This window comes from Ornithinibacillus jepli (genome assembly GCF_047228935.1).
Classification (GTDB): domain Bacteria; phylum Bacillota; class Bacilli; order Bacillales; family Amphibacillaceae; genus Ornithinibacillus.
Genome location: NZ_JBFEGG010000003.1, coordinates 115344 through 173014, shown reverse-complemented (window position 1 = coordinate 173014; position 57671 = coordinate 115344). Strand labels below are relative to the sequence as shown.

Genomic DNA, 57671 nt, shown 5'->3' with positions numbered 1-57671 from the left:
AATGCTTGCTCACGATCAGGGAATTTAAGTAATTGGAAATCTGCATATGGAACCATCACATATTCAGATTGACCACCAACCCAGCCTCCCATATCTACATAACCATATGCAGAACCAGGACGATCAGGGTTTACGTTTAAACAAATATGTGTATCTTGTTGCTTACAGTTTACACAACGACCACAGGCAATATTAAACGGTACAGACACAATATCGCCCTTCTTAATAAATTCAACATCACTACCAACTTCAATAACTTCACCAGTAATTTCATGACCTAAAACAAGGCCACTTGGTGCTGTAGTGCGACCGCGAACCATATGTTGGTCACTACCACAAATGTTAGTAGTAATTACTTTTAAGATAACTCCGTGATTACATTTTCTCCCCACATTTAGTGGGTTTACTCCAGGACCGTCTCGTAGCACTAAATCTGGATAACCTATATCCTTTACCCCCACCTTACCAGGTTCCAAATACACTACCGCTTTGTTACTCACATTAACCACTCCTTTTTAAAATTTGGATGTTTTTGTAAGCACTTACAATTTCTAAATTCACTATAACACCTTGTACAATTGTTTTCAATAATCAGGAAATTATGTATTTATTTTATATTTCGTCTATTTAATCTATTAATCGACACAATTCCGTAGAACTTTCTTTTCACATTTATAAATAAAGAATAAACATTGTCAAAAAATAATCGAAAAAGAGGATAAAATTCACAAAAAAAATCCTAACCACTTTTGAAATAGTTAGGACATCTCTTTATATTCTTTTAACTAAACAACAATGATTATCAGTATTATAATAAGCAACCGAATACTCAAACAATCTGTCATTTAAATCAAAAAAATATTTACTTCTTTGTAGCTGTGGCTTCTTTAAACCATCTAAAACGATAGTTTACTTTGTCTACTAAAATTACTCACTTACTTTTACTTGATAAGTCCTCAACCAATGATCAATCTGACAAAGGTGAGCAATTAGCTGTGGTCCTTTCATTAACTGACCATACCAAGGATCATTAAATTCCTTGCCTTCACTACGGACAATAGCCTCCACCTTATCCCTATCGAGAAATTCGAATAAAGGTGCATCTTTATCTGCTAAAATGTCTTCCATCCAATTTACTACAGCCTTTGTATATTCCGGTTGAAATGTTTTTGGATACGGACTTTTCTTGCGATATAAAATCTCTTCCGGTAAAATCCCTTCTAATGCTTTACGAAGAATTCCTTTTTCTCGATTGTTATACATCTTCAATTCCCAAGGAATATTCCATACATATTCTACTAAATGATGATCGGCAAAAGGTACCCTAACTTCAAGGGAAGCGCCCATACTCATTCGGTCCTTTCGATCTAATAGCTGTTGCATGAACCAATGCATATTGAGGTAGAATAATTCTCTTCTTCTTGCATCTTGCTTACTTTCTCCTTCAAGTCTAGGCGTTTCCTCAATTGTTTCCTTGTAGCGATCATAGACATATGATTTTAAATCTAGTTTTTCTTGCCACTTGGGTAGTAATAGATTAATTCTAGAATCTAGTGAACGTACCCATGGGAAGCCGTCTTCCGCTGAATCTGGGTCATGAAACCATGGATAACCACCAAAGATTTCATCTGCACATTCTCCAGACAAGCTTACCGTTGTATGCTTTTTAACTTGTTTACAAAACCAGAATAAAGAAGAATCAATATCCGCCATCCCCGGTTGGTCACGTAATTCAACCGCTTCTTTCAAGTAATACGCCAAATCTTCTCCGGAAATAATTTCATCATGATGATTCGTCTTAAAAGCATCCACCATTTTTTCTATAAACGGTTTATCACTAGATGGCTGGAACCTACTAGCTACAAAATGTTTATCATTCCCTTCATAATCAATCGAAAAAGTAGTCAGCGTACCTCTTCCGGTTTTCTTGAAGTACTCAGATGCTACTGCTGTGATTGCACTAGAATCTACACCACCTGATAGAAAAGTAGACACTGGTACATCTGATACTAGTTGCCTCTCCACTGCATCGACAAAAAGTTCTCTCACTTTTTGAACCGTTTCTTCAACAGAATCTGTATGCTCCTTACTCTCCACATTCCAATAACGCCAGGTTTTTAATCCGACTTTAGAGTAGGTCATCGAATGGCCAGCACGAAGTTCTTTCATATTTTTGAAAATGCCGTGACCTGGAGTTCTTGATGGTCCTAATCCAAAGATTTCCATCAGACCTGTATAATCCACTTCTGCCTTTACACTTTCATGGGCTAATATAGCTTTTATTTCCGAGCCAAATAGAAAACGGCAATTATCTTCTATATAAAATAAAGGTTTTACCCCTAACCGATCACGTGACATAAATAACTGCTGTTTCGCATCATCCCATATTCCAAATGCATAGATACCATTTAGATGATCTACACAATCTTCTTTCCACTCGATATAAGATGTAAGTAGCACTTCTGTATCCGAAGAAGTTTGAAAAGTATGCCCCCGTCTGAGTAGTTCCTTTCTTAAGTCCTCCGTATTATATAACTCGCCATTATAAACAAGTGTATAGGTATTTCCGCCAGCTTTCTTTTGCATTGGCTGCTTCCCACCCTCTAAGTCAACAACAGCCAATCGTTTATGTCCAAAGCCTACAAACGTATCGAACCAAAGATTCGTATCATCCGGACCTCTTAACGACAGCGTATCAGTCATTTTCTGAAGTGTATCTTTCTCTTCTCGTACAAAACTATCCCAACTAACAATACCGGTTATCCCACACATCGCTGCATTCAACTCCTAATGAATAGTGTAAATTAGTTGCACCGGTCTTCTCCCTGATATTCAGGAAAAATTGGCCACATATCATCATATGCAAAGAATGGCGTGTACATGACAAACAACTTAACATTATATGATTGGAAACGTTTTCTATGCATGAAAAGGTATGGATTTTGTTCTTTTTAATGGGCTCTCGTCCGATTCTATTATCTAACTAACCATAAAACTACTCATCCAAATAAAAAAGCACAAGGAAACACTCCCTATGCTTACAATATGTACAAACTATCTTATTCTATCACATTTACATATCGGTTAATAAAATTCCGATAAGCAAATCCCTTAACTTCCTCTTCAGAAAAGTGTTTTAATAGCTCATTAATTAAATTTTGATATTTGGAGGCATCCTCCAAATCCGTAATAAAAGTAGATATTCCGTCAAAGTCAGAGCCAAAACCAATGTTTTTCACACCACCAAGCTCACACATATAGTCTATATGACGAATTAAATCATCTATTGTAGCATTTTGACCCTCATGAGTAATAAAAGGTGGCCAAAAAACAACATCAATCATACCGTTTCGTTCAAACATCGCTTTTATTTGTTCATCATTTAAATTTCGGGGATTTTCACATAGTGCATAAGCATTTGAGTGACTTGCAATTGGATATTTCGCAAGTTCGATTACATCCCAAAATGCCTTAATAGATAAATGTGATACGTCAGTTAATACACCACGCTCATTATTTAACTTTACAACTTCCTTACCAAATTCAGTTAAGCCGGCTCCTCTTGATTCTCCAACACCATCTGCACATAAATTAGCATTGTTCCACGTCAGACCAATGGATAATACCCCTAAGCGGTAAAGCAGTCGAAGTTTGGCTAAATCATTACCAAATGCATCTGCACCTTCTAAAGATAACACTGCACCTATTTCTTCATCTTTTAACTCCTTGATATCCTGCCATCTTTTAATATGTTTCATTTCAGGATTTTTTCCTAGAATTTCGGTGTAAAAAATATCAATTTGTTCTAGTGCATGCTGCCATTTTTCCTCCATCGGTATATCTGGCATGATAAAAATAGCAAAAAATTGAACCTTCACATCCCCTTTTTTCAGAAAACCGAGATTTGTATTCAACTCCGGGGAATTATTAAATGGAAGGGTGCTTTTAGAGAAATTCTGTCGTTTGGATTGATGCATTTTTAATAATGCGTCACAGTGAGTATCAATTATTTTCAAGTTGATTAGTCCTTTCTCTATACGGAATTAGTTCTTTTTACAAGCAGATATGAATCCATTAAAAATCGCAACAGAAGCAGGATCATTCACCGTAACCATATTTTCCGGATGCCATTGTAAAGCAAGAACAAATCGGTGTCTAGTGCTTTCAATCGCCTCAATAATACCATCACTTGCAGTAGCACTGATCTGAAGTGGCGTGACAACCTTTCTATTTGCTTGATGGTGTCTGCTATTTACTTTCAGTCTCGTTTCTCCAGTTAGATGATTCAATAGGGAGTCTTTCTTCACTTCAACAAAATGTGTTCCATGGTACGTAGGTGCTTTTTGACGATGTTGCAATAATTCGTTAGAAAGTTGCGAATAAATATCCTGATACATGTCTCCACCAAGAGCAATATTCAAAGTTTGACTTCCACGACAAACTCCTAAAATAGGTTTATTCATTTCCAATACGTTCTTCATCAACTCTATTTCAAATTTATCTCGTTCAGGAATGATTGTTCCTAACTTAGGATGCGGCTCTTCCCCAAATAATGTCGGATCGATATCGTACCCTCCAGTTGCATATAGACCATCTATTTTTCTCGCAATCTCTTGTATATCCTCCTCCTTATCATAATAAGGAAGTAATACTGGGATGCCGCCAGCTCTTATAATCGCATGGATATTATCTTTCCCCTGATAATAAAGATCTTCATCAAGATCTGTAGAAGTGATCACACCAATTAATGGTTTCATTATTGTATCCTCCTTTTACTCTCTTTATTACTATGATACACGTACGTAGAAGATAATGGGATTATTTTTATTGAATTGATAAATTTTTCATTCAATTCAATAAAAAAGAGCCCACAAAAGAGCTCTTTGGAAGGAGGATAACGCCCCCCTAATGTACTTCTTTTCGTTTACGTCTGAAGTTGCCAATGATTGGGAATAAAAATGATAGTAAGCCAATAATCAATAACGTAATAGCAATCGGACTTTCTATAAAAATCATGTAACTGCCATTGGAAATAGTTAGAGATTGTCTAAATGCTTGCTCCATCATACCACCTAAAATAAATGCGAGAATAAACGGTGGTGCAGGGAAGGAGAATAGTCGCATTAAGAAGCCTACTACCCCAAATAACAATAACATGTATAAATCGAATGTGTTAAAACTAATTGCATACACCCCAATAACACTAAACATAATTACTAGAGAGATTAATAACGGACGTGGTATTTTTAATATTTTTGAGATGTATGGTATAAGTGGTAAATTTAAGATTAATAGAAATACATTTCCGATATACATACTAGCAATAATCCCCCAGAAAATCTCTGGACGATCTGTCATTAATAATGGACCAGGCTGTACATTTAATACTAGAAAAGCACCTAACATAACTGCAGTAGTACCAGAACCTGGTATTCCTAAGCTTAGTAACGGTACAAATGCACCACTTGTTGCTGCATTATTTGCCGTTTCTGGTGCAGAAAGTCCTTTAACAGAGCCTTTTCCAAATTCATCAGGATTTTTAGAAAGACGTTTTTCTGTAATATAACCGATAAATGATGCAATTGTCGCCCCCGCTCCAGGTAACACACCAAGGACAAACCCTAGAAATGATTGTCTTGTCATCGGGCCTCTCATCTCTTTAAACTCTTCTTTAGTAATCTTTAAACTCCCTATTTTGCGTTTATTATCAAAAGACAAATCATTACGATTAATAATCAGGGTACACACTTCAGCAAGTGCAAATAACCCTAGTGCAATAACAAGGAAATCGATTCCTTCTAGTAAGTTCACATTTCCAAACGTAAATCGTTGTGTACCAGTTTGTGGGTCTATCCCAATAGTCACAACCATAAATCCTATTACAGCAGAAATTAGTGCCTTGATTGTAGAACCTTCAGATAGACTCGTAATAGCTGTGAGTCCTAAGAACATTAATGCAAAGTATGCCGGCGGGTCAAAAGAAATTGCAACACTCGATAATATTGGTGCAAATAACATTAATAGTACAACACTAACTGTTCCACCAACAAAGGAAGAAATGGCTGCAATTGCTAAAGCCTTTCCAGCTTTACCTTGCTGTGCCATCGGATACCCATCAAATGCAGTTGCAACTGTTCCTGATACACCTGGAGCATTTAAAAGAATAGAGGAGGTCGAGCCACCAAATATTGCTCCATAGTATACCCCGGCCATCATAACAAGTGCTGGAGCTGGGTCCATTCCAAATGTAATTGGAATCATAACTGCAATGGCACTAATTGGCCCAAGACCAGGTAACATACCTATAAATGTACCAACAAGTACCCCAATCAATACGAACATAATACCTTCAAAACTTAAAGCAACTTGAAAACCTGTTAAAATACCTTCAATTGATCCCATATGCTCCCCCCTCTAAAACGGCAATATCCCTTGTGGTAAATTAATCTGTAAAAAATTCGCAAATAAAAGATACATAAATAGAGGAAATAAAACAGCTACAAGTGCATTCGTAATATGCTTTTTATAACCTAAAAACCAAGAACACCCAAAAACAAATAATGTCGTAGTAACTACAAAACCTAATATTTCTAAGAAAAATATATATAAAAATACAAATGCAAATACGGCTAAAAGAATCCCTATATCTTTCTTCGGAATATTTCTACGTGCTTTTTGTTCCTCTGTTTCTGAATCTTTTGCGAAAAACAAACCAATCGCTAATGCCACTAATAAGAACCCTAATCCTTTTGGCACTACATCTGCATCTACATTAGAATACGCAAAGGAAGGTAGTTGAAAGGATAGTATGAGATACACAATGGCTAGAACTAGAAGTACTAGGCTAATGCGTTGATTTAATGTTTTAAACATATAGTCACCACCTATAAATTATAGCGAATAAAACGGAAGCCAATGACTTTATGATCATTGACTTCTCAAAATGGTCAATTATTGACCTAACCCAAGCTCATCTAATAAGGTCTGTACGGTATTGCTCTGCTCCTCTAGGAATGTTTTATATTCTTCAGTACCTAAGAACATTTCATCCCAACCATACTGTTCTCGAATAGCAGCAAATTCCTCTGAATCACTTAATTCTTTGAATTTCGCTTCATAGTAAGCCACTGCACTTTCATCCATATTCGGTGGTCCAAAGAATCCACGCCAATTTACAAATGAAGCATCAATTCCTTGTTCCTTCGCAGTTGGGAAGTCCTTTAGAACTTCTCCAGATAATCTTTCTTCTGCAGTAATACCCAGTACTTTAATTGTGCCAGCTTTTACTTGCTCAACGGTTTCAGCTACACCAGTTGAAAATACTTCCACACTACCATTTAATAGCTGTGTTAACCCAACACCATCCGGATCGGTAACATATTTAATTTTTGTAATATCAACCCCTGCTGCTTTGGCAATTTGTACGAATTGAATATGATCCATACTTCCTGGAGAAGATGTACCAACAACGGAAATGCTTTCAGGATCTGCCTTCATATCCTCAAATAGATCATTCAAGTCATTCCATGGTGCATCTGCACGAACAGCAATAGCACCGTAATCAGCAATCACGTTCGCTATCGGTGTAAAATCATCATAACCATATTCTGATTGTCCATTTAAAGGAACTAGAATAATAGGTGGTGATGCAACAAATAGGTGATGGTTACTACCCTCATGTCCAGCAATATACGCCCAACCTACAGCTCCGCCACCACCTGGCTTATTGATAACCCCAATATTTTCTTCCATAATCCCTGCTTCATTAAATACTTTCGCTGCCATTCGAGCTGTCGTATCCCATCCACCACCTGCTCCAGCTGGTGCAACCATTTCAATCGAGCTCTCTGGCTCAAATTCTCCTGATGCATTGTCATTCGATGAATTAGATGAACAAGCAGCAAGTATAGTGATTAAAATAGCAAATGAAAAAAGACCAATAAACTTCTTCATAGATATATCCTCCTCAATATTCTGAAAATTTAACACCTGTTCCTCACTATAATTCAATTTATTCCTCGTGTAACCGTTTTCAAAATAACGGTTAAAAAAATCAAAAAATACTTTTTGTTCATTTTGTTCACAAAAAAGAGACTGATCCAAAAAGGTTCAATCCCTATAATTTTACTAAATGGTATTTTCTTTCTGGACGTCCAACAATCCCATATTCTAATTCTGCCATAACCTCACCAGTTGAAATTAAATACTCTAAGTATCTTCTTGCTGTTGTCCGGGAAACTCCAATTCTACTTCCCATTTCTTCTGCAGTTATCCCACTTTTTAGAGATTGGATGGTCTTGGATACTTTCTCTAAAGTTAATGGATCAATTCCTTTTGGTGTATCCTTTAGTCCATTGTCAGGCAGGTGACCAAAATACTTATCTAAAAACAATTGATCTACTTCCGATTGTTTATCTAATCTTTCCTTCATTTCCTGATAACGTTCTAATGTCTCAATGAAACGTTCCATTTTAACTGGCTTAATAATATAGTCAAAAACGCCATTTCGAATAATCTCACCGACTAGTTCAGTTTCCGTTGCCGCTGAGACCATGATAAAATCAATATTAGAGTCCATTTCCCTAATTTTATCAATTAAATCTACTCCTAGTATATCTGGCAAATATACATCAAGGATAACTAAATCTATTTCATTGTTTTGTACAAGCTTAATCGCATTATCCCCATTTAAAGCTTTGCCAACTACTTTAAACCCTGTTACTTTTTCTATAAATTCTTCATGAATCTTTGCTATACGAAAATCGTCTTCAACGATGATTACATCAATCATAAACTTCCCCCTAATCAGCTTGTTTTGGAATAAACACGGAAAAGACGGCTCCTCCACTAGGCTGATTATGCACTTCAATCTGGCCGCCTAATTCTTCTAACGTTTCTTTCACTATAGCAAGCCCAAATCCACGTCTGTCATCATTTTTAGTAGAAAAACCTAGATCAAATAGCTTATCTACATCAGTATCCAGAATACCTTTACCATTATCCGAGATTTCAAATACAATATCTTCTCCAAGATCTGTACCAAAAAATACAATTTGTTTCTTCTCTTCTTTTTCTACGGCCTCTAGTGCATTATCTAACAAATTACCGATAATGGAGATTACTTTAGCCATATCCATACGCTCCGGAAGTTCATTTAAATAGCTGTTTTCATCAATTATAAATTCTACTTTCTTTTCTGATGCTTTTCCTATCTTTCCAAGTAGGATTGCTTGTATAGTACGATCTTTAATTTGACCCATTAAAACTTTATTAACGTCCACTGCTTGTTTCGACTCAATTTGAATGAGATCAATTGCTTCTTTATAATGTCCTAATTGAAGTAACCCTGACAACACATACAATTTGTTCGTATATTCATGGGTTTGAGCCCTCAAATCCTCAGAGTATTTCCGTACTTCTGAGAGTGTATTTAGCATTTCATTAATCTCTGTTCTGTCACGGAAACTTGCTACCACACCAGCTACTTGTCGTTTTTCATTACGTATTGGTGTTCGATTCACGATAACGAGACGATTGTTTAATACCATTTCGTCATCTTTCATTGTTTTTCCAGACCTTAACACATCATACATTTTCGTATTCGGAAATACTTCTTCAATTCTTTTATTCGTATAATTATCTGGAAGTCCAAGTATTTTTTGAGCAGACTCATTCATTACTGTAATCCTACCTTCCGAATCGACCGCTATAATTCCCTCCTTAATCGAAGACAAAATAGCACTACGATCTTGAAATAGAGATGCAATTTGATAAGGCTCCAGACCGAATGTATCTTTCCGTATATTACGAGCTAACATAACACTACCCAAAATTCCTAGCACTATTATAATAATTGCCGAACCACTAAATTTTTTAATGTTATCAAAAATAATCGATCTAATATCATCTAACATAAAACCGACAGATATAATTCCAATTATCTCACCATTTTCATTTATCACTGGTGCTTTCCCTCTTAAGGAAGGACCAAGGCTTCCGACGGCTTTTGAGGTATAGAATTCTCCATGAATTAAAGCTCGATTATTATCTCCCCCTACCATCTTTTTACCGATTTTTTCTACGTCTGGATGAGCATAACGGATACTATCCTTATTACCAATAACAATAAATTCCGCTCCAATAACCTCTCTAATTTCTTGAGCGATTGGTTGTAATACTTCTGTTGGATTTTCAAGTTCAAAAGCTTCTATTACTGATGGCATTACAGACAGAGTAATAGCAGCATTTAATGCTCGATTACCTATATTTTCCTCAATGTCCTTCGATTCGTAATAGGCAAAGAGTCCAGTAAGAGAAATCGTTATTAAAATGATTAATCCAACAATTAAAACGAGTATTTTTGTTTGTAAAGAAATTTTTTGCAAAGAGCACCACCCTATTAAAGCTAGTAGTTTAAATTTACCATATAAATAAGTTGATTAGAATGACAAAGTTTTTCGGCAATTCACTAAAAGTAAAAGGAGCTTCCATTAAGGAAGCCCCTTTTGATGCATGCTACTGATTGCCTTTTTGCATGCTTTGTTCGGCGAGTTTGATCATTCGTTTGACCATTTCGCCACCCACGGATCCGTTTTCACGTGCAGTTGTGTCTGCACCGGGCTCGACACCAAGCTCATTTGCAATTTCCTCTTTCATTTGATCAATTGCATTCCTCGCACCAGGCACTAACAATTTATTATTGTTTCTGGCCAAAACTGATCACTCCCTGTGGGTATTGAACAGAATTTATCTGCTCACCTTTTAGGGTACGATAGATTACTTATTCTATACTTTATAACTATTTAACATATGTCTTGACAGTACTTTACTACTACACTATATTTTTAATAATAGAATTTTTCTAAAATCGATAAAGGAGGATAGCTGATTGAATATGCATGAAGATGCTTCAGAATCAGACAATAGTATCCATCAAGTTATTAAAGAAGTTGAGGAACAATATTTTATTGGTAGAGCAAATGAATTGAAGTTTTTTCATGATTACATACAAATAGATAATCCAGCGCAAAAGGTGATTCACTTTTATGGAGAAGGAGGTATAGGAAAAACCTACTTAATAAAAGAATTTGCAAGAATTGCAAATAAACACCATATCCCTTTTATCCATTTAGATAGTCAGGATTTCACCCATAACGAACAAGGATTCATCGATTATTTATATTCAACAATACTTTTCTTTGTACAAACACCAACTGAAAGTATTATTGACCAACAAATAACACTTCATGACTGTGTTGAGTTAATCAATAACTACGGAAAAAAAATAATTATTGCGATTGATACGTATGAACATATGACCGATCTTGACCGTTGGTTAAGAAATGTATTTATTAGACAATTACACCAACGAATAAGTATTATCTTAGCAGGTAGGAAACCATTAGCAAGTGAATGGTTGGAATCACCGGCATGGAGAAGATTAACCTACCAATGTAAAATCAATCCTTTCAACCGAGAAGAAACAAAGCATTATTTACAATTAAACGGTATGACCGATGAAAGTAATATGGATACCATTTGGGAATATACAAAAGGGCACCCTCTACTCATTACCTTAGCAACTATCAGTGATTTTACCAATGAAGAAGAGAATTTTACTAATCAAAATAATACGGAAATATTAAGTACTTTAACGAAGAGATGGTTAAGTGAGGTGACCGACGAAAGATTAATCAACATATTAGAAGTTGCAGCATTGTTTCATCAATTTGATCAAAACTGCTTATCAGAAATACTTAATCAAGAAATTCCAAATAGCATATTTAATCAACTTATCTCTCTTTCTTTCGTTCGTAAGACTAGACGAGGTTGGGGGATACATGAACTAATTCGTGATGCTATTAGAATTGAATTAAAACAACGAAATCCCGACCGCCATGAACTCATAACGAAGAAAATAATCCAGTATTATTATCACCGTATAATTAAACATAAAGCAGAAGAAGATATTGCTTCCTTTTTCTATCATATTGGTGATGATGTCATTCAATCGGTTTTCTTTCAGGATGCCTATTTAGATACGTCTATGTATCTAGAGCCAATAGGTGAATATAATTTTCATGAGGTTGAGGATTTTTTCACTTATTTAAAAGAAAATCCTTCCGTAAGCAAAACAAATTTTTACAATCGAGAAACAAACTTATCTCTTCAATTCGATGCTTCACTAGAGCACAATCTACTTGAACACAAATTAGTAGGACCAGAATATATTAAAAAAATTGGGTATAATGGTGCAAGTTTACTCAAAAAGAAAAATGGAGAGGTCATTGCGATATCAATCATCGTTCCAGTAAATGAAAAGACATTACCAATTCTTGCTACCGAACCTGTTTCAAGAGCTTATTTTGGCAATTTAACTGTCGAGGAAAAAGCTTATTATAATGTTCCTGTAGAAAAAACAGCAGGCTATTTTATTCGATATCAAGAATATAAGGATCCAACTGATAACGCTGCACGTTCTTATTTATTATATAATTTATTTCCATTAATTTTTCTAGGAGGTAAATTAATCGCTTCTACTCCCTTGAAATTCTTTCAAGAGTTACTTAATAAGTTTGGCTTCCAAGTTGTACCGGGGAGAGAGCATAACGACTACCATGATGACAAGCCTACACAAACTTACTTATTAGACTTAAGTGGTCCAAAACTAGTACCATATTTAAAACAATTTGTTAGTGGTATAACTAAACAAAACGAATTGGATATTTTAACAGAAAAATATTCACTTACTAAACGTGAACAAGACATTACAAATCTTTTATTAGAAGATAAATCAATAGCTGACATCGCTAAGGAATTATTCATTGCTGAAATTACGGTAAAAAAAGCACTAAGCAGAATTTATAAAAAGGCAAATGTTAAAAACAGACGGCAGCTTATTAAGAAAATAATGGATATTTTTTAGTAAGAAGACGTCTCCTATGGCTGGTACCACGTAGAGACGTCCTACTTTAACCTATTAAATTATGTTCCGGACAAAATAGGTTTTTCGGATCATATTCCTTTTTCAGTTCAACTAATCGTTTTTCAATTCTCCTGTAAGAATTTCGAATTATTTCCTCATTTACATTGGAACTATTTAAATAGGATATTTGATTATAGGAATAAGGTAATAATTTTTCATACAATGCTTGAATCCATGCTTGTGTTTTTTCAGGATGGTTTCCAATCTCTGCTTCCACTATAACTAGATAACTAGCATCCCGAATATGAAAAGCCGTCTCATAGTTAGATATTCTGTTCATTTCACCATGTATTTCAATAAGATGAACTGAAGCAGGAAAATGACTTCCTTCCAATTCTTCCATCAGAATATTGATCACAGCATCGTTTAATTCATTAAAGAATAGTGATATTCCCTCTATAGCAAAACCATTTTGGACATACCAATCAAAATTCCTTTGCATTTCAATATATGGCATGATTCCCGTATAATCCGCAATCGGGGTGGCAAGTTCTAATAAAGGTTGAATAATTTCTTTTTCTACCTGAATATTTAAATCCCCGATATACATACCACCTAAACGTACACACTTTTTATCATTTTCCATCTTGGTAATCGCAATACTAAATGAAATTTCATCAACGGCATTTTGCCGATAGATTTCAGCTTTTTCTATTATTTGTTTATAGTCCTTATAATCATATATAACATCAATCCCAAGAATATGTTGACCAACCGGAACTAAGTTAAATTCAAATTTCGTCACAACACCAAAATTTGCACCAGCTCCTCGAATGGCCCAAAACAATTCTGGATGTTCAAATCGATTTACATAAATTAATTTTGCTTCTCCAGTAACAAGGTATACACCGACAATATGATCACTTGTCAGTCCGTATTTACCCCGTAAATACCCGATTCCGCCACCTAAAGCTAGACCTGAAACTCCAATATTTGAATTCATTCCAAGTGGAACAGCTAAACCATATTCTTGGGTTATCTCATCTACCTCAAATGTTTTAGCTCCAGCCTCAACTGTAGCTATATTACTTACTTCATCTATGTGCACCCTATTCATTTTGGATAAATCGATAAGTACTGCATTATCTTTCACAGATGTACCCGCAGGATGAAATCCCCCACCACGAACAGTAATTTTCAAACCATGTTCATTCGCATACTGAACCGCTTCTATCACATCTTCTTCGTTTGCACATTCAAAAATTGTAGCGGGGTAGCAATCAACATGTGAATTCCATACCTTTCGTTTAAGGTGATACAAAGGGTGATCACATTCTATTTTCTGGCCACTCTTTTGCTTGATATTATGACCCATGAAAATTCCCTCCGTTTCATAATTAATGATGGAGTCCTACGTGATGAGAGACTAAATCTATTGAACCTCTATTAAAGTTAGATTAACATACGATAGATTTGTTGTAATGTATACTAAGGTATATATTTTTTAAATAATTATGAAAGGAGGGATATTTATCTGCGCTTTTTCGATTTTTATTGATATTTTCTGGAAAATTTTCCTGAAATACTTTATTTTTTTATGATTGATGTTCAGAAATAGGAACCATTTTATGATTAACAGTTTTCCAAGTCCGAAAAAGCCCGTCCACTATCGGTTGAATCACTTCTTTATCCGTATCATATTTAAGGTGTGAAAGTGGATTCCAACTAGTAAAAATACCTCCAGCATTTACTTCAATATCTGCTGTAACCGCTTGATTATAAGCTTCATTTATACCTTTAAGAGGAAAGGCGAGAATATCATCTTTATCATAAAAGTTTAACCATTCTCCAGTTAAGTTAGGATAATAGTTTTTAATTGTTGGGGAAGGTACCGTGATTGGAGAACCAAAATCAATATATCGTAATGACCACATCGCCATTGGGCTACCCATCGTATAAAATAGCGCTAATGTCTGACATTGTTCTAAAGCATTCTCACTTGTACACCATTTTGTTTCGTTACCTATATTTTCTTGTTTAAACTGTAAGTCGTAAAAATAATTACTTGCGATGATGGTACCTAAGCTATGGCTGATGACACATAGTGGTGCCATTTCACCTGCTTTTATGCGTAAACGCTGAATTGCTAGTGCTATTAGTGCATGAACTTGATCATAATTTTGATTTCTTAGTCTCGTTGGCTGATATGCTACTGCATCTGCTAGAAATTCCAAAACAAATCGGCGTAGTCTACCGAGATTCAAAGTCCTATATTCTGTAAGTTGCTCCCATAACTTTTCTTGTTCAGGAGCAAATATATTTGACCAAAATACAGTTTCAAAAACAATTTCCTCCTCTTTATTTTGATCGTGTAACTTTTTAACAAAACCTTTCTTTAATTTATCAATCAACTTATCTGCAAAATTTTCATTAGGAGTACCTGCACCATGAAGAATCAACACCGCAATTTTTTGACTCATCACTCTTCCTCCTTCTAGAAATGGATAAACTATTTTCTCTATCATACGGAAATAACAAGCAGTTTTTAAGGTGAAGATTACCTAATTTTTTCTGGGTCCTCATTAGTTTCAGATTTTTTATAGTCCCAAAGTATTGTCCACTCATCATCTTGAAGTGTAGCATAGACATCTTGAACAATTTCAAAATTACCATAGATACCTTGGAAATATTGAGTAACCGTTATCTTGTACACCTCATCAATCGGTTCAGCATCTTCTTCCATTTGCCAATCTCGAACCTGTTTTGTATCATCAATCGTAAAAGTAAATGTGTTAACCCCGAAGTGATTTAGAAAAACATGTGGCCGATCCTCTAAATACTTTCCTTTTTCAAAACGTTCCTTCATATAAGGATGAAACATATCCCACGATTCAGCGAAAGCTCCTTCCTGTTCATACTTGTAAAACTCTTCTACTGCTTGTTGAGCTTGATTCGAAGGAGTGTTAAAGATGAACACATATACAAATCCTCCTATTAGTCCAATCATAACTACTACAATTAAAATTTTTAGAACGTTTTTTTGTTTGTTCCTGTTCATTAAGCAACCCTCTTTCATAAAAGATGGACTACTATAAACTATTCTGTAGGATGATTAATTATAAGTTAATCCTAAAAAACACAAAGTTACATTTCCAAATATGGTTATGCCTTCTAATTTCTGTCAAAATTTGTCGACATAGGTCCTAATATTTTTGTATTTTATTACATATATCTAAAGCTGGAGGTGAATATATTGTCAACATCTCGTATTATGAAATGGGTAACAGGTGGATTAGAAGCTATTTTAGGGATTCCTATTTTAGGAGCTGCAATTATTCTTTCATTAGTTTGGACACCACTTTTAATTATGTTAGCTCTTCACATTGTTACTTTAGTACTTACGAAAAAAGATGGCGGTGCTACAACAGGAAGTATTTTAGGTATTGTCACTTCTTGTATCGGATGGATTCCTTTTGTTGGAATGATCATGCATATTCTTTCTGCAATTTTCCTAATGATCAATGCTGCAAAACCAGATAATGGTTCTCATGCAGTAGTATCCGAACAATAACCATCTAAAGAGGACTCAGATTTGAGTCCTTTTTTCTTTTACTATAGTTAAACTATTCACTTTTTTCCCCTCATTAAACAACCTAATCCAAAACAAAAACCACAGACAAGTTCATCTGTGGTTTAATCTATTACCGAACTACCATTGCATGGCTTCCGGCTTTCTTATATATTTCAAAAAATCGATTTTTAGGATATGCAACATTCCCTTTTAGTGGATCCATAACATACACTTCCGTTTCACTGAATCCAGTTAACACGACGGTGTGAGAGTTTCGGATTATATCGATTGACTTATCGGTTCCATTCACATACCAAGAATAATTAAATAATGGTTCCCGTTGATCAATGGTTGTCCAAATAATGACTGGTATTCCTTCTTGAATGTAGTTTAACAATTCTTCTGGGCTACTACCTGTTAAGTCCATCGCCTTATGATGTCCACCAATATCGTTAAAATATCGATTGACCGTTTCTATCACCGGTGGAACATAACTAAAAAATCCTTGATTTTTACTTCTAGGTTCTCCTGCATATGCTTGATAAGGATCTGCACCGTATAATTTACCATCTTTAACTTCAAACGGTACTTTTGGTAAATATTTATCCGATAGGACTGTTTTCTTCACATTGTAGTCATAGTAATTTAACACTGCTGTTAGAGCAGTTACCTCACAACCGTTTGGAAGTTCTGGCCCTTGTAAAACAACATCAACAGGCAAATTCATCTTTGTTGCAACAACTTCTTGATTACTGGTACGACTATAGGCACTTATTGACTCTTGAACATTGTTTTCAATTGTAACTACTGTATGCTCAGTTAATAAAGAAACCGTTTTTTGCTCCGTATTTAATTGATAAGGTGACTTTATATCTGTTTGGATGATTAGATAGCTTTTATTTTTCAGAAGATTATCCGTTTGGATCATGCCATCACTACCGGTAACTAGTTCTGCAACAACTTCTTTCGTCTTTAAATCAACCACTTGAAATTTTGTATCTTTAATAGGAAAGCCCTTTTGGGCATCGACACTCGCAATGGTTAATATTCCTTCGTTCTTTTCAAACATCTCATAAACAAACGCATAAATCTTATCGCCTTTTGTGACAACAAGAATTAAACAAATGAATAGTAGGAAAAAAAGTATCGAATTTCTTAAGATTATTTTCACTTGCGAGCAACTCCCTATTATGACTTAGGAATGATCGTTCTACCTTAGTCCTCCATATCAATAAAGAAACGCTTATACCATACTAAAAATACATAAACAGTCCAAATATAACGAGCACGGTTAGCTTGACCATGATAATGCTCATCAAGGTATTTAAGTAGCTCTTCTGTATGGAAGAACTGTTTTGCTAAATCAGATTCAAACACTTCTCTTACTTTATTATAGTACTTAGCCTGTTTAATCCATTCACGGAATGGAACTGGGAATCCGACTTTCGGACGATTCGCCCATTCATCAGGTAATACTTCATTTGCAGCTTTACGTAAAACATATTTCGTATCTATATCATTTACTTTTAAATGTGCCGGAATCTTTCCTGCCATTTCCATTACTTCTTTATCTAAGAATGGAACACGAAGTTCAATAGAATGAGCTGAACTCATTTTATCTGCTTTCAATAAAATATCTCCTGGTAACCAATGCTTCATATCTACATATTGCATCTTCGTCACATTATCTTTTCCAGGAACCCTATCGTATGATTCACGAACAATTTCAACTGGAGATGGAGCATCTTTAAAGTCATCTTTTAATACTTTCCATGCATCTTTTTCATCAAATACTTTCGCTTGTCCGATAAACTTCTCCTCGACCTTTTGACCACCTTTTACAAGGAAAGTGGTCATACGATTTTCAGGAAGCTTCTTCGCAATATTAGATACAATTCGGCGGAAAATAAATGGTATTTTTTCATATGCACGCATCTCTTTGGATGTTTCATACCATGCATAACCACCAAAGATTTCGTCCGCTCCTTCACCAGAAAGAAGTACCGTAGCATGCTGACTAGCTAGTTCTGCTAAAAAGTATAGCGGCACTGATGATAGGTTAGACTGCGGCTCATCCATATGATATTGAACAGTAGGAATCACATCAAAGAATTCATCAGCACTGATGATTTTTTTATGGTTTTCTATGCCTAATTGCTTAGAAAGGTCTGCTGCAATATTCGTTTCATTAAAAATACCTTCGTAATCTTCAAACCCAACGGAGAATGTTTTATCTGGTTTAAGAAGTGCTGTAATATAACTTGAATCAACCCCACCAGATAAGAATGAACCAACTTTCACATCACTGATGCGGTGATATTTAACAGACTCCTCCATCGTTTCTTTAATTTGTTGCACATAATATTCTAATGAATTTTCTTCTGTTTCAAATGGAACATCCCAATATTGATTGATCTCCATTTCACCGTTTTTATAAATCATATAGTGTCCTGGTCTTAGTTTGTAAACCCCTTTAAAGAACGTTTCATCAAGTGCTGAATATTGGAATGTTAAATAAGGTTTTAATGCTTGTTTGTTCAATTCTTTTTGGAACCCAGGAAACTTCATAAACGATTTAATTTCTGATCCAAAAAGGAAAGAATTATCAGTTGTATTTTGTGTATAATATAAAGGCTTAATACCAAAGAAATCACGAGCGATAAGTAAAGATTCATCTTTTTTATCCCATAGTGCAAAAGCAAACATCCCACGAAGCTTTTGTAAAATGTCTACCCCGTATTCTTCATAACCGTGAATAATTACTTCTGTATCACTTTGACTTTTAAACACATGTCCTTTTGCTTTTAAATCATCCATTAACGATTGGTAGTTATAGATTTCCCCATTAAAAATTAATGAAATGGAACTATCTTCATTGAACATTGGCTGACTGGCATCTGGTGTTAAGTCAATAATTTGAAGTCTTCTAAAGCCTAACGTTACATTACCATCTACATGAAATCCATCACTATCTGGACCTCGGTGACCAATTGTGTTCATCATATTTTGAATAACAGTTGGTTTATCTATCTCAATTTTATTTGTTACAAATCCAACAAAACCACACATAGCAGTATCTCCTCATATTTCGGATTAAGGTATCTACTAATTTATCTAACTAGTAGTTTATACATATCTTCCTTGATTTCATACCTATTAATTTTATCAATTTAAGGAGACATTCACAAGAGGGAACGCAACAACTTTCACCATTTCTCGACCAAGTATTCAGAAAGAGGAATAAGGACCAATCCGAGGATGAATTGATCCTTATTTTTAAATAAGTGGTGAGGGGGCCTTACGAGGATACTTGAGGGTTTCACTTTGGAATATGTAACGAGAATTACATGGTGGAGACAACCTTTATTTCGGATAGACGCCTATTTGTAGCAGCAATAATTTCTAAAAGCTGTACAATAGTATTTTCATGTTGTTCCACCTTTCTTTTTAAATCTAAAAACTCATTCTGGTCCACAACTTCCCCTCCTTTCGAAGTCTATATAATCATATTCAAGGAAATATTTCCAATTAAGATTTTTAGTATTTTTGACCCGTTTCGACATAAAAAGGCTAATAAATTTCAATTTTAAACTGTAATTTTCTTAGAAATTCACATTTATAGTTGCTGAACCTTAATATAATTTTTTTATTTTCTTTTTTTCAACAAATATCGACAAATAAGTAGGAAACTTGTCCTGTAACCAATTTATAAGAAGATTTTTCGAATAAAACTCGAATTTACTAATATAATTTGTAACATGGATAACAAGGAGGTTATTTGGAATGCCTGGAGGTTCGTATACAACAGAGTTGGATTTGCCTATTGAAGTCATTTGGGATTTTGTCAGTGATATGAATAAATGGGCACCACTTGTCCCTGGTTATATTGAGCACAAAATCCTAAACGAGAAACAATCAACTTGGAAATTCAAAGGAGATGTGGGAAGGCTTCAGAAAACAGTCAGTATGCGGATTGATATTACAGAGTGGAAAAAACCAACTACCGTACGATTTACACTAACTGGTTTAACGGAGAATGTTTCAGGTAAAGGTTATTTCGAGGCAAAAGAGCTTACCAATTATCAAACAGAAATGACCGGAAACCTTAATATGACTGCAAAAGGCTTAATGGGGCCAGTCATTAATCCTGTTTTAAAAACAATGGTTCCAAAAACCGTGAAACGTTTTACAGAAGCAGTAGTAAATAAAATTATAGAAAACCAGCGTCAAGTGGCAAGAGGTTATTAAACAGGGGGAACCTTCAGATATGATATTAAAGAGAAAGGGCCAAAACACCTTTTGTTTTGGCCTAATTAATTAGCTTAAGTTCATTTCCCATTCATGAATCTCATAATTTCTTGCCCCTAAACCTACATAAGGATCTTTCTTAACCATTTCTTCAACTTGCTCCAAGTTTTCTCCTTTATAAATCACTAAACCTCCAGCTCCATCCACAAAACGCCCTTTTGCAAATATATAACCTTCCTCTTCCTTTTCCTTTAGAAACTGTAAATGTTCTGCACGATGTACTTTACTTTTTTCTTCATCCTTCATCGGTAAAAGCACCGCAAAATGTTTCATCGCTAACCCTCCACATGATTAGATTTATGTCCTATAAATATCATATTTTCAGGGAAATTGCCAAATACTAGCTGATAATGGCTGCTGTAACTCATTAGTAAAAAATTTTTCCTGAAAGGGTGTTCAACATGAATGTAAAGGCACTTGGAATTAAGTTTATCATTAATCTAATCGTCGTCTACTCGATCTTCGGAATATTTTATAATGCTTCTTTAGTAAATTTATTTATTATTAGTGTTTTAACAACTGTGATAGCCTATGTTGTTGGGGATTTGTTCATATTAAGGCGGTTTGGAAATATTGTGGCAAGTATTGCTGATTTTTTCTTAGCTTTCGTTACATTAGCTGTACTTGGAGGTTTAATAATCCAAACGGATATGCCGATAGTTCTTGCTTCCTTATTTGCTGCTTTTTTCCTCGTTTTAACCGAACCACTATTACATGCTTACATGCAGGAAAAAGGTCCCGATGAAAAGAAAGACCGCCATTTAGCTAGCGGTAATCTACAGACTGAGTTTGCAGAAGAAACAACTCCTAACCCTCTTACTAGAAAGAAGGATAAAAGGAGAGATCCTACTAAGTAAATCTAAATTTTTCTAACAATAAAGTGCCAGTACTAACGATGTAGTAACTGGCACTTCCTATTGTCCTAATGGTTATCTCGATGCTTCTCACTATGTATCACTTCATCTAAAGTAGTTACTACTTTTGTGTGATTATGGATATCACAATAATAAACTACGGTTTTTATCCGGTGAGATATGGTACAAGTACGTTTATGTTTCATAAAATTTTTCCAGTACGTGTACTCATGTTCTCCAACCAATATAACATCATAATGTACACTGGATTGTTTCCAATTATGTTCTTCATTTGTTGTCGGTGTTCTCTCCGCCAAAACAACTTGTTGTACACTAAAAAACAGGAATCCAATGATCATTAGGCTCCGAAGTAATTTAATTCTACTCACCCCACACATTCATTATACTTTCTCATTTTTTCCAATAAAGACCGATTTTATTAATCAGTTGGTGGATTACTTCAAAATAAATAGAAAAAGTTCAATCTTTCCTATCATTAAAATCCAAAGAATCCTTTACTAAGCAAAGTAAAGGATTCTCTTAAGAAAAGGTAAGATTGTAAGACAGTTACTAAATTGATACATCTCGTTTGGTAAAAACTATCCACGATGAAATAGCAAATATGACGAAATAAACAATTAATACCGTGATAGAGAAAGTAATACTCATTCCTTCCATTAATGGTTCCACTCCATCGATATATTGGCTTAAGTCAGTATTAGCAAATAAAATATATTTAGCCCAACCTCGATCTGCAAAAAACAGGACAATTGAATTCCCCGCTAGCATTAAGAATACCGCTGTTCCAATAGCAATCGCACTACTCCTAAAAATACTAGAAATCATAAAGGCGAATGTCGCCATCATTACTAGATTAACTAATTTAAGTCCATAACTAATCAAAACTTCATTAATTATCGATACATATGCAAACTCCCCACTCTTTTCTACAACCATATATGGATTTAATCCATCGACACCAAATAATATTGCCCCTATAACCCATGATAAGATAATGAGAAAGATAAGAGTGTTGAATGCAAACAACAGGACCGCTACATACTTGGAGATTAATATCTTTACTCTTGAAATTGGGCGAATTAGCAATAGTTTAATGGTTCCCCATTTAAATTCATTAGCTAGGATACCAGCCGCCACAATTATAGTAAATAAACTAATGAGAGAAAGTAGAAATACATTTTCCAGTACGTATTGCCATGCTCCATAGCCTGGTGGATGGATATCATTTTCCAAGTAGTAATTATTTTGTTGAATTAAACTACTGTTAAAATCTTGTAAGAGCCCTATATCTTCCATATCCTTAGTAAGTTGATTATTTTCCTCTTGGAGTTCCTCTCTCCATGTGTTCTCGCCATAATCTATCGTAATGATACCTGAAGTAAGATTAATAATGGCACCTACAATAATTATCAATGCAAGTACGATGTACATGATCCATGTAGCTTTTTGAAAATATATTTTGGATACTTCATTATTTATTAATTTAATAAAATTAACCAATGGTATTCTCCCCTATCAAATCAAAAAATTTATCCTCTAATGTCCCTTTTGATACTTTTACTTGGTATATGGAAATATCTTCTTTTACCAAAGTTTGAATGATATTGGGGATTTGCTCTCTTTGACATTGGAACTTGACCAATTCACAATCAAACTGTGCATCAATACCGTGAACGTTTCTAATATGATTTATAGCGATCTTAGGAAGTTTAACTTCCATTTGAACGTTGTTAGATTGTTCTTCTACAACATTTGATGACTTAACTGACTGAATAGCTACTAGTTCTCCATTTTTAATAATTCCTATCCTGTCACATATTAGTTCTATTTCTGATAACAAATGGCTCGAGATAATAATGGTAACATTATGCTCCGATGCAAGATTTCGAATATATTGGCGAATTTCCCTAATCCCCGCCGGATCGAGACCATTAGTCGGTTCGTCTAAGATTAGCACTGATGGGTTATGCAATAATGCTTGAGCAATCCCTAAACGCTGACGCATTCCTAATGAGTATTTAGACACTTTCTGTTTAATCGCCTTTTCCAGTCCGACTAAAGTAATTACCTCTTGAATCCTTTCCTTCGTAACTCCTGGAACCATTCGAGCAAAATGATTCAAATTTTGTAAACCAGTCATAAATGGGTATAATTCTGGGTTCTCAACAATTGCTCCAACCTCACGAATTGCTTCTTTATAATTGTCTTTAATACTTTTACCAACGATTTGTACATCCCCATTAGATATTTTCATTAACCCCACCATCATCCTAATGGTCGTGGTTTTCCCTGCTCCATTAGGGCCAAGAAATCCAAATACTTCTCCAGATTTAATCTCAAAGTCTAATCCTTTAATGATTTGTTTTTTCCCTATGGACTTTTGCAAATTAATTAATTTCATTGCTGCCTTTGTCAAAATTTCTCCCCCTTGTAACTTCTTTAGAAAACCTGAAACGAATAATTAGCATTTCATAATCGATATCCGTTGATGAAAATTCTACCTTCTCTATTTATACCTATATGGTAGCAATAACAGTTTTCTATAGGTTGAACAGTTAATTACGATTACTTAAATTAAATAGTAGTTTGTTCAACTAATGGTAAACTTCAAATGGTATGATAAAATCAAACTTCATTTAGCGGGGGACAAAAATGGAAAATACAGCGATTTTAATTGTTGATGATGAACAGTCCATTGTAACGATGTTAGAGACCATGTTAAAAAAAGAGGGATTCTATCAAGTATATAAAGCTCATACAGGCAAAGATGCGTTACATATTTTAGAAAAGCAGCAAATTGATATTATTATCCTTGATGTTATGCTTCCTGATGGGAGTGGATTTGATTTTTGTCCAAAAATAAGGCTTCATTCAAATGCTTATATTTTATTTTTAACGGCAAGAGTATCTGACTTAGACGTTCTTACAGGTTTTGCAACAGGGGGAGATGACTATGTTACAAAACCATTCAACCCTTTAGAGATTGCAGCAAGAATTAAAGCCTATATTAGAAGAGTAGAACAATCACAGGTTCCGAGTGTTTCTTTTCCTAACAAGCAATATGATTTTGGTAGATTTAAATTGGATGAAAATGCTGGCGAATTAATTGTAGATGGTAAGATAGTAAGTTGTCCTACACAGGTTTACTTACTTTTACTTTATTTTTGCAAACATCCAAATACCATTTTTTCCAAATCAACTTTATTAGAGGAAGTATGGGGATTTGATAGATATGTAGATGAAAATACCGTTTCAGTACACATAAGAAGGATAAGAGAAAGAATTGAGAAAGACCCAAGTAATCCTGAGTATTTAGTTACCGTTCGGGGACTTGGCTATAAGCTAGTAAAGGAATTTTCATAATGAAAAAATTAAGGTGGCGTTTATTTCTCAATTTTCTATTCCAATTTATTTTAATTGCTGCCTCCATGCTATTCCTTATCCTTGTCACGTTAATGTTTGCTGTAACCTTTTTCACTAAAAGTTATTCGGAACATAATTATTACCAAGCCATGTTAGAATCTATCTCAATGGATTCAGGAAATTCTTTCACCGATTTAAAAATGGCAAAGGGCTGGGACAATAAGTTGGATGAACATAATGTATGGGTTCAAATTCTTAACGAGGATGGACAAGTGATTGAATCTGGAAATGTCCCTGAAGATATCCCCAAAAAGTATAGCCAATACGATTTAATTACCATGAAGCAATCAGAAGTAATAAATGGGTATTCATTAGCATTTTATTTAGAAACTTTCTATGAATCAAATTATCTATTCATCCTGGGCTATGAGGATTCTGGAAACCAATTATTAGAAACTATCGTACAAGATTATTCAGAGAATGGTCTTATTCCTAGTCATTATATGCCGGAAGTTGCAGAATTACTTGCAAATAATAAAGGGAAGCTTGAGATTTTCGACTCAAATGAAACACTTCTATTAACAATGGGAAATGATTTTAATTTTAAAGAAAAACCGTTGGATGTATTTTTACGGGACACTTCTCCGAATACATTCTCTACTAATCAAAATATCTATAAGGATCCTTATTCAGATACACTATGGGTGCTGTATACACCGAATGAGAATTATAGAGAACTAGAATTAAGCCAATATCGAGACCTCGGGAATTCATTTGCAATAACCGGCTTAATTGTACTTTTTATTACAATTATGGTATCTATTTGGAACGGTTTTCGTTATGGAAATCCACTGTTCATTTTTTCAAATTGGTTAAGTAGAATGGGCAATCAAGAGTATAGTGAAGTGCTAACCGCGCAAGAGAAGAAACAAGTTTATAAACGGAATGGTAAGTTAAAAATGCGCTATCGACTATTTAAAGAGGTATTTCAGGCTTTCTATGAAATGGCGGAAAAACTAGATCGTTCTCAAAAGGAAAGAGAACAACTTGAAAGAACTAGAGAAGAATGGATGGCTGGTATTTCTCATGATTTACGTACTCCACTTACAACGATGCAAGGCTATGGAAATTTACTAGAAAGTAGCCAGTATGACTGGTCGAAGAAAGAATTAGCAGAAATAGGGGAGACCATAAAGGAAAAAAGCGACTATATGCTTAGACTCATTGAGGATTTTACTTTAAGTTTCCAATTGAAAAACGAATCCGTTCCATTGCTTTTAGAACCTAAAAACCTTAATGATTTAATGATAGAATTAATCCAGAAATATAAACAAGATCGCACGATTGAGGGATATCCATTACACTTTAAGCCATTAGAAAATGATGTAGTAATCCAGATTAACAAACGCCTTTTCGAAAGATTAATTGATAATCTTATCTATAACGCTATTAAACATAATCCAAGTGGAACCTCTATTGACATTATATTGGAAAAATCCTCAGCAAATAGTATAAAACTAACCATTAAAGATGATGGAATTGGAATGGATGATAGAACGAAACAGCATTTATTTGATCGTTATTATCGTGGTACTAATACTAATGAAAACATAGAGGGAACAGGATTAGGAATGAGTATTGCCCTACAAATTGCCGTCGCTCATAATGGAGAGGTCCATGTCGAATCTATGGAAAACGAAGGTACATCCGTTTCTATTACCTTCCCTCTTTCTACTTAATAAAGGTGCAATACCTAAACGTTCTAACATGTATCAAAACTTTAGGAGACAACAAATAAAAAAGGGAAAACCGCATGACTAATTCATGCGATTTTCCCTTACTTTATTAGTCCACATTACTCAACTTTCTATTTTTACAATATCCTTCTCTTCTAAACCTACACTACCTTGTTTTACAATCACAACCTTCTCGCCTTCTTTAAGGTTAGTGAAAACAATAGGTGTAATAGATGAAGTAGCATTTTCCTCAATATAACGTACATCTACTTTTAATAGAGGTTGTCCAGCTTTAACACTTTCTCCTTCTTCAACTAACAACTCAAAGCCTTCACCTTTAAGGTTAACGGTATCTAAGCCAAAGTGAATAAGAATTTCTTTTCCACCTTCAGAAAGAATACCTAAAGCATGCTTTGTAGGGAAAGCATTCATGATTTTACCGTTCACAGGTGCAACAACTAGTCCGTCCTGTGGCTTAATCGCAAATCCATCTCCCATCATTTTTCCAGAAAATACTTGATCGGGAACTTCTGAGATTGGAACGATTTCTCCTTTAATTGGAGCGATAAATTGTTCATCCGCTATTGTATTTTGTAATGCTTCTGGATTTACTTCCTCAATTTGTTGTTTAACTTCTTCGTCCTGGTTAACGTTTGTCACAGGACGAGGTTTCTTACCAGACATAATATCCTGCATTTGCCCTTTTATAATTTCAGAACGTGGCCCAAAGATTGCTTGAATGTTATTTCCTACCTCTAGAACACCTGCTGCACCCAGTTTTTTCAATTCTTCTTTATTTACATTTCCAATATCATTTACAGATACACGCAGTCTAGTGATACATGCATCTAAATGAGAAATATTTTCTTGACCACCCATTGCATCTAAAACGTTGTATGCAAGGTCACCAGCTTCACCTTTTGTTTCTTTATTATCTTCTTCAACAGCTTCACGACCCGGAGTCATTAAGTTAAACTTCTTGATAAAGAAACGGAATAGGAAGTAGTAAAGAACACCAAATGCTAATCCAACTAGAACTGCAAGCCACCATGGTTCTTTACCTGGTAAAATTCCAAATAGTGCAAAGTCAATAAATCCACCAGAGAAGGTGTATCCAATATTAACACTTAAGAAGGTCATAATCATAAATGATAAACCGTCTAAAATCGCATGAATTAAGAAAAGTATTGGTGATACAAACATAAACGAGAACTCTAAAGGTTCTGTGATACCAGTTAAGAATGACGTTAGTGCTCCTGATGCAAGTAAACCAGCAACTAGCTTTTTACGTTCAGGTCTAGCTGCATGATACATGGCTAATGCAGCAGCTGGTAACCCAAACATCATAATAGGGTACTCTCCAGCCATGAAGTTACCTGCCGTAATTTCAACATTATCACGTAGCTGTGCAAAGAAGATCGTCATATCTCCTCGGACAATTTCCCCAGCTGCAGTTGTATAAGAACCAAATTCATACCAGAATGGCGCATGGAAAATATGATGCAGACCAAACGGAATTAATAAACGTTTTATAAAACCAAACATAAATACAGCTAAATACGTACCTTCTTCAATTAACCAGTAGGAAGCATTATTCATCGCTGTTTGTACTGGTGGCCAAACTAGCATTAAGATTAAACCGGCAATGAATGAGAATACCGCTGTCGCAATAGGTACAAAGCGCTTCCCTGCGAAAAATCCTAGGAAGGACGGCATTTCAATGTCATGGAACTTGTTATAGGCAAAGGCTGCAATTAACCCGACGATAATACCTCCGAATACACCTGTTTGTAAGGTGGGGATACCTAATACACTGGCATAACTTGGGTCAGATGCAATCATTTCAGGGGTTACGCCAATCCAAGACCCCATAACCTGATTCATAACTAAATAACCAACTAAAGCAGCAAGTCCAGCAGCACCGTCAGCAGCTAAACCAATAGCAACACCCACTGCAAAGATTAGCGCTAAGTTAGCAAAGATTATATTCCCTGCATCCTCCATAACAGATGCCGTTAATTGAATCCAATCTGCATTTAAAAATGGCAGATAACCAAGTGTCGTTTCCTGTTGAGCAGCATTACCTAGCCCAAGTAATAAACCAGCGGCAGGCAATAACGCAACAGGTAACATAAGTGCTTTACCAATTTTTTGTAAAACACCAAAAGCTTTTTTAAACATGAAAATCCTCCTCTTTGATGTAACAAATCCATTTGCTGCAGAAAGTTAAGTAAGAAAGCCGTTTCATTTTGCCCTGAGCAGTCAGAAATCAAAAAAGGCATGAATAGAGATACGAAATAAGAAGTTAGGGATAGTTTTCCCCACTTCTTCTTATTTCATAATTCTCTACTCATGCCTGATCGAATCAGTAACACGTAAGATTATTAATTACGAATCATATTTAACTAATAAACGCTGTAAATGCATGGTCAAATATACGGCCTCTGCATCATAAACAGGCTTCTTTAACGTTTGCTGCATCATTTTGATAAGTTTCCAAGCCAAATTATAGCACACAGGATATTCTTTTTTCAATAGATTAGCTAACTTCATCGGCTCTTCCATTTTTTCCCCTTTTATAACACGTTCAATCGTATACCGGATATGACGAACTAAGCGAATGTAATCAATACCTTCACGATCAACCTTTATTTTTAGTTGTTCATCAATCGTGTTAACTAGACGAGAAAGCAAGTCAGAATAAGTACTTAAATCAGATAAAGATTTATCCGTAATAGCACTATGAACATGAAGTGCAATAAATCCTACTTCTCCTTCTGGTAGGTTAATATCAAGTGACTGATTTATATAATCCACGATTTCTGACGCTATCTCATATTCAAAGGGATATAACGCTTTCGTTTCAGATAAAAAGGGATTTTTTATTTCCATACCACGTGTGAGACGGGTTATCGCAAATACAATGTGATCTGTTAATGCTACGTGAACCTTTTCATTTAATAAAGAATTCGCCCTTCGTTTTATCATCTCAATAGCCGTAATGATTGCCTCTAATGTTGAGTCCTCAACGCTAGGAAGCAATTTTTTATAGTTTTCTTGTTCTGCTTGACTTCGGAGTTCAAAAAGCTTTTCAATTGTACCTTCTTGAATACAATCGTTTTTCTTCTTGTTAAAACCAATACCCTTGCCAATGAGGACTACTTCCTCATTTATATCATTTAAAGCAATAATGACATTATTATTTAAAGCTTTTAAAACTGTATACGTTCTCAAAAGCAAACTACTCCTTTTACCTTCTACTAACAATTGTCCATATTTTTATCTATATCAAATAAAACGATACCTACACTGAAATTCTATATTACATAATTATTGCGGTAGAGAGCAAACTTTTTAGATGAAGTCATTTTTATATAAAGGGGGACTTTGTATTGATTCAAGTCATCGCAATAACCGAGAAAAATGAAAGAATCACCTCCATTCCTATTGATGAGGTAGACTTCGGTAAGTATAAATGGTGGTGGATTGATTTTAATAATCCAACAGATGAAGAAATAAATAAGCTAGATTCCGTACTACATTTTCATTCATTAGCGATTGAGGATTGTATACATGGCCAGCAACGACCAAAGCTTGATTACTATGATGATTATTCCTTAATAGTGACCCATACGATTGGTCCCGAAGACTATGATCAATTTGAAATTAACTTCTTTGTAGGGGAAAATTATATCGTTACGTTCCATCGTCAAAATTTATTGGAAGTTAATCAAGTATGGAATACCCTTATAAAATATGAGAATATAAAAAAATGGGATGAGTACCGCGTTCTCTATGAAATATTTGATAAGGTTGTAGATAATTTCTTCCCGATTATTTACGAATTGGAAGATCATATTAATCAGGTGGAAACAAATCCACATGGTGTATCTATGCATATTGAATTGGATAAGCTTTTTCAATTAAGACATAAACTATTAAAATTACGCCATGCGATACATCCTTTACGGGATTTACTTTACCGGATTCTCAACTCACATCATCTCGAGATTCAATCACATCGAGAGTTTTTTGTAGATATTTATGATCACCTATTGAAGCTTTCAGAAATGGTTGATTCTAATCGGGATGTTACAAATGACATTCGTGATAATTTTATTTCCTTAAATTCCTATCAGCAAAACAAGGTCATACAAATTCTAACGGTCATTACTTCTATCTTTGCACCTTTAACATTTATAGCAGGTATATATGGAATGAACTTCAATAATATGCCGGAGTTAAGCTGGCATTACGGTTATTTTATTGTACTTGGTGTTATGCTTCTGATTAGCATTCTTATGATTCTTTGGTTCAAGAAGAAAGGTTGGTTTAAGTGACTCCCGCTATTTCTAACTCTAAGAATCATGCTAACTAAAAGAACATCCTGCAATTCTAGTTAATATCTACTAACTTTCCCAACCCCAACTCCTCATGATTTCGTTTTCATTCGAATATGATGAAAACGACTAAACATGAGGAGGAACAAAATGACTAAAAAAATATCGGCTATTTTTATGATGACTATGCTAATTTTTGGGCTTGCGTTTCCTTTTTCCGCTTCTGCTGAAACGGACCTTACTAAAAGTATTCCTGCCCCCGAACCAATCACTAAATCTGAACCAAATTTCACTACTACAGGTAAAGCAAATAACGGTAATACAGAAACACCTGGAGAGATTTTTTATGGTACTACCCCACCAAACTTAAATCCAACTGCCCCAGTTCTTCTTTTTGTCCCAGGATTAAACAATGTCGCGCAAGTCTTTTGGGAAGATAATGATATGTACCAAACGGCATATAATGCTGGCTACCAAACCGCGTTCATTCAATTATATGATGCTGGTGGTGCTTCTGCCGATATGTGGAATAATGGACAGTTGCTCGCTGAAAAAATAGCAGAAATCTCGAATCACTTTGGTGGAAAACCAATTACCATTATCGCCTATAGCAAAGGTGGAGTAGATACTCAAACGGCGTTAACTTACTATGGGGCTTGGCAGTATGTTGATAATGTCATCACTTTATCTAGTCCACACCATGGTTCACAGTTAGCTGATCTAGCTTATAGCTCTGGAGCTGGTTGGTTAGCTGATCTTTTAGGTGCACAGGGAGATGGAACGTATGCCATGCAAATGGGCTACATGGCTGACTATCGAAGTCAAACTGATACCCAACCAAGGGCTTACTATAATGATTACTATACATTAGGTGGAACAAGCTGGGGATCTGCTTTTTCCTCTACTTGGTTCGGGGGAGTATATTTATCGCAATATGGATCAAATGATGGTGTTGTAACAACTACAAGCAGTAGTTTACCAGGTGGACATCAGCTCGCGATAGGGGACTGGAACCATACTTCAATTAGGACTGGTATAACATTTTCCGTTTTTGAAAATTATTTAGCAACTGGCACTTACCCTAGCTCGATTACTAATGCAGAGGATTCCACCGATTTAAATTCAACGAATTATAACCAATGGGTTGATGGAGGGCCATTACTTGCCAATAAAGATACTGAAATCCCGATTACAGTTGAAGATGACGTAAAGGAACTTAACCTAAATATCATGACATCTACTGACCCTTCAACTATTAAACTCGTCTCACCATCAGGAAATGTATCTTCGCCATACATCCAATCTTCGAAAATAGATGATGGAATATTCTTAGGAGCCATGCAAAACGCCATCTCACTCAAACAACCGGAAAGTGGTGAATGGAAATTAATATTAACAACAAAAGAAGCGGATGCATATTTAGTCGTTGCTACATTTGATTCACCAACGAAGTTAGACTTTAGCTCCAATAATAGAATCGTAAATGGGAATAAAATGACCTACGAATTATTTGCGAATAAAGAAAATGTACAGGAAACATCACTTAAAGCTACATACCAAGTTACTCAGTCCAATAAACCAACAAATACAAAAATCTATACTTCAAAAAGGAGCAAAAACTTATCTGAGTCTATTACCTTTAATACTCAAAACGAAGTCTATAACGTTACAATTCAGATAGAAGGTCTGACTAAAACAGGTAAACCATTTAAACGAACAATTATAGACTCTATATATGTAAAATGATCTGATCCCGATGCTGGAAGCCAAAATCCAACATCGGGATTATTTATGGTGCAAGAATATTCAAATAGGTAGAGGATTGTTCACATTCTGCTATTTAGAAAAAGGGAAACTATCTGTTATTACAAATTTATAACATTGGTATAGGACAATTTATCTCATTCATACCCTTTACAAACAACCGGGAAGGGACTGAGTCAATTGGACATTATTAAAATTGAATGGGTTCCACTGCAAAAAATTAAAGCAAGACATAAGACAACAACCCCTGTTTCTCGTTACTCTTATCATAAATATACAAAAACCAGCATGCCTTACATCCACATTATTCGAAACAAACAAAATGACTTATTACTTTCTGAGGGCATTGAAGCCTATAATAAACTAAAATCAAAAGGCTTACATTTTAAAATCCCAGTATACGTTACAAATAACCCAAACATAACCCAGCTTCAGTGGACATACCGATTATTTCAGTCCTGTATGCAAGAAAAAGTAAATTTCAAATTAAAGTATGAATATATTAAACTGCTGCTCCATGAAACAAATAACAATATAAAAAGTATTTGTGAGCACACCGGATGTACGAAACAAGATGTTTACCAGCTAATATTTGATTCTACAATACCCGAAAAATATAAGGATCTTGCTTTGAAACACGGTTGCCTTCACCTTATTAACACGATTGCTACCATTCCTAAACTACATAACTATCGCTCTGTTTTATATCCAGCATTATTTCAGGAGAAAAACAAACTGACCATGGAGAAGTTAAAGCTTTTCCTTACTTATCTAGATGCTGGCTACGATTTAAATGTCAATTCCATACTAGCATTACAAAACCTGAATAAAATCGTAGATCGTGACCAAGCATTAAAATACTATTGGGATAACCTAGAGTTCCCTGATACACAAATTTTAGAAGGTATTTTCTATTACAAGGGAGATAAGAATTCTAAAATAAATGTTAGGCTATAGACTTGTTGTAGTAAAAATAGCATACAAATCAAAATCGATTTGTATGCTATTTATCTTTCATAGTTCCCAACCACCATCAATCCCAACCTAAATAATCCCTCAAAGAATCCCTTGTAAACTCCCCATCTATGCCTTTTTTAAGGAGTAAATATTCGATTGCTTCATTAAGTGTAAGTCCAATTTCCAATAACCCCTTGGTTATAACCGATAAATATGCAACAGAAGGTGTTGTGAAAAATACATGATATAGTGAATGACTACTCGTAAATGTAAATATAGGTGCCCCGTACCTTTCTCCGACATACACGATGCGGTTATACCATCCATCATGAATATCTACAAACCCTTTTTCTTGGACCTCATCCAGATTTAGGCTCATATCCATCCCACCGTTTTCTTGTGAAACAACATCTAAGAACTGTTCTTCAGTAATTAAATACATTCTACCTATTGTATTTACTTTTGGAGAGGAATCTGTTCCAATAAAGGCAACTCCTCCTTTTCCCCATTTACTTTTATTTTTTGAAAAGTAAAGTGGGAATGGCATATCAATTCTCTCATCCGATTTCGGGGGTGTTTTGTCTCTAGCCCCCTGTTCCGAACGATCAGAGCCTAGTGGCATTCCGCCGTAAATATAGGCTAAAAATCTTTCTTTTAATAAATTGGACCCATAACTTGCATACCAAACATCCATTTTGACACCTCCATCAATCCTCTCCCAGTATGAATACTATTACTTTAACACAACATAATATGGTTATTTCATGTATAATATAAAAGTACCATTTTTTAAAAATTATTGAAGAAGGTGTACGAAGTGAGAAAACAACATAAAAAAGAATCCATTCGTAGTATTATTAGTCGCTACGTCATGATGATTATTGGGGCATCATTAGCAGCCGTCGCACTCGAGCTATTCTTAGTACCAAATACTATTATTGATGGTGGGGTTATTGGTATTTCCTTACTTACAAACCACCTTACAGGACTTAATTTTGGTATCCTTATTCTCATTATTAACCTACCTTTCTTAATAGCGGGCTACAAGTATATTGGAAAAAGCTTTGTTATTGCTTCACTCTTCAGCATTATTTCCTTAGCACTTATTGAACCAACCTTACACCATGTTCCAGCATTAACAGAGGAACCGTTACTAGCGACCGTCTTTGGAGGTCTAATTCTTGGTATCGGAGTCGGTATCGTAATTCGTAATGGTGGAGCTTTAGATGGCACTGAGATTCTAGGAATTCTCCTCTCAAGAAAGTTCCCTTTCTCTGTTGGTGAATTTGTTATGTTCTTTAACATTTTCATTTTCGGTTGGGCAGGATTTGTTCTTGGATGGGAACAAGCCATGTTTTCTATTTTTACGTACTTTATTGCTTCAAAAGCAATAGACCTTGTAGGCCAAGGACTTACTGGTGATACGAAAGCAGCTGTTATTGTTACCAATGAATATGAAGAAGTAGGCGAAGCTATACAAGAACGATTAGGTCGTATGATTACGAAGCTTTATGGTAAAGGTGGGTACAAAGAAGATGATAAGGAAGTTATTTTTGTCGTCTTAACTCGTTTAGAAATTGCAAAGCTAAAATCAATTGTTTATGATACCGATTCAAAAGCGTTTATTACAATAATCGATGCTCAAGAAGCACACGGTAGTAAGTTTAAAAGTCCGATACATTAAAAATGGTAGCTCCAATAGAAGAGCTACCATTTTTCATTTCACTGCTTTATTAATTCTAATAGTTTCTTCATATTTTCCTTTTCCTCCATTGTTTTCGATAAGTTAACTGAGATATCTTTTATATTACCTTCAGAAAGCGTGATATTAACCCATAAATTTGGCTTTATATCTACTTCAAATTCAGTTACATGCACATAGAGTTCTAGTTGCAGTTCTTCTACTATTATAACGGCTATTTCTCCATCTTCCACTCTGTCCACTACGCCCGTCACGTGTAATTCAACCGTTTGACGCTCCACTTTAATCGCTATTTTTTCCGCGAAAATGGATGCTATTCCATTACCTATGAGAATAAGAAATACTAAGATAATTTCTATTTTCCATTTTAATAATTTCTTCATTTTTACTCCTCCTTCCATCAAGTATGCCAAGAAGGAAGAGGAAAAGCATCTTATCAAAAATCAGTTTTATAGCCTTATTTAGGATAAAACTAAATTTTTATAATGGAAAAAGGGAATTTTCTTGCAGTAGAAATAGAGAAAAATAGATATTTATCAAATATAGTGGCACTCCACTCTATCTCAAGGCTCATGACTCTAGATTTCCTTACTTCGTTTTGTTAGGATTTAAGTACGGATTTAATAAAATAGTTGGGGGAGTATACTTGTACAAAAAACTCATATTATCCTTGTTTCTATCTATCTTCCTTGTGGCATGTGGACAAAGTGTAGATCAGAAAACGAGTGGTGATTTCACGTCGGAAGTTGATATAGAAGAAACGCAAACCGACATTACAAAAGAAGAAAATTCTGCTTCTGATAATCCAATATTTGAAGAGAAAAAGGAAAAAACAGATAAAGATGAAAGTTCCAATCAAACGGCTATTTTACCAGAGTTAAAGGTTCACTATATCGATGTAGGCCAAGCAGATGCTACACTATTTCAATATGGTGATCACAATATCCTATTCGATGCTGGTGATTGGCGTGGAAATGAAGTAGTTAATTACCTTCAGTCTCAAGGTGTATCTAAGCTAGACCTTGTTATCGGTAGCCACCCTGATGCAGATCACATAGGACAACTTGGTGATGTGATTAACAGTTTCGAAGTTACAGAGGTTTGGTTATCCGGGAATGAAAGTACTTCTAATACATTTCAACTTGCGCTTGAAGCGATATACAACCATGGTACGAACTATATTGAGCCACGCTCTGGGGAAGAATATGATATAGGACCGATGAATTTAAAAGTGCTCTATCCACTATCCATTACAGGTAAGTCTAATGAAGAGTCCATCTCAGTTCTTTTTACATATGGTGAAGTTACCTTCCTGTTTACTGGAGATGCTGATAGAAATGCTGAAAAACGGATGATGAATTCTGGGATAGAACTAGATGCAAATATTTTACAGTTAGGTCACCATGGTTCACGTACTTCCAGTGACCCATCCTTTATTAATGCGGTAAGCCCTGAAGTTGCCATATATAGTGCAGGAGCTGATAATAGCTATGGACATCCACATCAAGAAGTAGTTTTACTCATCAGCAATGCCGACATAGAATTATATGGTACTGATGTTCATGGGACAATCATTGTGACAACTGACGGATTTAACTATTCCATTAAAACGAAGAATAATGGAACTGTTACACCAAAAAGCACGTCAAGTAGTAACTCAAATGGTGGTACTAATTCCAAATCAAACTCTAACAGTTCCGATTCAACTAATACAGATTCCAAAGTAAATTCTAGCTGTGTATTTATTAACACCGCATCGGTTGAAGAAGTACAAAGTATTATCCATGTTGGTCCAGAACGAGCGCAAGACTTGATTAACTTAAGACCATTTACTTCTGTGAAAGATTTAACCCGTATAAAAGGAATAGGTGATGCTAGAATGAGGGATATCGAAGCCCAAGGAATTGCATGTGTTAATTAATTGTTCGGAGGGAAAATAATGAAAGGTGTACTAGACCGATTTGAAGATAACCAAGCTGTTATTTTAATTGAAGAAGAAAAAGCAGAACTTATTATTTCAAATGATGAACTTCCTGAGGGTAGTGAAGTTAACACGGTATTTAAAGTGGAAAATTCTAATGGTATTTATAAAATAGCAGGAATCGATCATGAAGAAGAACAAGCTACCAAGGAGAAGACAGCGGACCTTCTAGCTAAACTTAGAGCTAGAAGTAACGGAAGTAATTTTAAGAAACAGTAAAAAAATCGGTGCATGACACCGATTTTTTATTTCGTTCTAATTTCAGTTTCTTCCTAAAATTAAATTTATTTACGTAGGTCTGCTTTTGCTATGATATAATTTATGTAATCGCAATACTGGGAGGTAATACATATGGATCTTGGATTAAAAGGAAAATCCGTGATAGTAATGGCTGCAAGTAAAGGATTAGGAAAGGCAACTGCTTTACAGTTTGCAGCAGAAGGGGCACATGTAGTCATCTCCAGTCGTAAAGAGGATGATTTAATTGCTACCACTAGAGAGATTCAAGAGAATACATCTAACCAAAATGTATCCTATAAAACCTGTGATGTTACAAATCCACAAGATATTAAGACATTAATACAATTTGCTGTTGAGAAATATGGCACAGTAGATGTGCTTGTTAACAATGCCGGCGGTCCGCCTGCTGGTGGATTTGAAGATTTCGATGATGATGCGTGGCAAAACGCCTTTGAATTAAATCTTCTTAGTTATGTAAGAGCTATTCGTGAAGTACTTCCATATATGAAACAACAGAATCGTGGTCATATCATCAACTTCACATCATCATCTATTAAGCAAACTTTAGATAACTTAATTCTCTCGAACACTTTTCGCGCAGGAGTTGTTGGTCTTGCGAAAAGTTTATCGCAAGAACTTGCAAAAGACAATATTTTAATAAATACAATTGGACCTGGTAGAATTGCAACAGAACGAGTGCACGAATTAGACACCATTCGTGCAGAAAAGCTCGGGGTAACTTACGATGAAGTGAAGGCATCAACCGAAAAAAGCATTCCAATGGGCCGGTACGGCAATCCTGTAGAATTCGCAAAACAAGCTGTTTTCCTATGCTCTAGTGCAAATACATATGTAACAGGACAGACACTCTTAGTAGACGGTGGATTAGTGAAGGCATTATAAAAAGATAAAAAAAGAGAAGTTATTCCCTGATAACTTCTCTTTTTATCATCTATTAAATTTATTACCCTACAATAATCCTCTCAGTAGGATATTGATAATTTAAATCATTTTTCTCATCTCCATGGAAAATAAATATAAACGATAATATACCTATTCTTCCAATAAACATAAGCGCTATAATAACTATCTTACCAATTGAACTAAGCTCTGGTGTTATTCCCATTGACAATCCTGTCGTACCAAATGCAGAACTTGCCTCGAAAACAATTTGCATTAAGGAGAAGTTCTCCGTAACAGATAATATGACGATGCCAATGAAGCAAATAATAAACGCAAGGAAACTAACGACAACGGATTTTCTTATATCATCCTCATGTATTTCTCTGCCAAACACCTTTACATGTTTCCTCCCCTTCGCAAATGAAAAAATTAACAAAAGAATAACAGCAAATGTCGTAGTTCTTATTCCACCACCAACAGAACTAGGTGAAGCACCAATAAACATTAAAAAGCATAAGACAAGCAATGTCGGATAAGTAAAGAGACTGACATCCATTGTCGCTAATCCACCATTTCTAGTCGTAGAAGATTGAAACAGTGCATAGAAAAAGGATTCATGCCAGCTTTTATCAGCAAAATAGTGGTTCGCTTCAAATAAGAGAATGACAATTGTACCAAAAGCCATTAACGCAAAAAACGTTATAGTCGTTAACTTTGTATATAAAGAAAATCTAAATGAATGATTGCTTTTACTATTTTTAATAAAATTCTTTACTTCAATAAGCACAGGAAAACCAATTGCTCCTAATGTCAACAGAATAATATTTATCATTTGGACAAAATAATCTTGAGCAAAAGGTATTAGAGAATTTCCCGTAATATCAAATCCAGCGTTCGTTGTTGCACTTACGGATGCAAATAACCCTTGTAAATAAGCCTCCTGCCACGTAGGAAAATAATTTAAAAAGTAAGTACCTAAAATAATCGCTCCTACAAACTCAATTAAAAGAATTAATACTAATATTTGCTTCATCAAGTTAACTAATCCTGATAGATGGAATTGGTTTTGATCTGTTCCTATTAATCTTCTCTCTTTTAGACCTATCTTCTTACCAATTAATAGCCAAAAGAAGGTACCTAGAGTCATTATACCAATGCCACCAAACTGTAGAATAAAAAGTAAAATAAAAACCCCTGGTATACTAAACGTATCCGCAACGTTTACTACTGACAATCCAGTAACACTTACTGCACTAACTGCGGTAAATAAAATATTTAAAAAAGACCATTCTACTCCTGATTTTACTGTAATAGGTAAGCTAAGCAAACAAACAGAGACAAATACGGCTACTACATAAAACATTACAATTATTTGTGCAGGACTAAATTCTTTTGTTTTCGGTATTTTTATCATGTTTTTCTCCCCTAGCTAGCACTACTAACCTACATCGCCTTTTCTTCAAACCGTTTTAGACTCTTATTGTCTCCCATAACAACCATTACATCCCCTTCAAGGATCAAATCGTCTGGTAAAGGAGATACATTAACATCTTCTCCCCTTTTTAGCGCTAAAATAGTACAACCATATTTCGCTCGAATATCTAATTGTATTAAACTTTTATTGGATATTTTACTTGTAGCTTTTAACTCTAAAATACTGTAATCCTTAGAAAGACCGATATAATCGATTATTTTATCTGAATCTAGTTGATTTGCAATCCGAATACCCATTTCTTCTTCTGGATTTATTATTCTATCTGCTCCAACTTTTTCTAGCACCTTCTTATGCTGAACGTTTTGCGCTTTTACCCATACATTCTTAACGCCAATATCCTTTAAAATTAAAGTACAGAGGATACTCGGTTGGATTTTTTCTCCAATCGCAACAATGGCATAATCAAAATTCCTAACTCCTAGCGCCTTTAGTTTATCTTCATCTGTTGCATTTGCGACGACTAGATGAGACGCATTATTAGAATTCGTTTTTACATTATCTTCATCATTATCTATCCCCAATACATCATGACCTAACTGATATAGTTGTTTACATACGCTACTCCCAAATTGACCTAAGCCTATAACAACAAATTGTTTTTTCATTACTTCCTCTCTTTCCACTTACACCATAAAAAAAAGACCATATCAAATAGAATGGTCATAATATTGACCTTTCTCTCGAATATTAACGCTTACGGGGTTAGCTGTCGGATTAGGGATTGAGAGTATCCCCTCTTACATAGTAAGATTCACCCCACTAGATAGTCTATCAAGCTATCCATCTGGTTCCCCCGCTCTAAGTAATTAGATTCAGCGACTAAAAGGTGTATATTTATTAAGATTTAAAGTATATAGAAAAAATACTCCTGTTTCTTTCAAATGTCAACACCCATTTTTATAACCATATTCCCCTCTCTTGTCCAAAAAAAATCTCGTACCTTTTATGGCACGAGATTACTTAAGCATATTTCGCTCAATATGATAACACATCATATCTATAGCTTATTCTTCTTGCAATTTCCTTTCCAATCTCCAAACTAGAAGTTGCTGCAGGAGATGGTGCGTTACATACATGTACACTATTTTTTCCCCCAATGATAAAAAAATCATCAAATAGTTTTCCATCACTACCTAATGCTTGGGCACGTACACCCGCTGGGGCAGGAATTAAATCATCTTCTTCTATAGAAGGAAGAAGTCTTTTTAAGTTTTCAACAAATAGCTTTTTACTAGCCGACCTAGAGATTTCCTCTATACCTTCTTTTAAGTAAGTTAAGCCTAGTTTCCAAAAACCGGGATATGAAACAATTTCATTGAAGTCCTTTAAATTGAACGATGTTTTCAAATATGCTTCCCGTTTAAATCCTAAAACAGCATTCGGTCCGACTTCTACTGCTCCATCTATCATTCGAGTTGCATGGACACCTAAAAATGGAAAATTAGGGTTCGGTACAGGATAAATCAAATTTTTCACTAAATATCTTTTTTCCTCCTTCAATTCAAAATACTCCCCACGAAACGGAAATATTTTTACATCCACATGGTAGCCTGCCATTCTAGCAACTCGATCACTATGTAGACCTGCACAATTTACTAGAAATTTAGTAAGAAACGTTTTACTTTTCGACTCAACGAAAACTCCTTCATTCTTTTCATCTAAATCTATTACCTCAGTATCGGTGAAAACTTCCCCACCAAGAGAACGAATCTTCCATGCCATCACTCGTGAAACAGTCTCAAAGTCTACTATTCCGGTGGAGGGGATAAAAATTCCCTCTTTACCAGCTACATGTGGCTCTTTTTCTTTCAACTCTTCTTTTGATAGCCAAGTAGCCTCCAGCCCATTATGATAAGCACGTTTATATAGCTTTTCTAGTTCTAGAATTTCCTCTTCACTCGTTGCCACAATTATCTTTCCACAAATATCATGTGGGATGTCATGCTCCTCACAAAATTTACGCATACTTTCATTTCCTGTCTTAGCAAATCGTGCCTTATAACTCCCAGGCTTGTAATAGATGCCAGAGTGAATAACTCCACTATTATGTCCGGTCTGATGCTTAGCAACGTCTGATTCCTTCTCTAAGACTGCAAGCTTCGCCCCAGGGTATTGTTCTAGCAATGACATACCGACAGACAATCCTACAATACCGCCACCAACAATTAAAAAATCATACATGTTATCTCTCCTAATCTATTAGATTAAACCGATAAATTGCCACCATGTTAATGCTACGAAGATTGTTGCAATTGTCGTCATGATTGTGACCAATATTCCTGGAACTAAAAAATCACGTTGTTCGATTAGCCCAGTACTATGGACAACTAAATTAGGCATCGTTTTGACGACAAGTAAAAATCCAAACAAACTCGTAACCCCTGCAATAAATGCCAAAGGTAATGGATCTACACCAGCATTTTCAGCAACACTAATCATTATCGGTATTAGAGTCACTACCGCTGCCGATACATTCGAAACAAGCTTATGAAATACTTGGGCAAGAATAATGACAAATATGGCAGCTATTACTGGATTTTGTATACTTTCCAAAAACCAACCAACGCTAATATATTCTCCTATCCTATCTACCGCTCCGGAGTCGATTAATCCATACCCCATCGATAACGTCACACTCAATAGTAGTACAGTATTATAGTTTATTTTGACTACGTTTTCCCACTTAGCAAATCCTACCCCTGGTAACGACATAACTACAGCACCAATTAAAGCTGGTACACTAGGATGTAATCCATGATAAGGTTCGGTAATCCACAACCCCACAATGAAAAGCAAAATAACTAGGCAGCGAATTTCTTTAAAACTAACTGCACCGAGCTCCTTCATTTTTAAATCCATTTCTTCCTTAATATGTGGAAAGCTTTTCTGTTCTTCCTTTAACGGAAAATACTTATACAATAAGATCCAAATCCCTGGAATTAAAATCAACCACAATGGAAGTGTATATAAAAACCATTGAAAATAGGTGATGTTTATTCCTGCATATCGAATTAACAGCTCTACTGTTAAAATATTTCCAACCGCTGCAGTTAATATTGCCGTCCCACTAATATTTCCACCAAACGCAATACCAAGCATGATCATTTTCCGTAAATTACTTCCGGGCTTTGCGCCAATAGAGTTAACGATAAGTGTGGAAATCGGGATGACTAAAGTAGTTCTTACTGCTGTGGACGGAATGAAAAATGCTTGTATTTGCTGTACTACAATCATACTTCCAAGTAGTCCCTTTGCCGTCGCACCCCATTTCTTCACAATATAATAACTTACTCTTTTCACAAGAGCTGTTTCATTTACAGCGCGGGCTATCATCATACCTCCAACCACTAAATGAGTGGCCGGTGAAGCAAAACCACTGTATACGATTGATGTATCAGCTAGATTAAGAATTAGCATTAATACTAGAATTAATAATGCAGTTAACCCAATCGGAATAGGTTCAAGTGCCCAAAGCACAACACCGAAGCTAACAACCGCAGTCATAACCCTTGCCTCGTAGGAAAAAATATCTGGCAATCCAAAATACAACAACATAAAAATGCCAGCTGCAATAAGCAAACTGACGACTTTTTTTACTTTTCCCTTATCCTTTGGAACAGAAATCCGAGCTTTAGCCTGCTTCATCGTTGTCCCTTCCCTGCATTATGTAAAATTCAGGGGCTGCCAATAAGGCACCCCATAACTTCAACCAATCTGATAAGTTGTTTTCACCTTAAGAATCTTATTCCCGCTTTTTAGCAAAGAATTGAGCGATTACTACTAATAATAGTAAGCCAAGCCCAATTATATCGGTTAGAGAACCAGGTATGACTAATGTTACTGCTGCCAATATTGAAATAATTCTAAGTGGCCATATCATGTTACCCATAAAATACCCTTCAAGACCTGCCCCTAATGCAATAATCCCAATCGCTGCCGTAATCGCAACCCAAGCAATTTCCCAGCCATTCGTACCTTGCATTAATAATTCTGGTGAGTATACAAAGATATATGGGACTAGCACACCTGCAGCAGCTAGTTTTAATGAAATAAATCCGGTTCGATTCGGATCTCCTCCTGAAATACCCGCTCCAGCAAAAGCAGCTAATGCAACAGGTGGTGTTAAATTCGCTAAAATACCGAAGTAGAATACAAACATATGGGATACAAATGGTTCAATTCCAAACTGTACCAAGGCAGGGGCAGCCATTGATGATGTAATGATATAGGTTGGAATGGACGGTAACCCCATTCCAAGAATAATCGAAGCAATCATCGTAAAGAACAACGTTAAAATCAACGTATCTTGCCCTAAAACAAGAATTGCTGAAGTCATTTTTAAACCAAAACCTGTTAATGATGCTACCCCAACTATAATTCCAACCATAGCACAGGCCATCGCTACCCCAACAGCACTACGAGTCCCATCCTCTAAAGCATGGATAATCCCCTTAATACTTAACCGCGTCTGCTTTCTTATCATAGCAACAACAATCGTAATAATAATTGCCCATGCTGCCGCAAAAATCGGTGTTCTACCACTAAATAACAAATAAATTAAAACGAATAAAGGTATTAATAAATGACCTCTTTCCAGCATTACTTCCTTCAAACTAGGGAGTTCGTCACGGGTTAGCCCTCGTAATCCACGCTTTTTCGCACGCAAATGAACAACCGTTATAACTCCCAAATAGTAAAGTATTCCAGGTAAAATGGCAGCAAGAGCTATTTCGCTGTATTTCATACCTAACGTCTCCGCCATAATAAATGCAGTAGCACCCATAACCGGTGGTAAAACCTGACCACCAACCGAAGCCGCTGCTTCGACCGCACCTGAAAAATCTTTCGAATAACCAGTACGCTTCATTAAAGGAATCGTAAAAGATCCTGTCGTTACCACGTTAGCTATAGCAGAACCATTAATTGACCCAAGGAACCCACTTGAGATAACCGATACTTTAGCTGGTCCACCTGCTGTATGACCAGACATTGCCATCGCAGTATCATTAAACAGCTGACCTAATCCGGTTCGATTTAAAAATGCCCCAAACAGGACAAACAAAAAAATATACGTAGCCGATACCCCGATTGCTGTACCGAATATTCCTTCCGTTGTTAAATACATATAAGTCGTAATATCTTCAATCGAATAACCTCGATGGGCAATAATTCTAGGAAGATATGGACCGAAATAAGCATAGAGTAAAAATAATGCACTAAGCACAGTTAGACCAATTCCAACAACACGTCGACCCCCCTCAAGAACCAGCATGACAATTAATAAACTAAATAAGAAGTCACTAGTGTTCGGTAATCCCGCTCGGTTTACAATGCCCATATAATCAATAAAAATATAGCCAATGGTTGCTACAGACAAAATAGCTAATAGAAAATCGACTACCGATGCACGATGTTGCGGTGCTTTTTTGCGTGAAGGGTAAAGTAAAAATACTAAAACTAAGATAACACCTGTATGGAGAGCACGATGTTTCAAGGTTACTAGAGGTCCAGTAAAAGATGTAATTAAATGAAATAGTGCTAAACCAACTGCAATAAATGTAACAAGACGAACCATCCACGCAATATTAAAATTACGAAATCTAGATTCTGTATCAAATTTCTCAAGAAGTTTCTTCTGTTCCTCTGATGTTAAATCCTCTATTGGTTTAACCGCTTCACTCATTTGGCCCATCCCTCCTTAAGAGATAATTTTCATCCTTAACCACTGAAAAATAGTAAATGATTTATAAGAAATTTGAACATGATTATAATCAGGAACATAGTTTTTTAAAGGATACGATGTTGTCCCGTCTGCAATGAAATAATTAGAGATGGGGACATAATAAAGTGAGTAAAAAAGTATATTTCGCTTTATATCCGTAACACGAACATAACCGTTAGAAAGAAATTCGACTTCCCCTTCTGTATCTGGAGTGCCCGCTCCATATGATTGATAAAGCGTCTCAAAAAATGATAAGGAGTGATCACGATTGATGGTATAGGTTTCTTGCCATGGTGTTAACTCTACCGAATGACGCCATCCTATCGTAATTGTATTTCCTTCCCATTGAAAAAAATGGTACGGTTTCCCTTCTAAGTCCGTAAGTAAAACACCTGATTGTACTGGAACCATAAAGATCCCAGTAACAATCAGTAGAATAATTACTAAATAGATTACTTTTCTGTGCATACCAATTCCTTCTTAATGTGTTTATTCTGTTATCCCTTGCTCATCAAAATATTTCTTTGCACCTGGATGTAAAGGAGCTGGTAAATTTTTCAGTGCGTTATCGATATTAATATCACTTGCAGCACTATGTGTTTCCTTTAATGTATCTAGATTTTCATAAAATCCTTTTGTTAAAGCATATGCCACTTCATCTGATACATCTTTATGTGTTAGGAGCACATTGTTTACTCCAATAGTAGGGGTATCACTTTCTAGCTCATATACATCAGCTGGAACAGTAGCTGGGAAGAAAGCAGGGTACTTTTCTTGCATTTTAAGTACTTTTTCTTCTGCAATTTCTACGACGACTATTTCATGGCTTGTTTGTAGTTCCATCACCCCAGCATTCGGTAAACCTGAAGAAATAACAACCGCATCAATGGTTCCGTTCTTTATTCCCTCTACACCTTCAGCAAAAGATAAGTAGTCTTCATTTATATCGTCATAGCTCATTCCATATGCTTCTAATACACGCTTTGCACTAATTTCTGTACCTGATGCCGGTGCTCCAACCGCTATGTTTTTACCAGCTAAGTCTTCAACGGTTTTAATACCGGATTCAGCAGTAGCAACGATTTGAAGGAAGTTCGGATATAGGGAAGCTATGGAACGAATATTTTCTTGAGCACCTTGTTCTGCGAAGCTATCCACACCTTCATATCCATCAGCTGCTGCATCTCCCATCGAAAATCCAAGCTCAGCATCACCTTGGTTTAGGGTTGTAATATTAGCTGCGGAAGCTGCTGTTGATTGGCTATTTGCATTAGCTCCCATATCTTGATAAATATTAGCCATTGCACCACCTAAAGGGTAATAAACCCCTGAAGAACCACCAGTGAGAACGGTTACAAATTCACCATCTAAAGCATCCTCTGCAGATCCATCCGCACTATCACCACAGGCACTTAGTACTAATAGTAGTAAAAGAAATAAGCTAATAAATAGACTCTTTTTCATTTTTTCCCCTCCATTTTATAATTATATTAATTCCTATATGTACTAGGATATTAATAAAAATGTTTTATAGATTAGATGACGCTTACATAACGTGACAAAAAAACCATCTTTAAAAGACATTGGGGTATCTGGATGTCTCTCTAAGATGGTCATTTAATCGATAAATAACAGAAAACTTTCCTAATTCAGTATGTTTATTTCATATTGTTCATCATAATACAATCAATTTAAATTGTAAATAATATTTTGTTAATTAAAATAAATTGATGTCAAGCACTTGGAATCCTCTAGTACTTGACACCTATCCATTAACTTTCAACAATCTGTTTTATCCCACTACGTCTAGTAAACCACCATTTCAGTGAAACAGGGACTAGGAGTACGATTAATAATATTCTAGTAAGCTGCAATGCACTTACGATAGCGGGATCCCCGCCAACATTATAAGCAGTTAAGACCATTTCAAAAAATCCACCAGGTGCAATGCCAAGTAATGCAGTTGCATAGTCTAATGACGTGAATGTAGCAAGTATGGCCCCTAAACCAAAAGCTATGGCAATAATCAAAATAGAAAGACCAAAATACACAAACGTATACTTACCACCAATTTTCAAATCGTGAAACAAAATATTTTTTCCCAAGCTCGCACCAACCGCTACTTGACCAGCATTCAATAAACCCGAAGGTACAGATGCAAGTTCAATAGGACTGACATTCATTATAGCCGTAACACCTAGTGCACCAATAATAATTCCAGCAGGTATTTTATTTTGTAGTAAAATAGCAGCAGCAATTGGAACTATAAACCATAAATAGCTCCACCCACTCCCCATCACAATTTCACTAGATGCTCGTTGAAAACCACCAGTTCCAGCATTTCCAAGTACATATACCATAAAAGAAGGAATAGTGAATAACACGGTAATCAAGCGGATTGTTTGAAAAATAACAACTAAAGAAGGGTTTGCTTTTAACGATTCACTCGCAACTGCCATTTCCGATAATCCACCAGGAATACAAGAAAACACACTCGTTACTTGATCAACTTTAATCCATTTTGTGACTAAAGTACCAAGTACAATACATGCAACAATTAAAATGCAAGTCACCAGTATATATGGAAGTAAGTAAGGTATCACCGTAAGAAGTGTTTCTTTCGTGAAGTACAAGCCAAAATAGATTCCTAGAATAATAAATCCTGAATCTCGAATGAAATTTGGAATAGATACCTTACGCTTAGTGATACCTTGCCAAAGTACAATGAAGGTTAATGGTCCCAGTACCCATGGTAGTGGGGTATGTAACGAGTTAAATAAAACGCCTCCAATAATAGCTATTATGAATGCCTCTACAATGGAAGAAAAAGTTTTTAAAGACATTATATGTTAATCCCCTTTAGTTGACATGAATTTCTTATCTCCTAACTTATCATTTTACCCTACAATGAACAAAATAAGTAGAATCTGAGAATTATTAGGATTAGAATATCCCTTTATATGAATAGAGGAAATATTTCCCGTCGATACTGTTGGTAAGCTATTCGAAAGGAATAAGGTCATGAAAAAAAATAAACAAGTAATGTATTTTAATCGTAATATTCTTTCAGGAATTCTATTCGGTTTAGGTTTAGTTGCGTTTTTAGATGAAGCAATTTTCCACCAATTATTACACTGGCATAAATTTTATGATAAATCGACTACTAGTGTAGGGCTCATTTCAGACGGAATTTTTCATGTATTTAGTTGGTTTGCGACAGTCGGAGGGTTATTTTTAGTAGCAGACTTAAAAAGGAGAAATGCATTTTTATATCCCCTTTGGCAAGGAAGTGTACTACTTGGCTCTGGCTCCTTTAATCTATATGATGGCATCATCCAGCATAAAATCATGCGTATTCACCAGATTCGTTATGTGGATAATGTTATCGTATATGATGTAATTTGGAATTTATTAGCCGCTGTATTTATTTTTATCGGAATAGCATTACTATTAAAATCGAAAAAAAGGGCAAGTGAAGATATATGAGTCATGTGCATCCTCTGCAACTAACTAATGCCTCCACCTTGATGTCCATTGCTTTTTTTATCATATATATAGGTTATCTATCTGCCGTCCTTTATTCCAATAAACGTTTTAATAATTGGCCGTTATATCGGTTTATACTTTTTACATTGGGTATCTTTTGCCTGGTGATTGCAACAAGTGGGCCTTTAGCCAAATTAGCTCATGAAAGTTTCTCATTCCATATGGTCAGTCATCTTCTCCTTGGAATGATTGCGCCTTTACTAATAGTTTTAAGTGCACCAATGACATTGCTCTTCCGTTCATTATCAACTAAAACTGCTAAAAGACTAACCTACTTTTTAAGAAGAAAACCGATTCAGCTTCTCCTGCATCCAATTGTGACATCAATACTAAATATGGGCGGATTGTGGTTATTGTATACGACAAATATATACACACTAATGCACGAACATACGCTTCTCTACCTATTCATCCATCTACATGTATTTTTTGCGGGATATTTATTTACTGCTTCTATTATTTATATCGATCCAATAGCACATAGAATAAGTTACTTATTCCGTTCAATAGTACTAGTTCTTGCACTATCATCCCACGCAATTCTAGCTAAGTATATTTACGCCTTTCCACCAACTGGAGTATTACGTCATGATGCTGAAATTGGTGGAATGCTAATGTATTATGGTGGGGACCTTGTAGACTTAATCATTATTATAATTTTATGTAATGAATGGTATAAATCAGCACGGCCAAAGTTAAGACAATCTAACGCTAACCAAAAAATTCCAGCCCAGTAATATATTGCACACAATATCCCACAAGTGACGAAAATCCTATTATTCGATATAATAGAAGAAAAAATAATAGCAAATGAGGTATGCATGATGAATTTGAAGGATTTCTTCATCGGGATGTCACAAAATCAGTTTTTAAACAATGCAGCAAAAAAATATGGTTTAAAATTAGGGGCTCAATCCGTTGTAGCTGGTACTAATATTGAAGAGATGATTCAAAGTGTGAAAGAATTAAACAGTTATGGAATCTCTGCTACGATAGATAACTTAGGTGAATTTGTTACGGAAAAAGAAGAAGCTTTGAAAGCAAAAAATCAAATTCTAGCTGTTATTGAAGCTATCCAAGAAAATAAAGTGGATGCACATATTTCATTAAAGCCTACCCAACTTGGGCTTGATATTGATTATGACTTCTGTAAAGAGAACTTAAAAGAAATCGCTTCCAAGGCAAATGAATATAATATTTTTATTAACTTTGACATGGAAGATTACGACCACTTGAAGCCTTCTTTCGATTTAATTGACGAACTATCTGTTGATTATGATAATATTGGTACGGTTATTCAAGCTTATTTCTATGAATCTGTTAAAAATATTGAAAGATATAAGGATTATCGGCTACGAATTGTAAAAGGGGCGTATAAAGAACCAGAAACTGTTGCGTTTCAAGATAAAAAGGATATTGACCAAAACTTCCTAAAATTGATAGAGTATCATTTATTAAGTGGTAAGTTCACATCGATTGCAACGCATGACCACCATATTATTAACCATGTGAAAGAATTCGTAAAAGAAAACGATATTCCGTTGGACAAGTTCGAATTCCAAATGCTATATGGGTTCCGTAAAGAATTGCAATTGGAATTAGCGAAAGAAGGCTATCATTTCTGCACCTATGTTCCATTTGGTGATGATTGGTATGGTTACTTCATGCGTCGTCTAGCAGAACGACCTCAAAATATGAACCTTATGGTTAAGCAGGTTTTCAATAAGAAAACAAATACGGTTCTTGGTGTTGCTGCTGGTGCATTTGTACTTGGTAGATTAACGAAACGTAGAAAGAAATAATAAGACTGATAGAAAAATCCTTTAGCTACGATTGGCTAAAGGATTTTTCTATCACATTATAAAACCTTACTCAAGAAATCTCGAGTACGAGGACTTTTTGGTTGACCGAACACTTCAGATGGACTTCCTTCCTCCACTATAATTCCTCCATCCATGAATAGTACCCGGTCCCCCATTTCTCTGGCAAATCCCATTTCATGTGTAACAACTACCATCGTCATCCCTTCCTGTGCAAGCTGTTTCATTACATCTAGCACCTCTTTTACCATTTCCGGGTCAAGCGCTGACGTAGGCTCATCAAATAACATTACCTTAGGTCTCATTGCTAGCGCTCTAGCAATTGCTACACGTTGCATTTGACCACCTGATAGTTGTTCTGGATAAGCTAGAGCTTTATCCCGTAAACCAACCTTCTCTAAAAGCTCATAGGCCCAGTTTTCTGCTTCAATCTGATTCATATTTCGTATCTTTTTTGGTGCAATCGTAATATTTTCTAATACATTCATATGAGGAAATAGATTAAATTGTTGAAATACCATACCGACTTCTTTACGGATTTCATTTATATCTGTTCTAGAATCGTTTACTTTTACACCATCAATATATACTTCACCATCCGATATTTCTTCAAGTAAATTAATACATCGTAAAAATGTACTTTTACCTGATCCACTAGGCCCGATTACACATACAACTTCCTTTTCTTGAATTTCACAATCAATTCCCTTCAGTACTTCTAAATTGCCAAATGACTTATACAATCCATTAATTTTTATCATATGATCACCTTCCTATGAAGCCCGACCGAATGTAAAAATTCGTCGCCTTTGTGAAGGAATATAGCTATTACTATAGCGTTTTTCTATAAAAGTAATAACCTTAGTAAAGATCCAAGTTAATAATAAGTATAGAATCGCAACCGTTATATATGGTTCCCAGTAACGTGCATAGGCACCTGCAACGATTTTACCTGCCAGTAATAAATCATTTACAGCAATCATTGCAACAAGTGATGAATCCTTAAGTAAGGCAATTAACTCATTTCCAAGTGGAGGAACCATGCGTCGGAGCGCCTGTGGTAAAATTATATGTTTCATTGCTTCTCGTTTTGGCATACCAAGTGAGCGGGCTGCTTCCATTTGTCCTTTTTCTATCGACTGGATACCTGCTCTAATAATTTCAGCGTTGTAGGCGGCACAATTTAACATCAGAGCGACCGCCCCAGAGAAAAAAGGGCCTAATGACTGACCAAATATCGACGGGATGACCGCGTTATGGATTAGTAGGATTTGGACCAAGAGTGGTGTACCACGGAAAAAGTCTACATAATACTTACATGGATAATAGATCCACTTCATCTTGGAAAGTTTCCCCATTCCTAGAAAAAGCCCGAGAATTATACCACCAATATAGCCAATAGCTGTCAAGGCCAATGTAGTCCATAGGCCACGGATAAATAGCTCTTTATAATTCCATATCATGTCAAATCGAATAGCATCTAAAAAGTCAATCTTAACCACCCCCGTATGTTATCGTGAAAATTTGCCATTTATTCGATATCCATACCAGTGATTTCTTTTAGCGTACCATCTTCTTTAATTTTTTGAATACCTTCATTTAGTTTTTTTAACACTTCAGAATTTCCTTTTTTCACCATTAAACCATAATATTCTTTTTCAAAACTATCATCGTCAATCGTTTTAAAATCTACATCCGGATTATTTTTCACATATTCTAATACAACAGAGTTATCTCCAACTGCTGCATCTGCATTTCCGTTTACTAGTTCCGAAATTGCAAGAGGCATTGTTTCCAAAGGGAGAATATCAGGATTTGTATTACCAAGTAATCCTTTTACTACCTCGTGTCCTGTTGTATTAATTTGAACAGAGACCTTCTTACCCACTAAGTCCTCAAATTTTTCAATGTCAGCGTCTCCCGGTACGAGAATTACTTGGTTCGCAACAAAGTATGGATCAGAGAAGTCATAGGTTTCTTTTCTTTCTTCTGTTATTGTAATAGAAGATACCGCAAAGTCTACCTCACCACTGTCAACAGCTGAAAATAATGGTTCCCATCCATAATTTTTGTATTCTACTTCAAATCCCGCAGCTTCCGCTATAGCATTGACAATATCAATATCGATTCCTACAATGTTTCCATCTTCATCCATATATTCCATTGGTGCATATGTAGCATCTGTCGCAACAACGAGTTTTCCATCGGCCGCCCCAGAACCTGATGTTCCACATGCAGCTAACAATACCGTTAACCCTATAACTAAAATACTAATTGACCATTTCTTATTAACATATTTCATAAAATAAATCCCCTTTCCCTTTTTATACCATCTATTATTTATCAAATAATTTAGATGATTGGTAATAATTATAATATAACAAACTTTCACATTCAATAGACTTAGTTTAACAATTATCAACTCATTGTCCTAAACAAAGAAAAGTTATCCACTTTAACCGTAGATAACGTCCTTGCACAGCGATTTTATTTAGTTAACTGAAACGATAAGGGAAACAAGGAAAACATTACTTCACCATGTATATTACTACTATGAATTGGTCCTACATCACTGCTTCTACTGTCCAAGCTCTCCCCAGGTGTACGGTTATCCCCAACTACAAAATATGAATCACCTGGAACAATGATCTCTTCCATATCATTTGGTATACCAGAACTATAAGCTTCACTAATCATGTCACCATTGACAAAAATATGTCCATCCTGGATTGCAACACGATCATTTGGTAACCCAATTACTCTTTTAATCACATCAAATCCATGTCCATCGCGAAATACCACAATGTCATTACGATCAACTGAATAAAAAATATTACTTGAAAACACAACGTTGCTATCCTCAAGAGTCGGATTCATTGAATCTCCAGAAATAACAATAAAACCAACTGCAAATCGAAATATAAAAAAGGCAAGTAGTAATATGACGATAAATCCAACTCCACCTAACCAACTTGTTTTGCTCTTTTCACTTACCTTATTCGTATTTTCAATCGTTACACTTGTTACCATTGTAGTCACCTACCATTTTGAACATATATTCTAATAAGGGTGCCTGTTTTCCTATTCCTTCACTAATTAAGCATTCTTCCACAGGTTCTTTTATCAATTGTTATCCTTATTTGCAGCAGTCTTACTTTACTTCCATTTCTGTATTACTTTCATTTTTTACAGGATGTTCTTCTTCAGCATTAGTCTCTTCCCCCGTATCAGGCTTTTCAATACTATCCCTAACTTCGGTAGTCACCTCACCACAGTTAATTAATTGACTAGGATCCTTAAGTCCTAAAACAATATCCATTTCCACCTGTGCTTTCGTAGCTAAACACTCTAATTTACTAATGACAGCTTCATTTGTTTCTATGTTAACATCATAATTTGAAATGAGTTTTTCAGCATAATCATCTAATCTTTGTACCAAATTCTCCTTCTCATTTCGCAAAAATAATTGGTACTCTTGTTCAGCAGCTTGAATGGCATTATGTATCTCATTTTTTAAACGACTAGTCTGTCTAGCTTGTTCAAGTGAAATAGCTGTTTCTATTTCTTGAAGCGAGGTAGACTGTTTGTCATTGAACCATTTTCCTAATAAGAATGCAATGTCTCCATTAGCAAATACTACCTTTATACTACTCGCCATCATCAACAGGATTAAACAGATCCCTAGTATACGTAAAGTTCTATTATTACCCTTTTTCAATCGAATACCTCCCTGTAAAAGAAAGGGATGCCCCATTTTGTTCTGACTCCCTCTTGGAGTTAGACTCAAGACCTGAGACACCCTTTTCTACTAAGTACTATTGATTAATACTATTTACTACATCATCTAAAGCAGCTTTTGCTTGATCCTCTAATTCCTGAGCATGAGCAATAATAATTTGTTCTTGCTCTTCCACTAGACCATCAAGTAGTGTTGTTACTGCCTCTCTTAAATCTTCAATTGCCCAATCAACTTGATTTTTCAAGTTTCTAATTGTAATTTCTTCTTGGGAATCCAACTCAGCTGCAAGTCCCTCTTGAGCTTGACGAATAGCCTCTTCCAATTCTTGTACCGCTTCATCTCTAGCAGTATTAATGTCTGAGGTCATTGTTGCCATTGCTTCTTCCCCAATTTCACCAGTATAAGCAGTTAAATCATTTGTTGCATAGTTCAAACCTTCTTGTTCAAGTCTTTCAATTTCCCCATAACCATTAAGAAATACGTTGTAAAACTCCAATCCAATATTCTCTAAAATAGCTTGTTCTTCAGCACTTAGTGATTCTAAATGACTTAGTTTCGCATTAATAATTTCTTCTAAGGAATTTCCTGTTTCCAACTCTCTAGCTAAATCAATATCAACCTGAGCCTCTGATTTTAATTGTTCATATTCAGCTTGAATTTCAGGCATTTTACTATTGGTATATGCAGATACCTCTTCTTCAATTTCTCCGACAGATTGTTCAAACATCCCATCATACCAAGCTCTTAGCTGCTGACCAGCATCCGTATTGGCTAACGCAACACCAGAACCAGAAATTATCCCAACTGCTACTGCCCCTACTATTATTTTCTTCTTTAAACCTGTAACCTTTTTCAATTTTACTCTCCCCTTATTCATATATATTGAAATTGTTGCTTTCTTCATCGTCACCTAATAATTCTCTTAAATAATCTACTATATCTGTTTCAATCTCTGACTTTAATTCATTACGCTTATCTCTAGAAAAGTCCTCAAATGGTTTATGTAATGAAATCTTTTCTTGTAATTCTTGCATCTCTACTAAATAAAGTTCTTTATATTGTTTTAAATTACTGCTAGTTGCAACCGAAGATTTTTTAAATAATTCTGTTAAATAATCTTGTATTGTAAGGCGTCTATCTTCTTGTTGATCCCAAGAGATGTCCGTAATAACTGCCTCACGCTCTTCAAATATGTTTTGCATGTCCCGAATCATACTATCTAACTTCCCCTGTCCAAACAAAAACTGTGCGTGAACGGTTATTACTTGAAGTCCCAAAAATAGGAATGTAATTACTACGAAGCTAGCTAGTATTTTTTTCATGTATCACCCGACCTTTCTATTAAAAAATTACTATTTTCTTACAATGCATGACTCAATGCACTCATATTAACAGAAAAATTTGAATAGTGAATCGTTACAATCTACTATTTACAACATAGGTTGATAGATTCACTCAACATGTAGAATTACTAATAATAATGTGGAAAAATTTCAGCCGTTTTGAGGAAGTTGTTTTATATAAGGGAAGTAAATCGAATTTTTCTTCTAAAATGGAATTTCCTGGTACAAATTACGGAGATAATTTATTTATACTACTAGAATTAGAATGGTTCCTTTGGCTCATATCCTACATCTCCATACCCCATACTGATTTCTTATAGAAGCATTTAATGTATTTTTTTGATAGTTCATGTTTATTAACCTAAGCTCACTTTTTCTTATCCGACAAAAAATACAATCAAACTCAACTAATTTAATCCGAGGCTAATAATAGAATCATAGATTCCACTCCATTTATCACCTACTTTAGTAATTGACCTCTCTTATAATTTAGTGCTTATAACCCACAATTCATGAATCTCCATCTGGTTAGTTTTACCTATTTTTTATAAAATAGATAGATTTGATGTTTAAATCTATTATTATCTGACCATCCTTTCTACTAGATTACTAATCTACGAGAAAGGAATTGATGAAATATGAGAAAGTTGTTACACATATTATGCATAACCGGGTTATTGCTAATAGTATTTTCATTCGTTTCTGCTTCTAGCACGCACGCAGAAGTACTTGAAAATAATCATGATAAATTATTTGAGGTCCAAACAGATTCCGTTATCATGAGGGTTGCACCAGATGAACAATCGGAAATCGTCGGCGAATTAGTAGAAGGGAATCGACTGAGGACCTTTGATGAAAAAGACGGGTGGGTTAAGACCTTCTATAAAGGACTACCGGTTTGGGTTTATTCAGAAGAGCTTCTATTAATAGAAGAAACCAGAAAACAAGATAATAAAGAATCTGAGCATAAAAAGGAAAATCAAGTTGAGGAAGCAGACAAACAATTAGAAGAAGTTAAACTTGAAGATGATAAATTTAAAAATAATAAACCAGAACATGCTGTTGAAACGAAAGACTATTTACCGATGGGATATATTCAACCTAAGGAAGTACAGATTTCTGTAGACAGCATAACTTTACGAAAAAATCAATTAAATGGATATAACATCATGATTGATGCAGGACATGGAGGGAAGGATTCTGGTGCAATTAAAAACGGCGCTTTGGAAAAAAATATTACCATGTCTACTGCTAATAAGTTAGCTAAACGATTAGAGGATGAAGGAGCAAATGTACAACTCACAAGAGAAGATGATACGTTTATTTCTTTAGAAAATCGGG

56 protein-coding genes and 1 riboswitch (2 of these 57 cut by a window edge) are annotated in these 57671 nt (G+C 35.3%); of the genes, 17 read left to right on the top strand and 39 right to left on the bottom strand.

The genetic code is table 11. The annotated features are described in order from the left end of the window. The 10 genes from fdhA to AB1K81_RS12620 all read right to left on the bottom strand — a co-directional run. Positions 1–500, bottom strand: the 5' end (the start) of a protein-coding gene (fdhA, locus tag AB1K81_RS12665) for a formaldehyde dehydrogenase, glutathione-independent (protein WP_412977015.1). Its footprint begins 748 nt before the window's first position; 500 of the gene's 1248 nt are visible here — the first part of the coding sequence; the start codon lies at positions 498–500; its stop codon lies off the left edge, out of view. 427 nt (positions 501–927) lie between these two features. Then, positions 928–2772 carry an asparagine synthase (glutamine-hydrolyzing) gene (gene asnB, locus AB1K81_RS12660; protein ID WP_412977014.1) on the bottom strand — a complete coding sequence of 615 codons (1845 nt, stop codon included), beginning with the start codon at positions 2770–2772 and terminating at the stop codon, positions 928–930. A 287-nt stretch (positions 2773–3059) separates the two neighbouring features. After that, on the bottom strand, positions 3060–4016 hold the full coding sequence (locus tag AB1K81_RS12655) for a dipeptidase (RefSeq protein WP_412977013.1): 957 nt from the start codon (positions 4014–4016) through the stop codon (positions 3060–3062). Positions 4017–4043: 27 nt separating this feature from the next. Beyond that, entirely contained in the window at positions 4044–4757 is a 714-nt protein-coding gene (locus tag AB1K81_RS12650; RefSeq protein ID WP_412977012.1) for a gamma-glutamyl-gamma-aminobutyrate hydrolase family protein, read from the bottom strand. 148 nt (positions 4758–4905) lie between these two features. After that, positions 4906–6402, bottom strand: a complete 1497-nt coding sequence (locus tag AB1K81_RS12645) for a tripartite tricarboxylate transporter permease (RefSeq protein ID WP_412977011.1) — start codon at positions 6400–6402, stop codon at positions 4906–4908. Between the two features lie 12 nt (positions 6403–6414). Continuing rightward, positions 6415–6873 (bottom strand): tripartite tricarboxylate transporter TctB family protein, encoded by a 459-nt coding sequence (locus AB1K81_RS12640; RefSeq protein WP_412977010.1) that lies wholly within the window; start codon positions 6871–6873, stop codon positions 6415–6417. 78 nt (positions 6874–6951) lie between these two features. After that, positions 6952–7953 (bottom strand): tripartite tricarboxylate transporter substrate binding protein, encoded by a 1002-nt coding sequence (locus AB1K81_RS12635; RefSeq protein ID WP_412977009.1) that lies wholly within the window; start codon positions 7951–7953, stop codon positions 6952–6954. Positions 7954–8116: 163 nt separating this feature from the next. Continuing rightward, the gene (locus AB1K81_RS12630) at positions 8117–8791 is read right to left on the bottom strand and encodes a response regulator (RefSeq protein ID WP_412977008.1); all 675 of its coding nucleotides are present in this window, start codon (positions 8789–8791) and stop codon (positions 8117–8119) included. Positions 8792–8801: 10 nt separating this feature from the next. Further along, positions 8802–10385 carry an ATP-binding protein gene (locus AB1K81_RS12625; RefSeq protein ID WP_412977007.1) on the bottom strand — a complete coding sequence of 528 codons (1584 nt, stop codon included), beginning with the start codon at positions 10383–10385 and terminating at the stop codon, positions 8802–8804. Positions 10386–10515: 130 nt separating this feature from the next. Continuing rightward, the gene (locus AB1K81_RS12620; protein ID WP_412977006.1) at positions 10516–10713 is read right to left on the bottom strand and encodes an alpha/beta-type small acid-soluble spore protein; all 198 of its coding nucleotides are present in this window, start codon (positions 10711–10713) and stop codon (positions 10516–10518) included. 181 nt (positions 10714–10894) lie between these two features. On the opposite strand from AB1K81_RS12620, the gene AB1K81_RS12615 reads away from it, so the two are divergent. Next, complete coding sequence (locus tag AB1K81_RS12615; protein WP_412977375.1) at positions 10895–12925, top strand: LuxR C-terminal-related transcriptional regulator; 2031 nt, start codon at positions 10895–10897, stop codon at positions 12923–12925. 46 nt (positions 12926–12971) lie between these two features. Here the strand turns inward: AB1K81_RS12615 and AB1K81_RS12610 are convergent, their stop codons facing one another. The 3 genes from AB1K81_RS12610 to AB1K81_RS12600 form a co-directional block, all read right to left on the bottom strand. Continuing rightward, complete coding sequence (locus AB1K81_RS12610; protein ID WP_412977005.1) at positions 12972–14300, bottom strand: FAD-binding oxidoreductase; 1329 nt, start codon at positions 14298–14300, stop codon at positions 12972–12974. 220 nt (positions 14301–14520) lie between these two features. Next, on the bottom strand, positions 14521–15405 hold the full coding sequence (locus AB1K81_RS12605; RefSeq protein ID WP_412977004.1) for a chemotaxis protein: 885 nt from the start codon (positions 15403–15405) through the stop codon (positions 14521–14523). Positions 15406–15482: 77 nt separating this feature from the next. After that, positions 15483–15983, bottom strand: coding sequence for a hypothetical protein (locus tag AB1K81_RS12600; RefSeq protein WP_412977003.1), 501 nt, complete (start codon positions 15981–15983; stop codon positions 15483–15485). A 195-nt stretch (positions 15984–16178) separates the two neighbouring features. Between AB1K81_RS12600 and AB1K81_RS12595 the strand changes: the two genes are divergently transcribed. Then, positions 16179–16496, top strand: coding sequence for a hypothetical protein (locus AB1K81_RS12595; RefSeq protein WP_412977002.1), 318 nt, complete (start codon positions 16179–16181; stop codon positions 16494–16496). Between the two features lie 130 nt (positions 16497–16626). Here AB1K81_RS12595 and AB1K81_RS12590 read toward each other — a convergent pair whose 3' ends face one another. The 3 genes from AB1K81_RS12590 to AB1K81_RS12580 form a co-directional block, all read right to left on the bottom strand. Further along, positions 16627–17667 (bottom strand): C39 family peptidase, encoded by a 1041-nt coding sequence (locus tag AB1K81_RS12590; protein WP_412977001.1) that lies wholly within the window; start codon positions 17665–17667, stop codon positions 16627–16629. A 44-nt stretch (positions 17668–17711) separates the two neighbouring features. Continuing rightward, positions 17712–19565: an asparagine synthase (glutamine-hydrolyzing) gene (asnB, locus tag AB1K81_RS12585; protein WP_412977000.1), complete on the bottom strand. Its 1854-nt coding sequence runs from the start codon at positions 19563–19565 to the stop codon at positions 17712–17714. A 274-nt stretch (positions 19566–19839) separates the two neighbouring features. Continuing rightward, positions 19840–19971 (bottom strand): hypothetical protein, encoded by a 132-nt coding sequence (locus AB1K81_RS12580; protein WP_412976999.1) that lies wholly within the window; start codon positions 19969–19971, stop codon positions 19840–19842. A gap of 308 nt (positions 19972–20279) precedes the next feature. Here AB1K81_RS12580 and AB1K81_RS12575 point away from each other — a divergent pair, with 308 nt between their 5' ends. Further along, a complete protein-coding gene (locus AB1K81_RS12575) occupies positions 20280–20744 on the top strand; it encodes an SRPBCC family protein (RefSeq protein ID WP_412976998.1) in 465 nt (154 codons plus the stop codon). A 69-nt stretch (positions 20745–20813) separates the two neighbouring features. Here the strand turns inward: AB1K81_RS12575 and AB1K81_RS12570 are convergent, their stop codons facing one another. Further along, positions 20814–21077 (bottom strand): YciI family protein, encoded by a 264-nt coding sequence (locus AB1K81_RS12570; RefSeq protein WP_412976997.1) that lies wholly within the window; start codon positions 21075–21077, stop codon positions 20814–20816. A 128-nt stretch (positions 21078–21205) separates the two neighbouring features. Between AB1K81_RS12570 and AB1K81_RS12565 the strand changes: the two genes are divergently transcribed. Further along, the gene (locus AB1K81_RS12565; RefSeq protein WP_412976996.1) at positions 21206–21661 is read left to right on the top strand and encodes a YndM family protein; all 456 of its coding nucleotides are present in this window, start codon (positions 21206–21208) and stop codon (positions 21659–21661) included. 65 nt (positions 21662–21726) lie between these two features. On the opposite strand, the gene AB1K81_RS12560 is transcribed toward AB1K81_RS12565, so the two are convergent. From AB1K81_RS12560 to AB1K81_RS12550, 3 genes are all read right to left on the bottom strand, one after another. Continuing rightward, positions 21727–22047 carry a hypothetical protein gene (locus AB1K81_RS12560; protein ID WP_412976995.1) on the bottom strand — a complete coding sequence of 107 codons (321 nt, stop codon included), beginning with the start codon at positions 22045–22047 and terminating at the stop codon, positions 21727–21729. Between the two features lie 181 nt (positions 22048–22228). Then, positions 22229–23179, bottom strand: coding sequence for an ABC transporter permease (locus AB1K81_RS12555; protein ID WP_412976994.1), 951 nt, complete (start codon positions 23177–23179; stop codon positions 22229–22231). Continuing rightward, positions 23172–24095, bottom strand: a complete 924-nt coding sequence (locus AB1K81_RS12550; protein WP_412976993.1) for an ABC transporter ATP-binding protein — start codon at positions 24093–24095, stop codon at positions 23172–23174. Before AB1K81_RS12550 ends, AB1K81_RS12555 begins: the two co-directional genes overlap by 8 nt. A 236-nt stretch (positions 24096–24331) precedes the next feature. Between AB1K81_RS12550 and AB1K81_RS12545 the strand changes: the two genes are divergently transcribed. Then, on the top strand, positions 24332–25042 hold the full coding sequence (locus AB1K81_RS12545; RefSeq protein WP_412976992.1) for a response regulator transcription factor: 711 nt from the start codon (positions 24332–24334) through the stop codon (positions 25040–25042). Then, the gene (locus AB1K81_RS12540) at positions 25042–26781 is read left to right on the top strand and encodes a HAMP domain-containing sensor histidine kinase (protein ID WP_412976991.1); all 1740 of its coding nucleotides are present in this window, start codon (positions 25042–25044) and stop codon (positions 26779–26781) included. Before AB1K81_RS12545 ends, AB1K81_RS12540 begins: the two co-directional genes overlap by 1 nt. Positions 26782–26901: 120 nt before the next feature. Here AB1K81_RS12540 and ptsG read toward each other — a convergent pair whose 3' ends face one another. Beyond that, a complete protein-coding gene (gene ptsG / locus AB1K81_RS12535) occupies positions 26902–28959 on the bottom strand; it encodes a glucose-specific PTS transporter subunit IIBC (RefSeq protein ID WP_412976990.1) in 2058 nt (685 codons plus the stop codon). A gap of 207 nt (positions 28960–29166) precedes the next feature. Continuing rightward, on the bottom strand, positions 29167–30012 hold the full coding sequence (gene glcT, locus AB1K81_RS12530; protein WP_412976989.1) for a glucose PTS transporter transcription antiterminator GlcT: 846 nt from the start codon (positions 30010–30012) through the stop codon (positions 29167–29169). 158 nt (positions 30013–30170) lie between these two features. Here glcT and corA point away from each other — a divergent pair, with 158 nt between their 5' ends. The 3 genes from corA (at position 30171) to AB1K81_RS12515 (ending at position 33839) form a co-directional block, all read left to right on the top strand. Further along, positions 30171–31118 (top strand): magnesium/cobalt transporter CorA, encoded by a 948-nt coding sequence (gene corA, locus AB1K81_RS12525; RefSeq protein WP_412976988.1) that lies wholly within the window; start codon positions 30171–30173, stop codon positions 31116–31118. A gap of 150 nt (positions 31119–31268) precedes the next feature. Next, entirely contained in the window at positions 31269–32864 is a 1596-nt protein-coding gene (locus tag AB1K81_RS12520; protein WP_412976987.1) for an esterase/lipase family protein, read from the top strand. Positions 32865–33062: 198 nt separating this feature from the next. Next, complete coding sequence (locus tag AB1K81_RS12515) at positions 33063–33839, top strand: hypothetical protein (protein ID WP_412976986.1); 777 nt, start codon at positions 33063–33065, stop codon at positions 33837–33839. Between the two features lie 76 nt (positions 33840–33915). On the opposite strand, the gene AB1K81_RS12510 is transcribed toward AB1K81_RS12515, so the two are convergent. Then, on the bottom strand, positions 33916–34533 hold the full coding sequence (locus AB1K81_RS12510) for a hypothetical protein (RefSeq protein WP_412976985.1): 618 nt from the start codon (positions 34531–34533) through the stop codon (positions 33916–33918). Between the two features lie 177 nt (positions 34534–34710). Between AB1K81_RS12510 and AB1K81_RS12505 the strand changes: the two genes are divergently transcribed. Continuing rightward, positions 34711–35523: a YitT family protein gene (locus AB1K81_RS12505; RefSeq protein ID WP_412977374.1), complete on the top strand. Its 813-nt coding sequence runs from the start codon at positions 34711–34713 to the stop codon at positions 35521–35523. 38 nt (positions 35524–35561) lie between these two features. Here the strand turns inward: AB1K81_RS12505 and AB1K81_RS12500 are convergent, their stop codons facing one another. Beyond that, positions 35562–35924: a DUF3006 family protein gene (locus AB1K81_RS12500; protein ID WP_412976984.1), complete on the bottom strand. Its 363-nt coding sequence runs from the start codon at positions 35922–35924 to the stop codon at positions 35562–35564. A 263-nt stretch (positions 35925–36187) separates the two neighbouring features. Here AB1K81_RS12500 and AB1K81_RS12495 point away from each other — a divergent pair, with 263 nt between their 5' ends. The 3 genes from AB1K81_RS12495 (at position 36188) to AB1K81_RS12485 (ending at position 38665) form a co-directional block, all read left to right on the top strand. Beyond that, complete coding sequence (locus tag AB1K81_RS12495) at positions 36188–37462, top strand: MBL fold metallo-hydrolase (protein ID WP_412976983.1); 1275 nt, start codon at positions 36188–36190, stop codon at positions 37460–37462. An 18-nt stretch (positions 37463–37480) separates the two neighbouring features. After that, positions 37481–37741, top strand: coding sequence for a DUF3006 domain-containing protein (locus tag AB1K81_RS12490; RefSeq protein WP_412976982.1), 261 nt, complete (start codon positions 37481–37483; stop codon positions 37739–37741). Between the two features lie 132 nt (positions 37742–37873). Next, complete coding sequence (locus AB1K81_RS12485; RefSeq protein WP_412976981.1) at positions 37874–38665, top strand: SDR family oxidoreductase; 792 nt, start codon at positions 37874–37876, stop codon at positions 38663–38665. A gap of 61 nt (positions 38666–38726) precedes the next feature. Here the strand turns inward: AB1K81_RS12485 and AB1K81_RS12480 are convergent, their stop codons facing one another. From AB1K81_RS12480 to AB1K81_RS12445, 8 genes are all read right to left on the bottom strand, one after another. After that, the gene (locus AB1K81_RS12480; protein ID WP_412976980.1) at positions 38727–40079 is read right to left on the bottom strand and encodes a TrkH family potassium uptake protein; all 1353 of its coding nucleotides are present in this window, start codon (positions 40077–40079) and stop codon (positions 38727–38729) included. 29 nt (positions 40080–40108) lie between these two features. Beyond that, complete coding sequence (locus AB1K81_RS12475; RefSeq protein ID WP_412976979.1) at positions 40109–40765, bottom strand: potassium channel family protein; 657 nt, start codon at positions 40763–40765, stop codon at positions 40109–40111. 71 nt (positions 40766–40836) lie between these two features. Beyond that, positions 40837–40988, bottom strand: a riboswitch (cyclic di-AMP (ydaO/yuaA leader). A 147-nt stretch (positions 40989–41135) separates the two neighbouring features. After that, a complete protein-coding gene (gene lhgO, locus AB1K81_RS12470) occupies positions 41136–42341 on the bottom strand; it encodes an L-2-hydroxyglutarate oxidase (protein ID WP_412976978.1) in 1206 nt (401 codons plus the stop codon). Positions 42342–42359: 18 nt separating this feature from the next. Continuing rightward, positions 42360–43805 (bottom strand): SLC13 family permease, encoded by a 1446-nt coding sequence (locus AB1K81_RS12465; protein WP_412976977.1) that lies wholly within the window; start codon positions 43803–43805, stop codon positions 42360–42362. Positions 43806–43902: 97 nt separating this feature from the next. Then, positions 43903–45843 carry a TRAP transporter permease gene (locus AB1K81_RS12460; protein ID WP_412976976.1) on the bottom strand — a complete coding sequence of 647 codons (1941 nt, stop codon included), beginning with the start codon at positions 45841–45843 and terminating at the stop codon, positions 43903–43905. 15 nt (positions 45844–45858) lie between these two features. Next, positions 45859–46350: a DUF1850 domain-containing protein gene (locus AB1K81_RS12455; protein WP_412976975.1), complete on the bottom strand. Its 492-nt coding sequence runs from the start codon at positions 46348–46350 to the stop codon at positions 45859–45861. Between the two features lie 21 nt (positions 46351–46371). Beyond that, positions 46372–47346, bottom strand: a complete 975-nt coding sequence (locus tag AB1K81_RS12450; protein ID WP_412976974.1) for a TAXI family TRAP transporter solute-binding subunit — start codon at positions 47344–47346, stop codon at positions 46372–46374. Positions 47347–47654: 308 nt separating this feature from the next. Then, a complete protein-coding gene (locus tag AB1K81_RS12445) occupies positions 47655–48725 on the bottom strand; it encodes an AbrB family transcriptional regulator (RefSeq protein WP_412976973.1) in 1071 nt (356 codons plus the stop codon). Between the two features lie 178 nt (positions 48726–48903). On the opposite strand from AB1K81_RS12445, the gene AB1K81_RS12440 reads away from it, so the two are divergent. From AB1K81_RS12440 to AB1K81_RS12430, 3 genes are all read left to right on the top strand, one after another. Continuing rightward, positions 48904–49368 carry a DUF2243 domain-containing protein gene (locus AB1K81_RS12440; protein ID WP_412976972.1) on the top strand — a complete coding sequence of 155 codons (465 nt, stop codon included), beginning with the start codon at positions 48904–48906 and terminating at the stop codon, positions 49366–49368. Further along, entirely contained in the window at positions 49365–50165 is an 801-nt protein-coding gene (locus AB1K81_RS12435; RefSeq protein WP_412976971.1) for a cytochrome c oxidase assembly protein, read from the top strand. The genes AB1K81_RS12440 and AB1K81_RS12435 overlap by 4 nt, the downstream gene beginning before the upstream one ends. Before the next feature lie 87 nt (positions 50166–50252). Further along, positions 50253–51230: a proline dehydrogenase family protein gene (locus AB1K81_RS12430; RefSeq protein ID WP_412977373.1), complete on the top strand. Its 978-nt coding sequence runs from the start codon at positions 50253–50255 to the stop codon at positions 51228–51230. Positions 51231–51286: 56 nt separating this feature from the next. Here AB1K81_RS12430 and AB1K81_RS12425 read toward each other — a convergent pair whose 3' ends face one another. From AB1K81_RS12425 to AB1K81_RS12395, 7 genes are all read right to left on the bottom strand, one after another. Further along, the gene (locus AB1K81_RS12425) at positions 51287–52009 is read right to left on the bottom strand and encodes an amino acid ABC transporter ATP-binding protein (RefSeq protein ID WP_412976970.1); all 723 of its coding nucleotides are present in this window, start codon (positions 52007–52009) and stop codon (positions 51287–51289) included. 12 nt (positions 52010–52021) lie between these two features. Then, positions 52022–52741 carry an amino acid ABC transporter permease gene (locus AB1K81_RS12420; RefSeq protein ID WP_412977372.1) on the bottom strand — a complete coding sequence of 240 codons (720 nt, stop codon included), beginning with the start codon at positions 52739–52741 and terminating at the stop codon, positions 52022–52024. 38 nt (positions 52742–52779) lie between these two features. Further along, positions 52780–53550, bottom strand: coding sequence for a basic amino acid ABC transporter substrate-binding protein (locus AB1K81_RS12415; RefSeq protein WP_412976969.1), 771 nt, complete (start codon positions 53548–53550; stop codon positions 52780–52782). A gap of 185 nt (positions 53551–53735) precedes the next feature. Continuing rightward, positions 53736–54278 (bottom strand): signal peptidase I, encoded by a 543-nt coding sequence (gene lepB / locus AB1K81_RS12410; protein ID WP_412976968.1) that lies wholly within the window; start codon positions 54276–54278, stop codon positions 53736–53738. Positions 54279–54399: 121 nt separating this feature from the next. Beyond that, on the bottom strand, positions 54400–54966 hold the full coding sequence (locus AB1K81_RS12405) for a hypothetical protein (protein ID WP_412976967.1): 567 nt from the start codon (positions 54964–54966) through the stop codon (positions 54400–54402). Positions 54967–55063: 97 nt separating this feature from the next. Continuing rightward, positions 55064–55843: a hypothetical protein gene (locus tag AB1K81_RS12400; RefSeq protein WP_412976966.1), complete on the bottom strand. Its 780-nt coding sequence runs from the start codon at positions 55841–55843 to the stop codon at positions 55064–55066. Between the two features lie 13 nt (positions 55844–55856). Beyond that, positions 55857–56309, bottom strand: coding sequence for a hypothetical protein (locus tag AB1K81_RS12395; RefSeq protein WP_412976965.1), 453 nt, complete (start codon positions 56307–56309; stop codon positions 55857–55859). A 659-nt stretch (positions 56310–56968) separates the two neighbouring features. Between AB1K81_RS12395 and AB1K81_RS12390 the strand changes: the two genes are divergently transcribed. Then, positions 56969–57671, top strand: the 5' portion of a protein-coding gene (locus tag AB1K81_RS12390; protein ID WP_412976964.1) for an N-acetylmuramoyl-L-alanine amidase. 359 nt of this gene lie beyond the right edge of the window; the window shows 703 of its 1062 coding nt (coding positions 1–703); it begins with the start codon at positions 56969–56971; its stop codon lies off the right edge, out of view.

Bases quoted from the DNA above. Each gene is read 5' to 3' on its own strand.
- AB1K81_RS12630 (WP_412977008.1), bottom strand. From the start codon at position 8,791: ATGATTGATGTAATCATCGTTGAAGACGATTTTCGTATAGCAAAGATT.
- AB1K81_RS12605 (WP_412977004.1), bottom strand. From the start codon at position 15,405: ATGAGTCAAAAAATTGCGGTGTTGATTCTTCATGGTGCAGGTACTCCT.
- AB1K81_RS12645 (WP_412977011.1), bottom strand. From the start codon at position 6,402: ATGGGATCAATTGAAGGTATTTTAACAGGTTTTCAAGTTGCTTTAAGT.
- AB1K81_RS12520 (WP_412976987.1), top strand. From the start codon at position 31,269: ATGACTAAAAAAATATCGGCTATTTTTATGATGACTATGCTAATTTTT.
- AB1K81_RS12435 (WP_412976971.1), top strand. From the start codon at position 49,365: ATGAGTCATGTGCATCCTCTGCAACTAACTAATGCCTCCACCTTGATG.
- ptsG (WP_412976990.1), bottom strand. From the start codon at position 28,959: ATGTTTAAAAAAGCTTTTGGTGTTTTACAAAAAATTGGTAAAGCACTT.
- AB1K81_RS12440 (WP_412976972.1), top strand. From the start codon at position 48,904: ATGAAAAAAAATAAACAAGTAATGTATTTTAATCGTAATATTCTTTCA.
- AB1K81_RS12490 (WP_412976982.1), top strand. From the start codon at position 37,481: ATGAAAGGTGTACTAGACCGATTTGAAGATAACCAAGCTGTTATTTTA.
- AB1K81_RS12570 (WP_412976997.1), bottom strand. From the start codon at position 21,077: ATGAAACATTTTGCGGTGCTTTTACCGATGAAGGATGAAGAAAAAAGT.
- AB1K81_RS12480 (WP_412976980.1), bottom strand. From the start codon at position 40,079: ATGATAAAAATACCGAAAACAAAAGAATTTAGTCCTGCACAAATAATT.
- AB1K81_RS12450 (WP_412976974.1), bottom strand. From the start codon at position 47,346: ATGAAAAAGAGTCTATTTATTAGCTTATTTCTTTTACTACTATTAGTA.
- AB1K81_RS12565 (WP_412976996.1), top strand. From the start codon at position 21,206: ATGAATGTAAAGGCACTTGGAATTAAGTTTATCATTAATCTAATCGTC.
- AB1K81_RS12610 (WP_412977005.1), bottom strand. From the start codon at position 14,300: ATGGGTCATAATATCAAGCAAAAGAGTGGCCAGAAAATAGAATGTGAT.
- AB1K81_RS12540 (WP_412976991.1), top strand. From the start codon at position 25,042: ATGAAAAAATTAAGGTGGCGTTTATTTCTCAATTTTCTATTCCAATTT.
- AB1K81_RS12395 (WP_412976965.1), bottom strand. From the start codon at position 56,309: ATGAAAAAAATACTAGCTAGCTTCGTAGTAATTACATTCCTATTTTTG.
- AB1K81_RS12640 (WP_412977010.1), bottom strand. From the start codon at position 6,873: ATGTTTAAAACATTAAATCAACGCATTAGCCTAGTACTTCTAGTTCTA.
- asnB (WP_412977000.1), bottom strand. From the start codon at position 19,565: ATGTGTGGTTTTGTTGGATTTGTAACAAATAAAATTGAGATAGATAAA.
- AB1K81_RS12460 (WP_412976976.1), bottom strand. From the start codon at position 45,843: ATGAGTGAAGCGGTTAAACCAATAGAGGATTTAACATCAGAGGAACAG.
- asnB (WP_412977014.1), bottom strand. From the start codon at position 2,772: ATGTGTGGGATAACCGGTATTGTTAGTTGGGATAGTTTTGTACGAGAA.
- AB1K81_RS12485 (WP_412976981.1), top strand. From the start codon at position 37,874: ATGGATCTTGGATTAAAAGGAAAATCCGTGATAGTAATGGCTGCAAGT.
- AB1K81_RS12650 (WP_412977012.1), bottom strand. From the start codon at position 4,757: ATGAAACCATTAATTGGTGTGATCACTTCTACAGATCTTGATGAAGAT.
- AB1K81_RS12445 (WP_412976973.1), bottom strand. From the start codon at position 48,725: ATGTCTTTAAAAACTTTTTCTTCCATTGTAGAGGCATTCATAATAGCT.
- AB1K81_RS12575 (WP_412976998.1), top strand. From the start codon at position 20,280: ATGCCTGGAGGTTCGTATACAACAGAGTTGGATTTGCCTATTGAAGTC.
- AB1K81_RS12465 (WP_412976977.1), bottom strand. From the start codon at position 43,805: ATGAAGCAGGCTAAAGCTCGGATTTCTGTTCCAAAGGATAAGGGAAAA.
- AB1K81_RS12615 (WP_412977375.1), top strand. From the start codon at position 10,895: ATGCATGAAGATGCTTCAGAATCAGACAATAGTATCCATCAAGTTATT.
- AB1K81_RS12545 (WP_412976992.1), top strand. From the start codon at position 24,332: ATGGAAAATACAGCGATTTTAATTGTTGATGATGAACAGTCCATTGTA.
- AB1K81_RS12635 (WP_412977009.1), bottom strand. From the start codon at position 7,953: ATGAAGAAGTTTATTGGTCTTTTTTCATTTGCTATTTTAATCACTATA.
- AB1K81_RS12415 (WP_412976969.1), bottom strand. From the start codon at position 53,550: ATGAAATATGTTAATAAGAAATGGTCAATTAGTATTTTAGTTATAGGG.
- AB1K81_RS12500 (WP_412976984.1), bottom strand. From the start codon at position 35,924: ATGAAGAAATTATTAAAATGGAAAATAGAAATTATCTTAGTATTTCTT.
- AB1K81_RS12425 (WP_412976970.1), bottom strand. From the start codon at position 52,009: ATGATAAAAATTAATGGATTGTATAAGTCATTTGGCAATTTAGAAGTA.
- AB1K81_RS12600 (WP_412977003.1), bottom strand. From the start codon at position 15,983: ATGAACAGGAACAAACAAAAAAACGTTCTAAAAATTTTAATTGTAGTA.
- lhgO (WP_412976978.1), bottom strand. From the start codon at position 42,341: ATGTATGATTTTTTAATTGTTGGTGGCGGTATTGTAGGATTGTCTGTC.
- AB1K81_RS12430 (WP_412977373.1), top strand. From the start codon at position 50,253: ATGAATTTGAAGGATTTCTTCATCGGGATGTCACAAAATCAGTTTTTA.
- AB1K81_RS12455 (WP_412976975.1), bottom strand. From the start codon at position 46,350: ATGCACAGAAAAGTAATCTATTTAGTAATTATTCTACTGATTGTTACT.
- AB1K81_RS12505 (WP_412977374.1), top strand. From the start codon at position 34,711: ATGATGATTATTGGGGCATCATTAGCAGCCGTCGCACTCGAGCTATTC.
- AB1K81_RS12510 (WP_412976985.1), bottom strand. From the start codon at position 34,533: ATGGATGTTTGGTATGCAAGTTATGGGTCCAATTTATTAAAAGAAAGA.
- AB1K81_RS12475 (WP_412976979.1), bottom strand. From the start codon at position 40,765: ATGAAAAAACAATTTGTTGTTATAGGCTTAGGTCAATTTGGGAGTAGC.
- lepB (WP_412976968.1), bottom strand. From the start codon at position 54,278: ATGGTAACAAGTGTAACGATTGAAAATACGAATAAGGTAAGTGAAAAG.